Here is a 57,671-nt window from a genome sequence, read left to right on the forward strand (position 1 = left end):
TTTTCAGTAAGCAACACATTACCTCCTATATAAGGAGGTAATTGCTACTGACCTATTTATGAATGAGACACTTACTGTCTCAAATTAAGTAACTGTTCTATAAAGAACTCACTTCCACCAATTGTACCATAAAACGTACTATGTTACCTTTAATTCCCGAAGTAAATTCTAATTTTTGAGCCTTCTTTTACTTTAGCTCCCGCTTCTGGTGATTGTTTAATTACTTTCTCTCCATCTCCACTTATATCAAGCTTCAAATCGACGAGTTGTGTTTGTAAGTCTTTCTTTTTCATTCCAATTAAATTCGGAACTTCCACAGTTGGTGTATCGCCCCATTTATATTCTTTCTCAACTTGTTCTTTTCTCGGTTTCACTCCCATAACAGGAAGCGCATCTCGAAGGATATTCCCGACAATCGGAGCTGCTACCACTCCACCAAACTGTGTAACCCCTTTTGGATTATCAACAGCAACATACACAACAATCTCTGGATCATCCGCTGGAGCAAATCCGATAAAAGATACTATATAATTATTCTCTAAATATTTACCATCTTTCACCTTTTGAGCAGTACCCGTTTTTCCACCTACACGATATCCATCAATATAAGCACCTTTACCAGAACCTTTCGCTACAACATTCTCTAATGCATAACGAACTTTTTCTGAAGTTTCCTTGGAAATAACTTTTCTTTTCTCAACAGGTGTCTTTTTACTAACAACTTGATTATTTTTCGGATCAATAAACTCCTTAGCTATATACGGCTGATACAATGTTCCACCATTTACAGCCGCCGCTACAGCTGCTACTTGTTGAATCGGTGTAACAGAAACCCCTTGGCCGAATGAAGTTGTTGCTTGCTCTACTGGACCAACTTTATCTAAATTAAATAAAATCCCACTGCCTTCACCTTGCAAGTCAATTCCAGTCTTCTGCCCAAAACCAAAATTACGAATGTATTTAAATAATCGGTCTTTACCAAGGCGATCACCAAGTTCAATAAATCCCGGGTTACATGAGTTTTGAACGACTTCTAAAAACGTTTGACTGCCATGACCTCCTGCTTTCCAGCATTTCAATCTAGCTCCACCTACTTCAGCTGCTCCATCATCATAAAACGTATCCTTCTCTAAGTCTACTAAATTTTCATTCAATGCTGCAGCTAATGTAATGATCTTAAATGTTGAACCAGGCTCATACGTACTCCATACAGGTAGATTTCTGTTATACACTTCTGGAGAGACACTTTGAAAATCCGCTGGGTCAAAACTCGGTCGACTAGACATACCTAAAATTTCACCATTTTTAGGATTCATTGCAATCGCAATCATACCGTCAGGATTATAAGTTGACTCCGCAATATTCATTTCTCTTTCCATAATCCTTGTAATACGCGCATCAATTGTTAATCCTAAATTTAAACCAGCTTCTGGCTTTTTGAAATCATCACCAACATTAGGCATCCTTTGTCCTTTCGCATCTGCAAAAAAACGCACATGACCTTTGTCCCCATTTAGCTCTTTATCATAATATTTTTCTAGTCCCATAAGACCTTGGTTATCGCTACCTGCAAAACCTAATACATGTGATAAAAAGTTTCCAAATGGATAGTACCGGATAGAATCCTCTGCGATATACACGCCCTTCAAACTTAATCCTCGTACTTCTTTCGCTTTGTCATGTGATATTTTCCTTCCGCCTTTATCTAACCTTACAATCGATTCTTTTTTTGTAATCCTTTTATAAATCTCATCTTTTTCCACACCTAATACTGCAGCTAACTTCTCTGCAGTCTCTGCTGGTTTTTCAATTTGCCTCGGTACAACAAAGACAGTTGGAGCACTTTTATTCGTGGCAAGTTCCACACCATTTCGGTCTAAAATTTTCCCACGTTCGGGTTCAAAAGTAATATTACGACTCCATGAATCTTTCGCACGATCCGTTAACATATTCCCAAGAAAAAATTGCACATATCCAAGACGAATATCGATAATAGTGAAAATAAGTATACCTGATATAAGTATAAAAATAAGTCGTTTTCTAACTGTTACATTTGATACACGCATATCGGAACAAGCCTCCCTTACGCCTAGCTTGTTCCAATATATGCTTGTACTTATTTAATTAGAACTTATTCTCTTTTACCATTACGGCTTTTCTGCTTCTTGCTGTGGTTCGAGTGGCGGTACGAGTGTGACACCTAATTCTGTACCAGGTTGTAATAATGTTCCTTCCGCCACACTTTGTTCTGTTACGTATCCTGTACCAGAAGGTTTCAAGTTAAGCTGTAATGTCTTCGCTAAATTCATAACATCACGCAGTGCCCATCCTTGTATATTTGGCATTGTAGGCTTATCTCCTACCAAGAAGACTCGGTCGCCTTTTAATGTTTGTTCAGTCGCTTTTGGTACTTGTTGCTGTACTTTCCCTTCACCTAGTACGATTGGACGAAGTTTTGCTTTATCAATCGCTTTCCCCGCTTCAGCCATCGTTTTACCAGTTACATCTGGAACAGTAGTTTGTTGTTCTTTCAGATGTTTTTTCGGATCTTTCACTTCATTTGGCTTAATCTTTAAATACTCTAAACTATTTTTTGTTACATATTTAAAAATATCAGCTAAAGGTTGTGCGCCGTTCTCATCATCTTTTAATTTCGGCTGTTTAACAGCTACATACACGACAAGTTGTGGATCGTCCATTGGTGCCATACCTAAGAATGAGAATATATAATTCTGTCTTCCTGTCATATAGCCGCCTTTTCCATCCGGAATTTGCGCTGTACCTGTTTTACCACCAACTGAATATCCATCAATTTTATAAGCTGTCCCTGTACCTTTCGGAGATGTAACAACACGTTCTAATAACTGTCTTACTTGCGCTGCTGTTTCCTTTGTAACAGGTTTTCCTACTTCTTCTGGCTTATGTTCTAATTTTACTTTGTCTGTTATCGGATCTACAATTTTATCAATTGCATAAGGTTTCATCATTTTCCCATCATTTGCAATGGCCGTTGCAGCTTGTACAAGCTGAATTGGTGTTACAGTGGAACCTTGTCCAAAAGCTGTTGTCACTTGTTGTATTTGCTGATCAAATAAAATTGTATTCGATCCTTCACCTGATAAATCAATGTTCGTTTTTTCATCTAATCCAAAACTATGAATATATTTTCGGAAACGTTCTGGACCAAGTTTTTGATCTCCTAAAATTGCAAACGCTACGTTTGAAGAACGCTCTACCCCTTCATCAAACGTGATAGAGCCCCAACCAGCACCGCCATTATAATCTTTTATTTTCCTATTTCCGACTTGATATGTCCCGGATTGATAATAATCTTGTCCTTTGTACACACCTTCATTAATAGCTGCCGCTAACGTAAAAATTTTCATTGTTGATCCAGGTTCAAATGCATTGGCAATCGCGTCATTGAAGAAATATTTAATTTGGCGATCATTAGGGTCATAACTAGGTTTAGTAGACATCGCTAATATTTTCCCAGTTTTCGGATCTGCAACAATCCCTATTAAACTTTCTGGCTCATATTGCTTACTTGCTGCTTTCATCGCGTCTTCTAAATAACTTTGGACACGTTGATCAATTGTTAAATAAGCATTATCTCCATTTTTAGGTGCCTTTACATTAACTTTTCCCCCATCAAGGGACACACCTTTACGATCACCTGTATATGCTACTTCTCCATTCGAAGCACTTAAGTATTTATCCAAGCTTTTCTCTATGCCAAATTGACCTACCGAGGTTCCATTCTCATTTGGTTTTGCATGACCTATAACGTAAGATGCAAAATCACCGTTTGGATACACCCTTGCATTTTCTGTAATAAAAGATATTCCCGGCAACTTCAACGCTTCTATTTGTCCCTTCTTTTCTTTCGTCAAATCCTTGCCTAACGTTCCAAATTCGACTTGACTTCTACCTTCCTTGTTTAAAGAAGCTAAAATATCCTCTTCGCCTTTTCCAAGTACTCCTGCAATTTTCTTTGCAGTATCTTCTTTATTCTCAACTGAGTTAGCACCTTTTAGTGCAGCTACCATTTTGTAAGAGTTTGCGTCTTGCGCTAACACATGACCGTTTTGATCATAAATGGTTCCTCGGTTCGCTTCAAGAACTCCTTTTTTACTATGCTTTTGTTTAGCAAGTGCATCTAAATCCTGATTATGAACGGTTCCTGTTGATTGTATGTAAAAAAATCGGGCTAATAACAGCAAAAAGAGCAGGAGGAAAAATATCATAAAATAACCTGCTCCCTTATTGGTATGAAATTTAGTCATATTCTTCTTCATCGTTCCTTCACACCTATTGCCTTATTTGAGGCCTTTCACATTATTCGCATTAATTTCTAGCCCATGTTTTTTTGCAACTTCAGCGATTCGTTCATAGCGACTTAACTTCTCTACTTCAGCTTGTAATTCTTGATTTTCTTTTTGCTGCTGTACAATTTTTTCTTCTATCGTCGCTGCTTCTACATTAACTTGATAAAGGCCTGCTTTATTTCCAATAAACGCGACACAGGCATACAATAAAAAGCCAATAAACGCTACATACAACAGTTTTTCGATTCTTGTAATTTTCGCTTTAACCTTCGGCTTAGCCATCTGCTGTGGGGGCGTTTGAATTTGCACCTCTTCTTGCGCTTGTTGTTTGTACTTTACAGCTAAATTAGTCATACCTCTCTCTCCCTTTTATCGTTTTTCAGCGATTCTCAACTTCGCAGAACGCGCACGATTATTTTCTTCTAGCTCTATATCAGAAGGTAAAATCGGTTTTCTTGTAATAAGCTTTAATTTCGGCTTAAATTCATCAGGAATAATCGGTAATCCTGGCGGCAATTGTGGCGTTGTACTATTTCGCTTAAACGTTGTTTTACAAATACGATCTTCTAATGAATGGAATGTTATAACACTAACCCTTCCACCTGGCTTAACCATCTCGATAGCAAATTCCAATGCTTCTTCAAATACTTTTAATTCATCGTTTACAGCTATACGAATTGCCTGAAACACTCGCTTAGCAGGATGCCCACCCGTTCTACGAGCAGGAGCCGGAATACCTTCTTTAATTAGCTCTACTAATTCTCCTGTCGTTTCAATAGCTTTATTCTCACGATAAGCTTCAATTTTTCTTGCAATTTGTTTTGAAAATTTCTCTTCACCGTATTGGAAGAAAATCCTTACAAGTTGTTCATATGACCAGCTATTTACAACATCGTACGCTGTTAATGGGGCATCTTGATCCATCCGCATATCTAGCGGTGCATCATGATGATAACTAAAGCCTCGTTCTGGTGTATCTAATTGTGGGGATGAAACACCTAAATCAAATAAAATACCGTCTACTTCTGTTATACCTATTTCCTGCAGTTTTTCAGCTAAATAACGGAAGTTACTCTTTACTGTTATAAACTGTTCACCGTATGAAGAGAACTTTTCTTTCGCGTTTTGAATCGCTATCTCATCTTGATCAAACGCTATTAATTTTCCACCTTCAGTTAATTGGGATAATAAATAAGAACTATGTCCTCCTCCCCCCAGTGTACAATCTACATATGTACCATCTGGCTTTATATCTAAGCCGTCTACTGTTTCCTTTAAAAGCACTGTTACGTGTTTAAACATTGTTGCACCTACTCTTTTTCCAATTAATTATGTTGAATGTATCCCTTCCTCTAAACACATATTTCACGCTTAGAGAATGAAATAATACGAAAGAACGACTCATTTAACTTACCAACAAAGGCAACATACTATACAAATCGCTATTTTCTTTTATTATATACTAAATTTTATCATCTTTTGCGGGAATTTAAATAAAAAACTGTCGAAAAAGCGAATAATACGTTTACATTTTGTGCTATTTTGTCATATATTTAAGTATCCAACACAATTGCCATATTTAACACTTTTTTGATTGATAATTCAGAAAAAAAATCACTTCACAGTAAATTCAACGGAATAAAAATAAAATCCTGCTCCAAAGAGCAAGATTTTATAGTTTTATAACATGATGTTTTCCGTCCCAAGAAAAAGGGTTTTCCATTACACGATCAACGAAATCCAAACCAAACTGATTTAAATAATAACATACATTCCACACACGTTCTTGCGGTGCACCTAATGGACGAAGTGCGAATTGTATACGGCGGAATTTATTTAGCTGAACCTCATACTTTTTCTCAACATTTCTTTTCAACATTCTTTCCAGCAGTTCAATTTGTTCATTAATTTTCAATTCGTTTTTCCCTGCAAACGCACCTAACCCTGGCTCTATTTTCTTTACAAATTGCTGTAAAGATGTATGAATATCGGCAATTTCTTTTTTCGCCTTTTCAAAATGATCATCAATCGGTTCCTCTATTTGATTAGACAACCAGTTTTCACGCAATTTATCGACATCATTTAAAAACGGATCACTTTCTCTCAATTGCAAATCAAATAAATCCGTCGCTATATCTCTCTCCACATAAGTAATTGTAAGACGAGGAACGACAGGTGGCATTTGAAAACCGACAGTATGGAATACTTGTTGTAATTCACTCCAATAAGCTAATTCTCCTGGACCTCCAATAAATGCGAGCGTAGGAAATACATACTCTTGCATAAGAGGACGTGTTACAACATTATTACTAAAACGTGCCGGATTTCTCTCCATCTCTCCAATCAACTCTTCGTATGAAAAGGAATGCGCCCCATCCTTTCCAACAAACTTACCTTGTTGATCTTCAAGCAATACTCGTTCATTATCTATTTCCATGAATATATGCACTGCATGAGACTTCGTTTCAATAATCGGTTTGTATCCTAGTTCTTTAATTACTTCTTGCTGATTACGAAGCCCCTCTTGTACCTCTTTATACTTACTTATAATTCGCTTGAAAAATGGAATTTCTAACTTTCTTAATTCAGGATGATGTGAATCAACAAGGATTAAACCAGAATTAGCAAAGATTTTCGTAATAAGATGAGCAAAGAAATCTACATACGTATTCGATTTTTTCAAAGCATCATCAACAAATTTTAATACATCCTTTGTAAAATTTGTTTCTGGGTATGTTTTAAAAATCTCTTCAATCCAATTTCTACAATCTTCAACAGAAAGTTCAGACTCAGAAGCACTCGCCTTTTTCGGATTACGGTCATAAAAAATAGTTTTTTTCATCTTTTTATTTTTCGCTACAAAAGTATGGTTAATCTCATCCATATCATGGTCTTCACCCGCAATCCAGAAGACAGGGACAACTTTAACTCCTAAACTTTCTTCCTTTTCCTTTGCAAGCTGTAAAATTGAAATAACTTTATGAATTGTATAAAGCGGTCCAGTTAATAACCCTGCTTGTTGTCCAGCTATAACAACATATGTATTTTCATCTCCAAGCGCTTTTACATTTTGAAGTGTAGATTCTCCCGCTTGTAATTTTGTATTATATTCTAATAAATGCGCTACTAAATCTTGGCGGAAAAACTCCCTTTCACGCAAATCATGTAAACGTTGTTTAAAAGCATCTTCTGTTAACATATAATCAAAACATGACTGTATCTCTTTTTTACCGTTCATATAGTCCGCTACAACACCTTGTTGCGGAACAGAGATTTCTTTTATCTCCATATAATTCTTCCTTTCGTATCCAGTTCTCTCACCAATCCACATTGTAGTCAATGTTTCACGTAAAAGCAAAGAATAACACTTATACTCTTGTTTCTAACCCTTTTATTGCATCGAACAAAAATTGAAGTGTCGGAACTGGTAGTTGCTGTTTCTTAGCTTCTTCTAATACATATCCAACAATCGCATTAATTTCCGTCTGTCTATTCGCTCTTACATCCGCTAACATAGAGGATGTATTACGAGACGTTCCTTCACACACATTTCGTACCATTTGCCATACCATTTCTTTTTCTCCTCTAATAAGAAATGCGACCTCCTGAAACACTTGCTCCATCATTTGATAAAAAAAACGATTCGTGATTAATTCACCATTCTTAACTCCCAATAGTGCTGTCAATGGATTGATACATACATTTACTACTAATTTTTTGTGCATAATCTCTTCCCAATCCGTTTCTATTTGAACTGGAAAATAAGTAACAGGAAAATAACGGAATATTTTCTTGAAATGTATAGATTGACCACAAACCACTCCAAATTTTGTTACCCCTATCCCAGTATGATGAACGATATGCCCTCCCTCTTTTTTCGCACCATGTTCTACAATCCCAACAGCTATATTTTCACTCCCTATTTTCAGCATCTTTTGAAGATGCGACATTCCGTTTTGCAAAAAGATTAATGATGATGCCCCTTCCACAAACGGTAGTACGTCATCTATATGATATTGCTTCACAGAAATAAATATATAATCTAAATTTTGTGCTACCATACTTTCTATCGGTAAAACAGGTGGATATACTGTTTCACATCTTCCATCTCTAATACAAGTTACACCTGTTTCATTCAACTCTTCAGCCTGCTTAGCCGTTCTTGTAAACAACGTAACATCTTGGTTACTTTTTTGTAAATAAAATGTATACAATAGACCAATAGCACCTGGTCCGACAATTCCAATTTTCATTTTCACACAAGGGATTCACATTAAGCGCCCTTGCCTCCCCTCCTTTTTATATCTTTTTAAAGTACATGAGCACGCCCTATAATTTCGTTGTCCTCTGTCAAACAAATACACTCTCTTTTTTCGCTATGTATAATACTGCCTATTAATACACTTATACTCTTAGTTTAGCAAATCCTCAAAAAAATAATAAAAGAAATATACTATCTTCTTCATAAAAATAAAAAAATGAGTTATAATATTATTGTAAATATTTTTACTTTTCTGCATTCAACAAGATAACAAAAGGATGTGATGTAATGGGATTCCCAAAAGTTGAGCGCTTGCTCATCAATTATAAAACGTTAGATGAATTCAAAAAATTTAAAGGGTGCGGAGCCCAAGAACTATCTATGCTGGAAGAATTGCAAGCAAACATTATTGAAAACGACAGTGAATCTCCATTTTATGGCATTTATTATGGTGGATCACTAATCGCACGTATGAGTCTATATATGAAAAGAAACGGCGGAGAACCATTCGAAATTACAGGTCCTTACCTAGAACTTTATAAACTTGAAGTATTACCAACTTTTCAAAAACAAGGATTCGGGCAAATGCTTGTAAATCATGCGAAACAAATGCAATTTCCTATTAAAACAATAGCACGTATTCATTCAGCTGGTTTTTGGGATAAATTAAATTTCAACCCCGTATCAGTAACTGATGGTGATTTTTATATTTGGCATCCAGAAACAAATTTGAATGCGGTTACAAACGAAGAATCGGCTTAAAAAATAAAAAAACAGCTGTATAACAGCTGTTTTTTACAGAGTGTTGGGAAACCCTTTAGGGTTCCCAACACTCTGGAATCTTTTTTGATTTTAGCGAATAAAAACAACATAAAATAATAGAATTTTAAAAAATAGCCCTCCACCTGACCCTTTTTGGTCAGGTGGAGGGCTATTTTTTTCATGTTTTGACAAGCTGCGGTGAGATAAGCTTGCATTTGGACAGACTTCAGCCCTCGAAACCGGGCATAGCGGTAGCCATGTAGTTCTTTGGCGTCTGCAAAGCTTCGCTCTATAGTGGAACAGCGTACTTTATACAACCTTTTCCCTGTAGCTGTTAGCTTGTTTTTTCTAGCAATATCCTTATATTTCTCCCACACATGATGAGTGATAACTTTTTGTTTTTGTTTCTTTGAAAAGCACACCTCACGTAACGGACAAACAGCGCAGTCTTCTGGATTCGATTTGTATTGACGGTATCCTTCACGATCAGTTGTTACATATTCTAGAATACATCCCATCGGACAAGCGAAAACATTCATTTCTTCTACATATTTAAATTGGCTTTTCGGTACTTCTTTATTCCGTTTTCCAAATCGGCGATACCCCATCACCATAAATATATTCCGTTCTGATAGTTTCTTACAGATATATCCTGTAAAATAGCCAGCATCAAGGGCAACAGCTTCTACTTTGAAGTCGAATTTATCAATCTGAGCTTGGAGGCGTGCTAAATACGGCTCGGAATCTGCCATATTTCCAGCCGTTACATAGGTATCTGTAATAATATTGTACTTCGCATCAGTCGTACGATGATCCAAGAAATGAAAACCATTTGGTTTTCCATCTCTCATTAAAAATCCACTATCTGGATCCGTTGTACTTATACGAGTTTTTTTGGTAGGGGTATCACTTTCCTTTCTAGGTTTTAATTCTTTTTTCCATGTACCTCACGATCTTCGATTACCGCAGCTTCTAGCTCGTCTATATAAAACTTTGCTTTTTCTTTTTTATATTTATGTACAAATTTATTTTTATTGGCATTGGCCTTAATATGTGTAGAATCTGTCATCAGTGCACGTCCTCCTACCATCCGGTGCTCCGTCGCTTGTCTCACAATCTCATCAAAAATTTCTTCGAAAATATTTGTATGAATAAAACGAGTACGACGATTCCAACTGATTGTAGAGTGATCCGGAATAGTATCCGATAGAGAAAACCCTAAAAACCAACGGTAGGCAATATTCGTTTTAATTTCCTTTTCCAATTGACGCTCAGAACGAATACCGTAAAAATATCCAATAAACATCATCTTAAATAAAACAATAGGATGAATGGACGGGCGTCCATTGTTTTCACAGTAATAAGGGCGTAACTTCTCTTCAATAAAATCAAAACTAATTGTCGCTTCAATTGCACGAAGGAAATGATCTTGTGGAACCAACTCTTCTACAGAAACAGATACACGCTCATCACGATGATTTTTTAAAGCACCCATCATAAAAAATCTCTCCTTTTCCTCTTTTTTATCAGTGTTGACACATAAAAAGAGGTTCAGACACAAAAACAGGCTGTGGAGAAGACTTTCTCCACAGCCTGAAAAAAACAGCTGTATAACAGCTGTTTTTTATTTCTTAAGCTTCTCTAACTTCTCATTCGAGCGAGCATTGTTTCTTTCCGCTACCATTACACTTCTTTTTTGATCGATATAATCAAGTAATGTTCTATACTCTTCTTCATATACTGATAATCGCTCCAGAAGGCGCTCTCTTTCTGTTTGTAATGATTCAACTTGTTGTTGCAACACCGTTAAAGAGTTTTCATCTTTATAATTTTGCAAGAAATCAATAACATCATTCAACGTAATTGACGTAGGTTCTAACACCTTTGTCTCTTTCACTTCATAATGTTCTACTTTACGAAGTTGCTTTGCTTCCTCAATACGTTCTTTATATTGCTTTCTTACGTAAGAATTCCATCTAAACCCACATGCTGCTGGTGTACGAGATAAATTTTTTCCCACTTCCTTAAAGGCAGAAAGTTGTGTTCCACCTTCTCGAATATGCCGGAGTACTACTTCTGCCAGAAGCAAATCTTCATCATCAGTCCAAGCATCTTGTCTTGTTGTCGCCATCTCTCTAGTCCTCCCTATGCATTTTTTATTAAGCATATGCAGTTACTAGAAAAGATAGAATACAACAACTAAAGATTAAGACAAAAAAAATAAACGCAGAAGATATCTTCTGCGTTTATTTTCCCGCAATTACTTGCTGATTACTTCTTTACCTTTGTAAGTACCGCATGCTTTACATACACGGTGAGCTAATTTCGCTTCACCACAGCTTGGGCACTCTACCATACCAGGTACTGATAATTTGAAATGCGTACGACGCTTTCTTTTTACTGTTTTAGAAGTTCTTCTAAAAGGTACAGCCATTCTTCCCACCTCCTTAAAAGAAATAGTTATTTTCATATGAAGGCCTGAACCAGTCTTCCGATTATTTGTCAAAAAACTTTGCAAGTCCTGCCAATCTTGGATCAACAGTCTTTTCTTTGTCTTCTTCCGAAATCACTTGCCAGTCTTGACCTTGCGTCGGTGCTCCACCAGAAACATCATCACTGAAAATTTGCATTGGAATCTCCAAAAGTATATTTTCCTTGATTACGGGCAGTAAGTCAAGTACTTCTCCTTCTAAAGAATGAATTTCAGCTTCAGTTTCAAATTCTTCTTGTGAAGTTTGGAACACCTCAGTTGTTTTAATGTCAAATGGTAATGTCACATCTACTAAAGAGCGAGAACATGGTAAAACCATGCTTCCAGTTATATGTAGATGAAACGTAAACTTACCGGAGCCAAAATCAACTCTTCCCGTTACATGAACAGGATTAATTTCACGAATATCTTTCTCGACCTCTTTTAGCTCACTTACATCTACCATCTCATCCAATGTCAATCCTTTATTTCTCAATTTATTCAATTGATGGATGGACCATTTCATATCATATCACCTCAAGGCAACAAACAAAATTATAGCTAGCCATTTTATATTTGTCAATGTTTTTTCTTTACACTATAATGAAGTCATCATAGTAAATAATATATAGAGTATCACGTTTTTCAAAAAGATGCTACATCGAAAGGAGAGATTACCATAAAAGCTGGTGGTATTGTTGTTGAATATAACCCTTTTCATAACGGTCATCTTTATCATGTGCAACAGACAAAAAAGTTAACACAATCCGATATAATAATTGCCGTTATGAGTGGTCCTTTTTTACAGCGTGGTGAGCCCGCACTCATTTCCAAATGGTATCGCACTAAAATGGCCTTAGCAAACGGCGTAGACCTTGTTGTAGAGCTTCCATACGTCTTTGCAACACAAAAGGCTGAAACCTTCGCAAATGGTGCTATTTCCATTTTAAATGCCCTACGTGTTTCCGAAATTTGTTTCGGTAGTGAGGATGGACAAATCGAAAATTTTTATAATACCATCTCCATACAAAAAAACGAAGAAGAGACTTTTAACTGCCTTGTAAAACAATTCATGGACGCTGGTAATAGTTATGCAAAAGCAACATCGGATGCTTTCTCACACATTTTAACATCTGAAAAAAACATAGATATGTCACAACCAAATAATATTTTAGGCTTCCAATATATGAAAGCAATTCTGTCACAAAATAGCTCTATACAAGCTCAAACTATAAAAAGATTTGCCTCTCATTATCATGATGAAACATTTAATGACCAACATATTGCAAGCGCGACAAGCATCCGAAAACAACTCTTTAGCGAAGAAGGATCATTTACAACAATTGAACCTTTTCTCCCACAGGCAACCACTTCGCTTTTAGCAAATTACAAACAAAACTACGGGATATTACATAATTGGGAACAATACTTTTCATTTTTTAAATATAGACTCATGACGATGTCTCCAGGGGACTTACGACATATATATGAAATAGAAGAAGGTTTAGAGCATCGTATTTTATCAAAAATACAAAACAGTTCCTCCTTCTATTCATTCATGGAAGCATTAAAAACAAAACGTTATACATGGACTAGATTACAAAGAGCTTGTACACACATTTTAACAAACACAACAAAAGAGGATATACGTAGCGCAAATATAGAACAACACGCACCATATATTCGCCTGCTAGGCATGTCACAAAAAGGACAAACTTACCTTTCAAAAAATAAGAAAAAAATCGAACTTCCAATCCTTACTCATACAAAAACATTCAACCATGCCGCTTTAGATATAGAGAAAAAAGCAAACTCTGTATATTTCTCCATCATGCACGAACCGTTACGCACACAACTATTAAAACAGGATATAACACACCATCCTATTCGCTATGATGAAACAACTACAAAATTCCTATAAAAAACCTCTCTATTTCAGAGAGGTTTTTCCTTATCCATCTTTTCTAAATATGTTAACGCATCATCCAGCGTATCCACTGGTACAATTTTCATTTTTGTTTTAATATCCTTTGCAGTCTCAAGTGCATCTTTATAGTTCGATTTCTCCGCACCTTTTTCATTTGGCGCAAAGAACACTTCAGCCCCAGCATCGCTAGCAGCCACCACTTTTTGATTTATACCACCAATCGGGCCCACTTCTCCTTTTTCATTAATTGTACCTGTTCCAGCTATTTCATGTCCTTTCGTTAAGTCTTCTTCCACAAGTTGATTATATATTTCTAATGTGAACATTAAACCTGCGGATGGTCCACCAATTTCATTAGAATTAATTTTCACTTTCGGATCGACCACTAGTTCTCTTTCCGTAACGATAGAAACACCTATACCGACACGTCCATTCCCATTAGGAATCGTCTTTACATTTAAATTCTCTTTCAATTGTTTTCCATTTCTCATGTACTCAATACTTACAGCATCATTTTCTTTTTTCCCTGTCATATATTCAATAAATTGCTCCGTCTTTTCAAATGTTTTTCCGTCAACAGCTATAATAACATCACCAAGCTTAAGCTTTCCTTCTGACGGCATTCCTTTTGCCACACCAGCAACTAATACACCTTTATTTTCAAAAGATACTGAGCGATTTGCACGTTTATATGCATTATAAATCGCTGCATTTTGTGAATCTTTCATCGCATAATTTTGGCGAAATTGATATTCTTCATCACTCTCACCTTTTTGCAATATTTCTTCCGCTTTCGAAATATGTGTATATTTATTAAACTGTGCCGCTATTAAATTCACCACATTTGCTGGTCCCATTGAAACCGTAACAAGCATAAAATCACCAGATTCTTTCGTTCCACCCTCAACTTGAACATAAGGCTCTAATTTGGCAGCCATTCCTGGTTTTGTTATATAATACGGTAAACGTACGTAAACAAGTAACATCGCCAATATAACCCCTATTAAGATTGCATATATAAACCGAAAACGCTTAAACATTATGTTTCTCCTTCCACTGCTCAATTAATAAATAAATATTTGAAATATGTTTTTCTGCTTCTACTTCTCCAACTCGAATAATGTCTTCAATGTTTGTAAAAGCACGTGAACTAAATTGCTCTACAGCTGGTCGCATCATTAAATCCGATGCAATTTGCCGATTCATTACAAGCTCATGCTGCATAATTTCAATACTTTGCATGATTACGTCATAAATGGACGTAACATCGCCATTTACCTTAATTGGAGATACATCAACAGCGATAACAATATCGGCCCCTAACTCTTTCACAACCGATACTGGGATGCGATCAATGACTCCACCATCCACTAATAATCTTCCATCTATTTTTTCTGGTACAAACACTCCAGGAACAGATATGCTAGCCCTCACCGCATCTGCAACTGGCCCACTTGTAAAAACCACTTTTTCCCCCTTCAATATGTCAGTAGCCACAACAGCCGTCGGGATATCTAACTCTTCTAAATTTTTATTATATGTAAACATTTTAATCATATCTTTGACACGTTTTCCAGCAATAAATCCCATTTTCGGTACCGTGAAATCTAAATAATACTTCCGCTTAAAAACAGATGCCAATTTATACAATCTTTCAACGTTACTACTTGCCGCATAAAACGTACCTATTAGCGCCCCCATACTACTTCCTGCAATCATGTGAATAGGGATACCCGCTTCCCTTAAAACCTTTATTACACCAATATGAGCAAACCCTTTCGCTCCTCCAGACCCAAGTGCTAAACCAATCTTTGGTTCTTTCATTTTTCTCACCCTTTAATTTTTTTCATTCCTTTTTCATACTTATGGTCTAAATTCACTACGTATCCACGTATACTGAAATGAACGTTTTTTGGGACAAAGGGGGATTTACTTACATGTATGAAAAATGGAAGACCGCTTTCCTTACCATATCAACGCTATTTTTAACCTTTTCTCTTGTACTCCACCCCCAAGCCGCTTTGCAAGCTTCTATTCGCGGGTTAAATATATGGTGGGAAGTTGTATTCCCTTCACTACTACCGTTTTTCATCATTGCGGAACTTCTAATTAGTATCGGTGTTGTAAAATTTATCGGCGTTATATTAGAACCACTCATGCGCCCACTTTTTCGCGTTCCAGGGATAGGCGGATTTGTTTGGGCGATGGGAATGGCTTCTGGTTTCCCTGCAGGCGCCAAATTAAGCGCTAGACTACGAAAAAGCAATCTTTTAACTCAGATTGAAGCAGAGCGCCTCGTTTCTTTCACAAATTCTTCTAATCCACTTTTTATTTTCGGTGCTGTGTCTATCGGTTTTTTTAATAATCCGAAATTAGGAATTATATTAGCCGCTGCCCATTATTTCAGTAACTTTGCTGTCGGATTAATTATGCGTTTTTACGGCGATAATACCGCTTACAAAATTAATACACACACTACAAAAAAACGTCGCTTTCAAAACCCTTTTTTAATCCTTCACGAGACACGCTTACAAGAAAAAAGACCAATTGGTAAATTACTTGGGGATGCCATTGTTTCTTCTATTCAAACATTACTTATGATTGGCGGATTTATTATTTTATTCTCTGTGTTAAATAAAATGATTACTGTATTTCACATTACAGCAGCTCTTTCTTTTATTATGCAACATATTTTATCATTCTTCCAACTAAGTACAGATTTTAGTATACCTATATTATCAGGTATTTTCGAAATGACACTCGGAAGCCAAATGATTAGTCAAATAAATGAAACACCGCTCTTACAACAAGCTATGGTAACAAGCTTCATTTTAGCATTTAGTGGTCTTTCTATTCAGGCACAAGTTGCTAGCATATTAGCTGAAACAGATATCCGATTTAAACCCTATTTTTTCGCACGAATTATTCAAAGTATTCTTGCCCCTATTTTTACATTTGTATTTTGGACACCATTTTATGAGAAAGTGAGTTCTTTCTCGCCTATGCCAAAAGATATTCCTGTATTTTTATCCGAGCATCCTTCTATACTACATGAAATTTGGACATCTTTTATACATTATGGACCAATTTTCACATTATTTTGTCTATACTTATATGTTATTTTATTATTTTTGCGCACATATAAAGAAAAACCCCGTTCACTTTAACGGGGTTTGAAACTTTTCTTTTAAAGCACGTTCTACAATAGGAGGTACAAGATCTACTACACTTCCTCCATACCTCGCAACTTCTTTTACAATACTCGAGCTTAAAAATGAATATTGATTGTTTGTCATAATAAAAAATGTTTCAATATTTTCATCTAATTTTCGATTCATAGAAGTAATTTGCATCTCATATTCAAAATCAGAAACTGCTCGTAAACCACGTAATATTGCATTTGCATTACGCATTTTTGCATACTCTACTAATAGCCCACTATGCGAATCTACTTTTACATTCGGGATATCCTTTGTCGCTTCTCGAATTAATTCTAATCGCTCTTCAACTGAAAAGAATGGTTTTTTTGATGAATTGTTTAAAACGACTACGTACACCTCATCAAATACTTTTGCTCCCCTTTTAATAATATCCAGATGCCCAAGGGTAATTGGATCAAAACTTCCTGAAGAAATAGCTATACTTGTCATTCTGTCCCCTCACCTTCATACTTATAAATCGATATTGCAGTAATCCCATAATTCTCAGCTCGTACTTTTACAAGCCTTCCTATTGAATTAGGTAAAACTACATCATTACCATGCTCTGCCATAATTAATCCATCACTATGTAGCAATCCATGTTGATCCATTATACTAATTAAAGATACAATTTTTTGCTCTTTATATGGAGGATCTATCAATATAAGATCGAATGACATTTCACGTTTTATTAGCGCCTTTACTGCACGTTCCGCATCATTTCGATATACTTCAGCTTGTTCCTGTACTCTACAACTTTCTAAATTTTGATGAATTACTTTTATCGCTTTACTATCCCGATCAACAAAAATTGCTTTATCAATCCCTCTGCTCAAAGCCTCAATTCCAAGACCACCACTACCACCAAATAAATCAAGGGCGATACCACCATCAAAATAAGGACCTATCATATTAAAAATAGATTCTTTTACTTTATCTGTCGTTGGACGTGTTGTATTACCAGGAACCGCTTTAAGCGGGTGTCCTTTACATTTTCCTGAAACTACTCTCATCTGTTGTCACTACCTTTATTTCAATCTATCGAGCGATTATAGAAAGCCATTCCCACTTCGGTAACCGTTAACAAACCACATTCACCTAACTATAGGAAAACTCGGCCTCAAATAACCTCTCGTTATTTTTATGTATTCATCTCATCATTCACTAATATGAACCCAATATGTATATTAGTTCCACTTTATCTTTTTTATCCTATCACAAAATAAAAAAAAGAAAAATAAAAAGCCCAACATAAAATTTAATTTCATTATGTATATCTTCATTTAGATTGGACATAAATAATTATAACAACATCACCTTCGATGTTGTTGCCAACCGCGGAGAAGACTTACGTTTCCCCATAAGTTCTTCCTCCGGTTTCTCCTCTCCCTTTGCCTTCTTACTAGTACATGCTAGTATAAGAAGGGCCCTGCTATGCAGGGTTTTTTTCTTTGTGTGCTTTTCATTTAAAAAGTGAAATGGTACAGTAAAAGAAAGAGGAGGAAAAGATATGATTCAACGCTTTATAGAACTCGGAGAAGGCTACTCTGATTTATATGAATTACTTGAAATTGCCAAAACAAATCAAGAACGTATAGCACATATGTTACAATTTGAAACGATAAAAAACGATAAAAAAGTATGTTCGCTTGTTGTAATATTAAAACCAACTACTACTGGTGATTTCCAACCATTATACATATGTCGTGAAGGCATTCCTGTATTTGAAAATAAAAAAAGTAAACGTGTCATTTTATTTGAAGAAACGGCAGAACAACTCGGAAAAAAAGTGGCTACCTTTACTGTAAAACCATCTACAACTTTCCCAGAAAAAGAACTATTTTTTAATCATTTAATTGGTATTTTACGAATGAACAATTTCATTCCTCCGATGAAATAACACGTTATTTCAAGTGAAAAATCCCCGGCTAAATTTAGCCGGGGATTTTTTCTATTAGCTATAATCGTATTCTTTTGCTCGATCAGGACGGGAATTTTCAAATTCCGTTTTTAAATACGGGCGATACGACTGTTCTATCTTTTTCACAAAAGGAAGTTTGTTCAACTTATGCATCATATGCTGAATTTGTTCCATATCACAATATACTACAGCATATTTTAATCGTTTTGATATGTAATGTATGTTACCATATTTCCTTAAAATCTTGGCATGTTTCAATGAATGTAAATAAACAATCATACTTTGTCGTTGCCCGAACATAATCTTCTCCATCTTCTCCTTTTAAAAACATATATTTTATATTCTATGAAAACCAATCAGAAATTTATAACATTACAGGACAAACTCTGTATACGTTTTCTTCCAACTTCTAAAAAACGGGGTACATCACCCCGTTTTTTTACAACCACAACCTCCGCCAGTACCACAACCTCCACCACAGCCACCAGCATCAAAGAATGGATTTCCTGTTGGCACTTTAATGGAAGAAGACACTTCCGAACCGATTGCTACACTAACTTCGTCTAATAACTTCTGCAAAGCAGTTTCTGCTCTTTTAAAAGCTGCAACCTTATCATGTAAGTCCACAGAACGCTTTAATTCTCTCATTTTCATTGACACGGTAGTATAGTCAGGATGGTATTTTCCAAAACGCTGTACTTCCTCATACCGTTCTTTCATCGCTGTAAATTGCTGAATGAGCGTCTGAAGTTCCATATCTTCATGTAATTCTCTATAATACTTACGATAATCTTCTGCTATATCTGAACAGATAATCGCTTTTGCAAGCTGCTCTGCCTTATCTAATATTAATACGCTTTCTAGCGTCGCTACAATCATGAGAGACACCTCCGAGTATCCATCATACCACATTTAGATTAGAACTACTAATTGAAGTGACTTACTCAAAAGAAAGATATAATGAAACTATTTTTACACTATATCCGTACACACTTATACATTAATATGTTCCGCTATATTATATTTAAGAACATTCCACTTTCCACTATTTTGTTTCACATAACTAATACACGCATTTTTTAATGGTGTCTTAAATGTAATTTCATCTGGTTCAATGGCATGTAAAATCGCTTTTATCGCGTGTGAGTGAGCAACAATAATAATACGTTTGCCAAAATGAGTTGTCGCAACATCTTCTAAAGCAGCAAAGCAACGAGCTACAATCTCTTCATCTCGCTCCATACCTTCTACTTTACCTTCAGCAATCAACTCTCTAACAGCCGCAACCGGCTTCCCTGAAGCTTCTCCAAAATTCCGTTCAACAAATCGCTCATCTAATAAAATCGATTGTAATCCAACTGTCTTTGCAATTTCATTAGCCGTTTCTTGCGCTCTAATTAACGGGCTACTTATAATGATATCCCACGTTTCTTCTTGTAAAGCAGCTGCACTCTGACTCGCTTGCTTCTTACCAACTTCATTAAGCGGAATATCTTCTCGCCCCTGAATAATTTCTTGAAAATTCCAATCAGTTTGTCCATGTCGTACTAAACAAATTTCCGTCATGCTGCAACTCCTTTTTAAATAATCAACCTCTATTGTAACAAAAGTTCTGCATGACGGACATATTTTTCACTTCCAATTAGGTTGCATTTTGTTGCTTCATATACTGAAACATATCAATCATGATCGAAGCAACGGCCAATTGATTTTGAAACTTTTCCACTTTATCTGGTATTGTTTTTTTGAAATGTTGCATCGCCGCTAACTCAAAAGCCTCTTTTTCTTCAGGATTTCGTGTTAATTTTCTATACCAGTACGGTTGCTCTCTAATATAGCGAGATAAATCCTCATCAGCCTTTATAAACTCCATAATTTCTGCTCTCATCATCTTTCCCCCTAATCCTTTTGAAAGAAAAACGGGTTATTTTCTGAAGTACTTTGCTCTTGTTGCGTACGGTTACCTTGAAATTGCTGAATAACTTGTTGCACGCTCCCGATTGCACTCGTCACATTGGCTAAATGGTTCTGCATTTGTTCCACGTCCAACTTTTTAAAAAAAGAAAGCATTTGCCCCATCACATCAGCAGTTTTTTCCTCTTCAGTTCGATTATCTTTTTCTTTTTTATTTTCTTTTACCGAAGAAAACGCAGGCGCTCCATCCGGTCTATAAGTTGCCCATATTGGATCTTCTTCACCAAGTAAGTACCATTCTTCATAAAATTGTTGCCATGTTTTATGACCACTTCTAACCTCATGAACCATTTTAGGGTGATGGTTTACAAATTCTTTAAACTGTTGAACCGATGGATGTAACGGTCCTTTTGTTGTTGGCATAATCCTCACCTCTCCATGTATATCTACTATATAGTAAGAAAAAAAAGGCGCATGGTTCGCCTATTTTTAGACGATTCATGCACCTTTTTTTCTGCTATTTGCATACGGTCAGATTCCCACCTACAATTCAGTGAATACGAAGTAACTAATTTGGTGATTTTAACACCCCACCGCTTACAATTTCACTTTATTTTCGAATAAAGTTTTGTGTATAAAATTTATCGTATACACCAACACCTAATCCTGTAAATTGTTCATTTAATAAATTCTTTCTATGCCCCTCACTATTTAACCAACCTTGCACTGCCGCAATTCCATCACTATGTTGCGCCGCTATGTTCTCACCAGCAAGTTGAAATCCTACTTTCCCGCGCTGCAAACGATCTCCTAGTGTACCTAATGTAGGTGAGTCATGAGAAAAATAATTATTGTCTTTCATATCTTTACTATGACCAACAGCAACATCTGCTGTTTCCTGATCCCATGTTAATAATGGTAATTTATGACGACTTCGAATGATATTTGTTAAATCAAAAATTTGTTGCATATTCCCATTTTCTACTTGTTTTATTTTTTCTGGAGTCAATGGTTGTTCTGCTATTAATTCACCTGAATAAACGAGCTGGTACGGTCTTTGGCGTAATAAAGTTTCATCATCCATATAACGAACACCAATAAGCTCATGTGTAAATTGATCAAAATACAATTGCGCCCATCCATCTTCTACAGGTATTAACGGTTGTTCCATGACTTCGGTATCAGATAGCTCAAATTGATAACTATTTTTCCCTCTTTTTAATGAAATTTCATGCGAAAGCGGACTTTTTTTATATACTTCTTCATATTTTTCATTTATATAATAAGGTGGAACCTTAACTTGTTCACCAGCTGCGTATGCCGTTACAACTTTACGTTCAGAAACTCCAAATTGAACATACTGAGTTAAATCCTGGTTGTATACCCACCATTCATATCCGTATGCAGATGGCTCTATTCGAGAGGGTTCTCCCCACTTCGCTAATAAGTTTTCAGAGTCTTCACCAATCATATTTAAAACAGTGTCTGAGGAGTCTTCCTTAATTTGCTTTTTCTTTTTCACAATTTTATTTTCTTGCTTTGATTGAGATGGGGTTAATATATATTGTGAAACGAGTAATTTCCCGTATAAATCAACAGCTAAAATTAAAAATGTAATCATTACGATACGCAATAATTTCTTCAAACGATATACCTCCTGAACAAAACATAAAATTGAGATATACACAAATCCTTTTCTTTCTTTTTGTGTGTACCGTACTCTTTTCACTATATCATATTTTTGTGAAAAAAGTCTGGATTATCCCTTTTCTCTCAATATGAATTGCACTTTCTTATTATTCATACTATTATAAAAATAATGGTGTAACATTAAAAAAGGAGGTATTATATGCAATTTACAAATACGCAATTTAATGGAGCCGTCGTTGAATTAACTCTTTTAACTGAAATCATGGAAAACAACCACTTCGTACTTGCCGGACAGTGGGATTATGAGCGAGTTACATACGATTATAAATTTGAAATATTAAAGGATGTTTATTATTTACGAGTGCAAGGAGTTGCTGTTGAAGGTGACATTGGCAGTAGACACGCTGAAGTAAAACTACTTCCCCCCTTATTAGGAAAACATTATTATCCTCACGGCGTTGAATATGGTGATGATGAGACTTTCCCAACGAATGTACTTCAAAAAAGCGAACAACTCCTACAAAATGTCGAAAAAGAGTTAAAAGAATTTCAAATTATTGATTAACAAAAACAAGCGCATCAATATGATGCGCTTGTTTTATTTCCCTTCCCTAAGAATGAATCGTTTTTTTTACTGGATATCCATAAATAGATCCATCTTTTACTTTAATCTCATCTTCCCAAGGAACCTTATATTTACCTTCAGCTAAATCTTTTACAAACGTATATGGATTTTCTTTCACCCCACCAGGAGTTGCTACATATCCTCTTGAACCTAGATTATATATATTATTTTCCAATCCCCATCCTAATCTAGCCTGATCTGCTAGTTCTGGATATACTTCAGCAGTAACAATCTCCCAAGGATTTCGATGTCCCTGTACTAAAGTAGTCCCATCAAAATTACATACTTGTCCTTCACCAAAGTAATAAAATACGCCATCATAACCCGCTAAGTTTACCGATAATGTATACATTAAATTCTGCCATGCATTTGAACGATTGGTTAGCATCCATTGTTCACTAACTTGTGTACTATATCCAGAAATACGAATTAAGACATTTGCACCTTTATAGGCCGCTTCACGAGCTACTTCAGGGAACATGCCATCATGACAAATACAAACAGCTAATTTACTTCCTCCAGGTCCATCACAAACAGGTAAGCCTAAATCTCCAGCTTTCCAAGGCTCGACTGGCACCCAAGGATTTAGCTTACGATACTTCAAAATCATTTCACCTTGTGGATCAATAATAACTGCTGTATTATATGGCTCTCCACCATCAGGATTTTTCTCCATTATTGAAAAAACACCATATACTTTAGATTCTTTACATGCCTCAGCAAATAAGTCTGTTTCTGGCCCAGGCACTGTACATAAAAATTCTTCTGTAGTCCATTTTTTTGTATTGAGCCCTTGTGTACTATATTCAGGAAATACTATCAATTCTAAACCAGGGTAACCTGATTTGGTCGAATGAATTGTTTTTATGATTTGTTGAATTTGTTTATCAATGTCTGCACGCGATTCTACTACTGGTACTGGATATTGAATTAGTGCTGTCAAAAAACCACTAATCGGCTTTACCATACTTCCACTACTACCCATTTAAACTCCCCCTTAAAATAGTTCGTGTTTATTAAAGATAACAATATATATTTGTAACTCTCTAAAAAACTTGCACTACATATGGAATTATTACGCATGAAAGCTAGTAGTAAATTTTATCTCCACTTTTAGTACACGCCTACACTAACTTAACATAAAAAATTAGAAAATTCAATCTTTTAAGGTAACTAAAACTAAAAAGAAAAAGCGCATGGAATCCCATACACTTTTTTTACTTAGTCTGTAAATACGGCGGCAATTGTTGCAACTGCTCCTTATCCTTTTCACGTTCTCTACGTGCCCATCTAAAGAATACATAGCCTATAATTGTACCGTACACTATTTCCTGGACAATTTTCATTATGATACCACCAGTTTGCTGGTCTTGTACGACTGGCATCCAGTGCAAAAATTCTGGTCCCGTTATATTTAAATCTGATAAAGTGCCCGCTGGTACACATAGTTCCATCGCTTTCATCCAAGCAGCCGGATCCGTATACGTTGCAAATAACGGGGCTGTCGCAAAAATGATTAACGCACAAGCAGGCGTTAATAATATGCCATTAGCAAACATATAACCAAGTTTCTTTATATCACTTAATGTTTGATATTCTGGTAATGGATTTAACATCGGCCACCACATCATGATTGCTGTAAAAAACAATATAGCGAGACAAATAGGATGAGCTATTTGACTTTGTTTTACCGTATCAAAAACAACTGGTAAATGATAAAAAGAAAACAGGCCGTTAAATACAAATAACGCAATAAGCGGTTTAGCAAATGCCTTTAATATAATTTGAACAAACTTAAAAGAAGTAATGTAACGATATAACCAAATTGGTATACCAAGCAACAGTAACGGTGGAACTGCAATATACATGACTGCCATTTCAAACATATGAGCACTAAATATAATATGGCCAATTAAATCAATAGGCCCTCCCTTTACAAAATACAAAAGAACAATACCAGTCGTAAAATAAAAAATTTGCTTCTTACTTACCTTCGTCGCATTTTCAAATCGCATTCTATATGGCCCAATAATTAAGAAGTACCCAATAAGAATCGAAAGCATAAATAATAAAAAGATTGGACTCCATAAAGCCTGAAAACCAAATATCCACAAGTTACTCATTTTCACACCTACCTTCGTAAGGTTATCTCATAATATGAAGAGGGAGCTGTGACAACACAAGCTCCCTTATTTTTCACTTTTCAAATCCACACGATTGTCATAAAAGCTAAAATTGTAATTAACCCTATTAGCAGACCAGAGTAAAGAAAGAAACTTGCTGCTTCATGTCCTTTATGACTCATATGCATAAAATAATACAATTGAAAAATTACTTGTACCACTGCTAATAGTAAAATAAACGGTACAGAGAAAATCGGACTAAAAGTTTTTGGATACGCCACCGCTACAAATGCAACTAATGTTAAAAAAATCATTAATGCAAACGTAATAACTTGATGCCTCATTTCCTCCGCACTTTTTCTCTTCCGATAAACAAGATCAACTTTAGGATTATTCGTTTGCTTTATCGCCATTGTTTATCCCACCATTCCCATTAAATATACTACAGTGAAAATAAACACCCAAACTACGTCAATAAAGTGCCAATAAATCGATGCAACATAAAACTTCGGTGCATTGTATAAATTTAGACCTCTCTTCGCATTTCTAAAGATTAATGTTAGAATCCAACATAACCCAAACAATACGTGGAGTCCATGTGTACCAACAAGAGCATAAAACGCAGAGCCAAACGCACTACTTCTCATAGTATGCTTAAATTCATGTGTATAATGATAAAACTCATATATCTCAAACCCTAAAAACCCTAAACCTAGCAATACTGTTACTAGTAACCAAAGCTGCATTTTCTTAAAGTTAAAGTTTTTCATGTGATACATCGCATATACACTCGTTAAGCTACTCGTTAATAAAAGCATCGTCATAATGAAAACGAGTGGCATTTGGAACATCTCTTGAGATGTTGGTCCACCATTTGTAGAATTCTTTAACGCTAAATATGTTCCGAATAAGGAAGCGAACAACACTGTTTCGCCTCCAAGAAATAACCAAAAACCGACAAACTTATTTTTCCCTTCAAGGGTTGCTTTTTCAGGCTCTGCTGGAAATGTTTCATTCGTTAATTTTTCATCTACATGCATTATGCCTTGCCCCCCTTATCCTCTAAATCTTCTTTATGAATATGATACCCATGATCATCAATTACTGAACGTAGGAACATTGCGCCAAATGTAATGATTAAACCAATAATTGCTACTAATAACCAGAACTTATCTTTTCCGCCCTGCATATACATCGCACCAAATGCCGCTATAAACAATCCGAAAGAAATGACAAATGGTGAAAACGAAGGATTTGGCATATGAATATCGCCAACTGGTTCCGCTGCTGTCATCTCTTTATTACCTTCACGTTTTTCAATCCAAAACGGATCTAATCCGCGAACAAATGGTAATTGTTTAAAGTTATATTCTGGTGTCGGTGCTGGCATTGTCCATTCTAATGTACGTGCATCCCACGGATCACGACCAGCTTTTTCTTTTGATACTGTCGTTTTAATTACATTGAATAGAAGAACAATCGTTCCAAGAGCCATAAACACCGCTCCGATGGAACTAATCATATTCCCCATTTCCAACCCTTGCCCTTCAAGATATGTGTAGTAACGGCGTGGCATACCAATCAAGCCAAGGAAATGCTGAATAAAGAACGTTAAATGGAAGCCGATAAAGAATAGCCAGAACGTTATCTTTCCTAATGTTTCATTTAATACTTTATTAAACATCAGTGGCCAATAATAATGAGCTCCTGCAAGTAAACCAAATACAACACCGCCAACGATTACATAATGAAAATGCGCTACTACGAAATAGTTATCATGAAATTGATAATCAGCTGGTGCAGATGCTAGCATAACCCCTGTAACTCCACCCATTACGAATGATGGAATGAAAGCTACTGCCCACATCATTGGTGTCGTAAAACGAATACTTCCGCCCCACATTGTAAAGAGCCAGTTGAATATTTTGATACCAGTTGGAACCGCAATCGCCATTGTTGCGACCGAGAAAATAGCATTAGCAACTGGACCAAGTCCAACAGTAAACATATGGTGCGCCCATACCATAAATCCTAAAAATCCAATTAATACAGTCGCAAACACCATCGATGAATAACCAAACAATCGTTTTTTCGAAAATGTCGCGAAGATTTCTGAGAATATTCCGAAAGCTGGGAGTATAAGAATGTATACTTCTGGATGACCGAAAATCCAGAATAAATGCTCCCATATAATTGTATTCCCGCCCAATGCCGGATTAAAGAAACTTGTTCCAAATAAACGATCTAACATTAAAAGTCCTAATCCTACAGTTAACGGCGGAAAAGCGAATAATATAAGCGAAGATGTTACAAATGTCGTCCATGTAAACATCGGCATACGCATGTACGTCATTCCTGGCGCCCGCATATTAATAATGGTTACAAGGAAGTTAATACCTCCAATTAATGTACCAATACCTGAGATTTGCAAGCCGAGTACATAGAAATCAACACCATGACCTTTAGAGGCTAAAGCTAAAGATGCATAAGATGTCCATCCTGCATCAGGTGCTCCACCTAAAAACCAACTTAAATTTAAAAATACTCCACCAAAGAAAAATAACCAAAATCCGAGTGAATTCAAAAACGGGAACGCTACATCACGTGCACCAATTTGAAGTGGTACAGCGGCGTTCATAAATGCAAACACGAGTGGCATAGCTGCGAGGAAAATCATTGTTGTACCGTGCATCGTTAATACTTGATTATAAGCATCCCCAACAAGAAAAGCGTTGTTAGGAATCGCTAATTGAAGGCGAATAAATAGAGCTTCTATTCCGCCTATTACAAAAAACAATCCACCTGCAATTAAATAGAGAATGGCAATCTTTTTATGGTCTACTGTCGTTAAATAATCCCATATGACAGCACCCATCCCCTGTTTTTTTGCTACAGAACTCACGTTTTCAACCTCCCCTTCGCGAATAATCCCTCTTTACTTTTCAACTTTTAACGTTTGTAAGTATGCATTTAATGCACCAATTTGATCATCCGTTAAGTTGCCATATTTGCCAGTCATTTTGTTTCCTGGCTTCATATTTTCAGGATCTTTCAGCCATTTTTTTAAGTTTTCTTCATTGTTTTCGGCAATACCGGCAACCATATCGCGATCCGCAAAGTTTGCTAAGTTTGGTGCGATACGAGCGGAAGGTGGTCTACTATCATTAGATCCAACTGCATGACAACCAATACAGCTTTTATTAAATATTTCTTGGCCCTCTTGCGCCTTTGTTGAAGCTACTTCTTTCTTCCCATCAATCTTCTTCATATCAGCAAGCCATTTTTTGTACTCGCTTTCATCTAAAGCTTTCACTTTAAATTGCATTAAAGAATGTGATGGGCCGCAAAATTCTGTACAAAAACCATTATAAGTGCCCGATTTATCTGCCTTTAACCACATTTTGTTCACATTGTCTGTATTTGTATCCATTTTCCCTGCTAAAGATGGAACCCAAAATGAGTGTTTAATATCGGCACCCTTCAAATTTAAATACACTTTCTTACCTGTGGGGATGACCAAATCTTGCGAAGTTACTATCTTTTCTGATTTATAAGAAAATTCCCACCAATAAAGATTCGCTGTTACATCAACAACGATAGTATCTTTATCAATATTCTTTTTCTCCATCGCACTTACATCAGCAAGTTTGAATGTATATGTAACTGTTGGAACAGCTAAGATTAGTAAAAGAATAATCGGAATAACTGTCCATATAATTTCTAGCTTGTGATTCCCTTCAACTTGCTCTGGAATATAATCTTCCTGACCTTTCTTTTGTCGGAAACGCACAATTACATATAAGAAAATAATAGTAACTACTAGTACTACTCCTACCATGATTGCACTCGCCAGTAGAAGTAAATCATATTGCATTTTTGCTACTTCTCCTTGCGGAATTAAAGTAGATTGAAAGGCTTTACCGCATCCCCCTAACAGTAAAGCTAGCAGTGAAACGAACGAAAGCAGTCGCCACTGTTTCTTCATACAAACAACCCCCACTTTCCTTGTGAATTAGATTGTACTTTATAGTTAAGTAAAGTAAATCTCAACGTAAAGAAATCCAATTATGTCGTTGTCTTAGAAGAATGTAACTACAATCATTGATACAAATAAGATTGTTAAATAATTTAGGGAATAAACAAACATTTGCACGGACCATTTGATGTCATCTTTCTTACGGAAGCCATAAAATCCTAAAACGATCCATCCGATGTTAAGCAGTGTTGCAATTACCATAAATGTTATCCCTAGTCCACTCATATAAAATGGTAGTGGTAATAAACATACTGTCCAAATCATAATTTGGCGTTTCGTAATTTCAAATCCATGAACTACAGGAAGCATTGGAATTCCTGCATTTCGATATTCATCAACACGTTTCATTGCTAATGCAAGGAAATGTGGGATTTGCCAAATAAACATAATTAAAAATAACATCCAAGCAATTGGATGGCCTAAAGATGGATCGATTGCTGCCCATCCAATTAAAGGAGGAACTGCACCAGATATACTACCTACAACAGTATTTAGTGTATACTTTCTCTTTGTCCATAAACTATATAGAACAACATATGTGAAAGCACCAATAAATCCCATTAAGACTGCCATTGGTGTTGTTAATAATAAAAATACAAAACCAAGAAGTAATATGACTAGTCCAAATGTAAGTGCAAATCCTGGTTTATACTTTCCAGTAACCGTTGGACGGGTCTTTGTTCTTTCCATTAATGGATCGATGTCTCGATCAATGTAGTTGTTTAAACAACATACCCCTGCCATAACTAATCCAGAACCAACGATTGTAAAGAATAACTTATCCAGATTGTCCATTACACTTAATCCATTAAAGTGTAATGCCAACCAAAATCCTGTAAATACAGTAAGTGTATTTGAGTTTACAATCCCCATTTTAACGAGTGCTTTTAAATCTTGTAACCGAGTTGTTTCCGGTACACTTGTAACAGCGGACTCATCATGCAGCTCACTTGTTGCATGGTTCATCACTCTAACCCCCTCTTAAAACTTTCATCTTTCTTTTTGCGCATATTTCAAATGAAATAATTCGCTTCTATATAGCAATATTATTACAGTAGAAACATTGTTAACCCATTCTACTACTAATCTACGCCCATACTCCAATATATTAAATCATATTTCCCGAACATTTTGTGAAGAAAACATGAACTTTTTGTGTCGAATATAAAAAACTTCATTCTGACTTGTCCTTATCATAACATGATGTTACCTTCTATAATAAACTATTTTGTCTTATTTAACACGTATTCTCCCCATTTCTTTTCAAAATAGCCTATTTTTCACCTAAAATTTTCCTTATGAACCCTGTTTTTACACCTATTTTCTCCCCCTTTCCTTCCCCCTCCATTTCTTTGCTATTTTATTATTTTTTATATATCATAGGAACTAGCGCGTTTTATTCTATACATAATGGAATGAAAATATTTCGCAATAACTTCATAGCAGAAAGATGGTGAAAGAGATTGCAACGCTTTATTAAATGGTTAGCAGTCATTACAAGCCTTGATTTATTAATAGTTTTATTAGGAGGCGCTTTAGTTACAAAAACAGGTTCTGGTCAAGGTTGTGGTAAATCATGGCCACTTTGTAACGGTGAATTTGTTCCATCTAATTTATCAATGGAAACTATTATTGAACTTAGCCACCGATTAACATCCGGATCAGCTGGAATTCTTGTCACTCTCCTTTGTATTTTGTCCTGGAAATATTATAAACATGTGCGTGAAACAAAAACGTTAGCAATTTTATCCTTCGTATTTTTAGTTGCACAAGCATTAATGGGAGCAGCAGCAGTTGTTTGGGGCCAAATGCCAGCTGTACTTGCTATCCACTTCGGTATTTCCTTAATTTCATTTGCTTCTGTCATTTTATTAACGTGTCTTATCTTTGAAATTGACCAAAAATTTGATGCACGTTCACTTATTATGGACAAAAAAATGAAATTTCATATTTATGGTGTAACAATTTACAGTTATATCGTCGTCTACACAGGTGCTTTAGTACGTCACGAACGAGCTAGCTTAGCCTGTCCAGACTTTCCTTTATGTAGCAAAAACAGACCTATGCCAACTCAACTACATGAATGGGTTCAAATGGGCCATAGAGTTGCAGCGATGTTAATTTTCGCTTGGATACTATACGCGATGATTCTCGCTATTCGCCATTACAAACAGCAACCTGTCGTATATTGGGGATGGATCATTTCATTTATCCTTGTTACACTTCAAGCTGTAGTAGGAGTTTTAGTTGTATTTACAAACGCTAGTTTAGCAATGGCATTGTTACATTCTCTATTCATTTCTTGCTTGTTTGCCGTACTATGCTATTTAGTTATGTTAGGAACAAGAAGTAAAGTGAATGCAAAAGAAGCCGAATTAACTTCTAAACAAACAAAATAATTTAAAACTAAAATCCCTTGCCAATTCGGCAAGGGATTTTTTGCAATAAAAAAAGAGCTGTATTTTGAAGTGACCCCTAAAAGTTAGACACGGTTATTTCATTAGGCAGCTTGATAAAAGTGAGTCCGGTATTGTACCGGGCTCATTTTTAATTTTGCCTTAATCCGTTTCGTATTATAATAATCTATATATTTTTTTAATTCTATTTTAAAGTGCTCTACATTTTCAAATTCTTTTATGTAGAGGAACTCCGACTTCATAATCCCAAAGAAATTTTCTATTACTGCGTTGTCGTAACAGTTTCCTTTTCGAGACATACTCTGGACGATAGCTCTTGATTCAAGTGTCCGGACGTACTGTCTCATTTGATAATGCCATCCTTGATCCGAATGCATCAGTAGCTGGTGGGTTTCGGGTAAACGTTCCAATGCTTTCTCTAACATGTCTGAAACAAGCGAATACGTCGGTCTAGAACCAATTGTATAGGTAATAATTTCACCATTATACAAATCTAATACAGGTGATACATACAGTTTTTCTCCAAACAATTTAAACTCTGTGGTGTCTGTTACCCACTTTTGATTCGGTGCATCTGTATGAAAATTACGCTCTAAAATATTAGGTGCAATTCTACCGACTTTTCCTTTATAGGATTTATATTTCTTCATACGCACAACACACTTTAACCCAAGCTCTTTCATAATGCGCTGAACCTTCTTGTGGTTCACTTTCTGGCCACGATTCGTTAATTCATCACGAATGCGACGGTAACCATAACGACCTTCATTTTCCTCATAAATCGCTTTAATCTCAGCTTTCAAATCGGCATCTACATCTGGACGATTCATTTTCTTTACTAAATCATAATACGTGCTTCGAGGAATAGTAGCTAGCTCCACGAGTGCTTTGACCGAATATTTATGCCTTAATTCATAGACTACTTGCGCTTTGTCTTGTTTTGTGATTTTTCCTTGTTTTGAACTAAGGCATTTAACTTTTTTAAGTACTCATTTTCCATCTCAAGCTGTTTAATGCGTGCTTCAAGTGCTTCGACTGACCCTTCAGCTAAAGGTTGTTTTAATTGTTTATTTGAATCTTTTTTCATGGATGGACGCCCCTTTTTCTTAGATTGAAGGGCATCAATTCCTTGTGTTTCGAGCTGTTTTTTCCAAACAGAAATCGTTGAAGGGGCAGGAATATTAAAGATAGCTGCCGTCTCAAATAAGGACATACCGTTTTCAATCATAAAGTTTAGTACGTCTAGTTTAAATTGTTGTGTGTAATTTGTACATCGTTTTAGAAAAGCTTCCAGACCATTCTGTTTATATTGGTTTACCCAATTCAAAATGATTGTGTCACTTATACCGAGCGATCTACCCAGTTCTCGATAACTTTCATTTCCGTTCAAATAACGTAGAACGATTTGTATTTTTTCATCAGCTGTAAATTTAGCCATAGAAAAACTGCACCTCCAATTGTTAGACTGTGTCTAACAATTGGGGTGCAGTTCATTTTACACAGCTCTTTTTTTATTTTAGTGATCTAATTCAATAAGTAAATCACCCGTTTGAATCGCATCACCATCGTTAACATATACTTTCTTCACTTTACCATTGAACGGCGCTTGAACTGTCGTTTCCATTTTCATCGCTTCTGTAATTGCCATAGAATCGCCTTTTTTCACTTCATCGCCTTCTTTTACAACTACTTTAATTACCGTTCCTGGCATCGTTGCACTAATATGATTTGGATTCTCACGGTTTCCTTTCACACGTTGTGCAACTGTTGCTTTTACACTCTCGTCTTTCACGATAATTTCACGTGGTTGACCGTTAAATTCCAAGTAAAGGACACGATTTCCATCCGGCTGAGGTTCTCCAATTGATACTAGTTTAACCATCAATGTTTTACCCTGTTCAATTTCTACATCAATTTCTTCACCTAGTCTCATACCATAGAAGAACGTCGGTGTATCAAGTACAGATACATTTCCATAAAGCTCAGCAACTTTTTCATAATCCATAAATACTTTTGGATATAAAGCATATGCAACTACATCAAAAATCGTTACTTCGCGTCCAAGTTTATGGAATAATTCTTCTTTTAACGCTTCGAAATCTACTGGCTCTAGTAATTCACCTGGTCTTACTGTTAATGGCTCTTTCCCTTTTAAAATAATCTTTTGTAATTCTTTCGGGAAACCACCGTACGGTTGACCTAAATCACCAGAGAACATTTCAACAACAGATCCTGGGAAGTCCATAGCATGTCCACGCTCTAAAACATCTTGTTCTGTCAGATGGTTTTGAACCATAAATAATGCCATATCACCAACAACTTTTGATGATGGCGTTACTTTTACAATATCTCCAAACATGTCATTCACACGGCGGTACATTACTTTCACTTCATCGAAGCGATCTCCTAAACCAACCGCCTTCGCTTGTTGCTGAAGATTACTATACTGCCCACCCGGCATTTCATGCATATATACCTCTGTATGAGGCGCATTCATACCACTTTCAAACGGTGCATAGTATTTGCGTACATCTTCCCAATAATGAGATAGTTTTTCTAAAGAATCTATATTAACATCTGGTTGTCTTTCGTTTCCACCTAATGCATAGTATAGCGTGTTCGCACTTGGTTGTGACGTTTGACCAGCCATAGAACTCACTGCTACATCGACGATATCAACACCCGCTTCAATTGCCTTCGTATACGTTAATATACCATTTCCACTCGTATCGTGCGTATGCAGGTGAATCGGAATCGACACTGTCTCTTTTAATGCAGAAACTAAATCATATGCTGCATTTGGTTTTAATAAGCCCGCCATATCTTTAATACCTAAAATGTGAGCTCCTGATGCTTCTAACTCTTTTGCTAAATTTTTATAGTAATTTAAATCATATTTACTACGCAGTGGATCATGGATATCCCCTGTGTAGCACATTGTTGCTTCTGCAATTTTACCAGTGTCTCGTACAGCGTCAATTGCAACTCTCATGCCTTCCACCCAGTTTAAGCTATCAAAAATACGGAATACATCAATGCCTGCTTGAGCAGAACATTCCACAAATTTTTGAATTAAATTATCTGGATAGTTTTTGTATCCAACTGCGTTTGAAGAACGAAGTAACATTTGGAATAAAACGTTCGGCATTTTTTCACGAAGATCTAGTAATCGTTCCCATGGATCTTCTTTTAAGAAACGATACGCAACATCAAACGTTGCACCGCCCCACATTTCCGCTGAGAATAGGTTCGGTAACATTCTCGCTGTTGGCTCCGCAATTTGATGTAAATCTTTTGTACGAATACGAGTTGCAAGTAATGACTGGTGTGCATCACGGAATGTTGTATCCGTTAAAAGTACACGTTTTTGATCCTGTACCCATTTTACTAATCCGTCTGCTCCACGCTCGTCCAAAATTTGTTTCGTTCCATTTTGGATTGGCTCTGAATGTTTTAAACATGGAATACGAGCATCTGGGAATATTGGTTTTTCTTTTTTACCTACTCCTGGGAAACCATTTACTGTTACTGTACCAATGTAATTTAACATTTTCGTTCCACGGTCTTTACGTTTCGGGAACAAGAACAATTCAGGTGACGCATCGATAAATGAAGTATCATATTCTCCTGATAAGAAGTTTTTATGTTTTACTACATTCTCTAGGAATGGAATATTTGTTTTAATACCACGAATACGGAATTCTTTTAAGTTACGTTCCATTTTTGCAGCAGCTTGCTCAAAAGTAAGTGCCCAAGTTGTAACTTTTACAAGTAAAGAATCGTAGTACGGTGTAATAACTGCACCTTGGAAGCTATTTCCTGTATCAAGACGTACACCAAAACCACCGCCTGATCGATACGCCATAATTTTTCCTGTATCCGGCATAAAATTATTTAGCGGATCTTCAGTTGTTACACGAGATTGAATTGCAAATCCATGTACAACTACTTCCTCTTGCTTCGGAACACCTACCATTTTGCTATGTAATGAATGTCCATCAGCTATTAAAATTTGTGATTGAACAATATCTACTCCCGTAATCATTTCTGTAATCGTATGTTCTACTTGAACACGTGGATTTACTTCAATAAAGTAAAACTCATCATCTTTTACAAGGAATTCTACTGTTCCTGCATTTAAATAATTTACATTTTTCGTTAACTTCACAGCAGCATCACAAATACGCTGACGCAGATCATCTGAAAGTGATACACTCGGTGCAATTTCTACAACTTTTTGATGACGACGTTGTACAGAACAGTCACGCTCGTATAAATGAACAACATTGCCTTCTTCATCTGCTAAAATTTGTACTTCTATATGTTTAGGTTTTTCAACGAATTTTTCGACGTAAACCTCATCATTACCAAAGGCTGCTTTCGCTTCTGATTTCGCTCGATTATATGATTCTCCTAATTCCTCACTAGTACGCACAATACGCATACCACGACCGCCACCCCCAAGGGATGCTTTAATAATAATCGGGTAATCATACTTTTCAGCAAATTTTTCGACTTCTTCTAATGAATTTACTGGACCATCACTACCAGGTATAACTGGAATTTGTGCTAGCTGCGCTTGTGTTCTTGCTTTCACTTTATCTCCAAACATATCTAAATGCTTACTTTTCGGACCGATAAAGATAATTCCTTCTTCTTCACAACGTTTAGCGAATTGAATATTTTCTGACAAGAAACCATATCCAGGGTGGATTGCATCTACATGATTACTTTTTGCAATCTCAATAATGCCTTCAATATCTAGATAAGCATCAATTGGTTTTTTTCCTTCCCCAACTAAATAGGACTCATCGGCTTTATAGCGATGATAAGAACCACTATCCTCTTTAGAATAGATTGCAACTGTTTTTAATCCAAGTTCCGAACAAGCTCGAAACACACGAATTGCAATCTCTCCACGGTTAGCTACCAATACTTTTTGAATACGTTGCAGCTTTGTCATGATTTTCCCCCTCTACTTTCCTACCACTCTAGAGATAAAATATATACACACCTTAAAAAGCGTGAAGTTCTTCACTTTCCACATTATATTATACTTAGAAAGCTTCACTTTATTTTTATCCATCATACCTTATTTTTTAACAAATGATAAGTTTTCTGTGCAATTTGTTTCACAAAAATAGTATAGCATACCTCTTCCTTTTCTAACAACTCAATTGTATATCACATTAAACTAAATGTGATATATTGTTTAACCGAAAGATATATTAATACATCACATTTAAAACTACTTAAAAATAAAAACACATCATGCTCTAAAGCACAATGTGTTTTTATTTTACAACTACAAGATGTGGTCCATTTTGTTCTTTTTCTTTCATTAATCCATTCTGTTGTTTCTCTTGTCGTTTCACGTGACTAGCAATATTGAGTAGTATCCCCATCGCAAGTAGATTAGCTAATAAAGAACTACCACCGTAACTGACAAACGGTAATGGTACTCCGGTAAGTGGTATTACTCCAGACATACCACCAACATTAATAAACGTTTGAACTCCAAACAAGCTTGCAATTCCGATAGCTATTAAACTTCCAAATGGATCTGTACACTTTTGTGCGACTCTAAATGATCGAATAATTATAAGCAATAAACAAATCAAAATGATTGCTACGCCTATAAAACCAAGTTCTTCCGATATAATTGCCATAATAAAATCCGTTTGTGGTTCTGGTAAATAACCATACTTTTGCACACTATTTCCTAATCCCCTACCATTAAGCCCTCCAGAAGCAATTCCAATAAATGAATTCACCAATTGGAATCCATCCTTTTGAGGATCATTAAACGGATCAAGGAAAACAGAAAAACGTGCCTTTTGATATGGATTTAATGCATAATTGCCAAGAAGATATAGTGCCGGAATCCATACTATAGAAGTTAAAGCAATTCGTTTAATCCATAAGTTAACCTGTACTCCCGAACAAAGGAACATAATTCCTACTGTTCCTGCAATTAACAAATCAGTACCTAAATCATTTTGCTTTAATATTAAAAACATGATTATACCAACACCAATGAGTACTGGACCTGACCCTTTGAAAACAGGTGTATTCGTTTCTTGTCTTTTCGCAAAAAAATGAGCTAATATGAAGATAACCGTTATCTTTACAAATTCCGCAGGCTGTATTCCAAATATCCATCCGTTTGCACCGTTTACTTTCTTAGTGAAAAAGGCAGCTGCAGCTAATAAAGCAACACTAGCACCGTAACTCCCCAACAAAAAAATTCGTTTTCTCCAAACTTTATATGGGATAGTAGCAATAATTATTAATACTATTGTCCCAACAACTAAAGTAATTAATTGTCTTTTAAAAAAGAAATTTGCTGGTTTATCAAATCGCGAAATCGCAACAATGGAACTAGAACTATATACCATTATTACTCCCAGCACACATAAGATAACAAGAGGAAGTAACAATGAATAATCCATTGATTTCCATACTTTTTTCATTTCATTTCCTCTTTCTGTTTCAATTTAATTATTGTTGTATTCCATATGTACATTGATTCTTCCTGCTTTATTATACAAATAAAAAGCTCAAACTAATTTAGTTTGAGCCCCCTTATTTGAACCCGTTATTGTTGTTTGTTTGTAAATGCTTCATGAAGTGCAGATAACTCACGTTCGAGCTCACCTAACATTGCTTTCCCTTGTTCTTCTGCAATAAGACCAAGGCGAACTGCAAAATCGACCTCGCGGGATAGTCCAAACATTTGTGTGTCTAACACTTCTTCATATAATGGACATTGCGGCATTGTAAGATGGTCCATTTGCACCTTAATAAGTCTTAAAATCTTCTCTGCATCCGCTTGTAGAAGGGCTAGTGCCTTTTCCTGATGATTTGCTACTGTCTCAGACGCCAAATTGATTCCCTCCGTTTCCGTCCTACTCTCCTCTATCCTATCTATTAATATTAGCGATAGTTTTAATAAATTGCAATAGAAACATTTTTTGTGACAACAGTGTCTAATACTATTATACTGAAAAGTGGGAGTATAACACAAATGGGGGAACAACAATGAGCGAAATTTTATTTATTAACGGAAAAGTACGTTTTCCAATCACTATTGATCCAACTGTTTGGATCTTTGATGATCGAAAAGTAGATTTGACAACTTACTTTGATGAAACTAGAGAAAACACGTCTGAACTAGAAACTTATTTAAAAAACACTTCTGAACATTGGGATCGCGAAATCCGTGATGGTGCCGCTTTTCCTCCAATACAACAAAGTGTGAAGAAATATAAAAAAGAACAGCTGATTACTGGAACATTTGGTATACCATTTCATCCATTCCTTGCTAACGCTGAAATTTTAGAGGACGCTACGCAAGTTGAAATTGAAACGGTAGATCATACAATGACACTTCCATTAGAAACTGTCAAAAATGCTATACTAGGCTTTTCAAAAGAAGGAAAACCATTAAAAGAAGACGGGCCTGTTCATCTCTATTTCAACGATGGATCTAATCAACAAAATCCAATCCGTAACATCCGTAAATTTACAATTATTTAAAGAAAAGGAGTGAGCTTAAGCTCACTCCTTTTTCAGGCTGTGGAGAAAGTCTTCTCCACAGCCTGTTTTTGTGTCTGAACCTCTTTTTATGTGTCAACACTGATAAAAAAGAGGAAAAGGAGAGATTTTTTATGATGGGTGCTTTAAAAAATCATCGTGATGAGCGTGTATCTGTTTCTGTAGAAGAGTTGGTTCCACAAGATCATTTCCTTCGTGCAATTGAAGCGACAATTAGTTTTGATTTTATTGAAGAGAAGTTACGCCCTTATTACTGTGAAAACAATGGACGCCCGTCCATTCATCCTATTGTTTTATTTAAGATGATGTTTATTGGATATTTTTACGGTATTCGTTCTGAGCGTCAATTGGAAAAGGAAATTAAAACGAATATTGCCTACCGTTGGTTTTTAGGGTTTTCTCTATCGGATACTATTCCGGATCACTCTACAATCAGTTGGAATCGTCGTACTCGTTTTATTCATACAAATATTTTCGAAGAAATTTTTGATGAGATTGTGAGACAAGCGACGGAGCACCGGATGGTAGGAGGACGTGCACTGATGACAGATTCTACACATATTAAGGCCAATGCCAATAAAAATAAATTTGTACATAAATATAAAAAAGAAAAAGCAAAGTTTTATATAGACGAGCTAGAAGCTGCGGTAATCGAAGATCGTGAGGTACATGGAAAAAAGAATTAAAACCTAGAAAGGAAAGTGATACCCCTACCAAAAAAACTCGTATAAGTACAACGGATCCAGATAGTGGATTTTTAATGAGAGATGGAAAACCAAATGGTTTTCATTTCTTGGATCATCGTACGACTGATGCGAAGTACAATATTATTACAGATACCTATGTAACGGCTGGAAATATGGCAGATTCCGAGCCGTATTTAGCACGCCTCCAAGCTCAGATTGATAAATTCGACTTCAAAGTAGAAGCTGTTGCCCTTGATGCTGGCTATTTTACAGGATATATCTGTAAGAAACTATCAGAACGGAATATATTTATGGTGATGGGGTATCGCCGATTTGGAAAACGGAATAAAGAAGTACCGAAAAGCCAATTTAAATATGTAGAAGAAATGAATGTTTTCGCTTGTCCGATGGGATGTATTCTAGAATATGTAACAACTGATCGTGAAGGATACCGTCAATACAAATCGAATCCAGAAGACTGCGCTGTTTGTCCGTTACGTGAGGTGTGCTTTTCAAAGAAACAAAAACAAAAAGTTATCACTCATCATGTGTGGGAGAAATATAAGGATATTGCTAGAAAAAACAAGCTAACAGCTACAGGGAAAAGGTTGTATAAAGTACGCTGTTCCACTATAGAGCGAAGCTTTGCAGACGCCAAAGAACTACATGGCTACCGCTATGCCCGGTTTCGAGGGCTGAAGTCTGTCCAAATGCAAGCTTATCTCACCGCAGCTTGTCAAAACATGAAAAAAATAGCCCTCCACCTGACCAAAAAGGGTCAGGTGGAGGGCTATTTTTTAAAATTCTATTATTTTATGTTGTTTTTATTCGCTAAAATCAAAAAAGATTCCAGAGTGTTGGGAACCCTAAAGGGTTTCCCAACACTCTGGAAAAGGAGTGAGCTTAAGCTCACTCCTTTTTACAATAAATCTGCTGCTAGTTGAGCTAAATTAGATCGCTCCCCTTTAACAAACTTCACATGACCACTAATACGCTGTTCTTTAAACTTCTCTACAACATACGTTAAGCCATTATTATATTCATCTAAATATGGGTGATCAATTTGCTGAGGATCTCCCATCAATACAATCTTACTCTTTTCCCCTACCCTAGTTAATATCGTCTTCACTTCATGCTTTGTTAAATTTTGTGCTTCGTCAATGATAATGAACTGATCTGGAATACTTCTCCCGCGTATATAAGTAAGGGCTTCTACTTCAATCGAACCCATTCCAGCTAAAATAGCATCTAACTCTCCTGGCTTTTTCGTATTAAATAAATACTCTAGGTTATCAAAAATTGGCTGCATCCATGGTCTTAATTTTTCTTCTTTTTCTCCTGGTAAATAACCGATATCTTTTCCGACTGGAACAATTGGTCTTGCCACAAGTAATTTTTTATATAACCCTAAGTCTTCTGTTTGCATAAGTCCCGAAGCTAACGCAAGTAACGTTTTTCCTGTGCCGGCTTTCCCCGTTAACGTTACAAGCGGAATATCTTCACGAAGCAACAATTCTAATCCCATAATTTGCTGCACGTTTCGTGGTCGTATCCCCCACACTTGTTCATTGTGAAAAATAAGTTTCTTTACCTTCTTCCCTAAGTGATCCACAATGCCAAGCGCAGAACTAGAGCCCCCTAATGCATCTTTCATTACTACAAATTGATTTGGGTAAAAAGGATGATTCGCAATTTCAGATAGAGGCAATTCACCTTTCTCATAAAAATAATCCAATTGTTCTTTTGATATATATCCTTCTAAAAAACCAGAATATATATTTTCTACTTCAATTACGCGATCACTTAAATAATCTTCAGCCTTCAAACCAATTGCATCAGCTTTTACCCTTACGAGTACATCTTTACTTACTAAAATAACAGACTTCCCGTCCTCTTTTTCCTGTTCTTCTAAAGATAGATTTTTTGCTACAGCTAAAATTCGATTATCATTTGTTTTTTCTACAAAAATATCTTGTAGTTGCACAAATGAACGATGGTTCAATTCAATACGAAATGTTCCGCCGTTTTCTAGCGGGATACTTTCATGCAGCTTTCCTATTTCACGAAATTTATCTATTAACTTAGATACATAACGAGCGTTTCTTCCTACTTCATCCATATAACGTTTTTTCGAATCAACCTCTTCTAATACAACTGCTGGAATCACTACTTCATTGGTTTCAAATGAAAAAATAGATAAAGGATCCTGCAAAAGTACATTCGTATCTAACACATAAATTTTATCCAACCTGTTACCCCCTGACTCCACTTTTAAATTTGTAGAACAAGGGTTTCATCCATAAAATATGGACGAACCATTGTTATAATTATATGTACCGTGTAAACGAGGTAGAATCGAAAATCATAGTCATTAAACCTTTTATTTATTCTTTATTCATTTCTATTCAATATATTACTTTTTATTATAATTATTAACGTTAAATCACAATAACCGACTACAAAAGTGAATAAACGAATTTCTTATTTAGCATCTTTATAATTCTCTTATCCCTACTAACACTTCGTTATCCAGCTTTTTCGCTGCCCGAAGATCATATGTTTTTTCATATGTTGGTTCAATTGCAAGTTTCGCTCCATAAAACATAACATCACGCACTTCTTGCACCTTTACTTCTATTACAGTTAATTTTAGAGAAATACCTTCCATTCTATCTGTCAAAATTTCACCTGCACCACTTATAGAAAATACGGATTCATTCGCCATTATAGTCAATACCACACCTGTATTATGACGTATATTTTCCACAATACGTGAACGTTGATCTACTGCAAATCGAATACTAGTTTCACTCACTGCATACACCCAAGAAATAGCACTTACGTTAGGAACTTGTTTTTCGAAATCTGTCGTTGCTATCATAACAATACACTCTTTACGCAACGTTTGTACTAAATCCTCTGTTAAGGTAGGCTCTACTACATTCGCCATATTTTCACCTCCAAATATACTTGGTATATCCTTATCATAACTTATTTTTTGAATTGCGAAAATATTATTTTTTCCCACTATTATTCAAAAACATTATACTTCCATGATATACTTATACTGATAGAATTCGTATTGAGGTGACGAAATGAGAGTCAAATGTATGATTTGTGATAAAAAAGATATGTTAGATGATGAAAATCCTATGGCAAAAAAACTGCGTAATCGCCCTATTCATACATATATGTGCATGGAATGTTCGGAACGAATTGCAGAGCGTACAATGGAACGTCATGCAAGTGGTAATTTCCGATTATATCGTGATAAAAAAATCGAAGATGATTGGTAAAATGTAAATAAGTCCTTACTCATATAGATAAGGACTTATTTATATTTTTCTGGTTCACGATTCATCTGATCCAAAAAACAATCAATGGCTTCTAACGGAAACCTTGCAGATTTCCGTTCTCCATTTATTTCATATGTAATTAAATACATTTCCTCGTTCTTTTCGACTTCCACATTTCTTAATTTATGTTCTTCATATACCATATTTTGAAATAACAAATATGTTTCTTTTGCAGCACTATCATCTGGACGTGCTTCCGCAACTGTTTTAATTGTTAACCAATTATATAGTGCATCTTGTACTGAACGCATGAAAACTTCCCTTTCTTATCCTGCTTTTTGTTGTTTCGCTTGACGCAAACGCAGTCTATAAATTCCAAGTACAATTGCCGCTACAACAAGTCCTTCTCCAACAGGTAAAAACACAGCAAAAAAGGTTAATACTGTGCATCCAATTGCTAATGATATGTATATCACAATATTTTTTAGTACAGACAACTTTCTAGCAAACCCTAAATTATAAACGAGAGCACTTAATATAATAATCGTCCCATAAAGTAACCACATTCCTAACTCTGGATTTTCATCTACCTTACACAATTTTGCAAAAAAAGACATCCTTTCTAACACACTCTTCCCCCCCCTAGCAGTAAAATGCAATTTTCTTTATACACTTAATACAAGAGTAACTCGCAAAAAAAATACTGTCCACAAAAAAGAGTAAATATTCTAAAAAATAAACAAAATAAAAAAACAACGCCCTTTATAAAGGGCGTTGTTTTTTTATTTTTACGCTTCAACAGATTTCTTTTTCTTAGCAGCTCTTTCGCGCTCACTCTTATCAAGAATCTTTTTACGTAGACGAATTGATTCTGGAGTTACTTCACAGAACTCGTCATCGTTTAAGTACTCTAATGATTCTTCTAAAGTCATTAGGCGTGGTTTCTTCATTGTTGAAGTTTGATCTTTCGTCGCAGAACGAATGTTAGTTTGTTGTTTCATTTTCACAACGTTAACTGTTAAGTCGTTCTCACGAGTGTGTTCTCCGACAATCATACCAGCATATACTTCTGTACCTGGTTCAACGAAGATTACACCACGGTCTTCAACTTGCATAATACCGTATTGTGATGCTTTTCCTGTTTCAAGTGAAACTAGAACACCTTGGCGACGTCCACCAACTTGTCCAGCGTGTACTGGTTGGTAGCAATCGAATGTATGGTTTAAAATACCGTAACCACGAGTTAATGTTAAGAATTCTGTTGTGTAACCAATTAAACCACGTGCTGGAACCATGAAAGTAAGACGAACTTGACCGTTTCCGTTATTCACCATATCTAACATTTCACCTTTACGTGCACCCATAGATTCCATAATAGAACCAGTGTATTCTTCAGGTACATCGATTTGTACGCGCTCTACAGGCTCACATCTTACGCCATCAACTTCTTTAATGATTACTTCTGGCTTAGATACTTGTAATTCATAACCTTCACGACGCATGTTTTCAATTAAGATAGATAAATGTAGTTCCCCACGTCCAGATACGATCCACGCATCAGGAGAATCTGTATTATCTACACGTAAACTTACATCTGTTTCTAATTGTGAACGAAGACGCTCTTCAATTTTACGAGATGTAATGTATTTACCTTCACGACCTGCAAATGGGCTGTTATTTACAAGGAACGTCATTTGTAGTGTTGGCTCATCAATACGTAATAATGGTAACGCATCTTGATGTTCAACTGGACATACTGTTTCACCTACGTTAATGTCTTCCATACCAGAAACGGCTACTAAGTCCCCTGCTTTTGCTTCTTCAATTTCTTGACGTTTTAATCCCATGTAACCGAATAATTTCGTTACGCGGAATTGCTTCACGCTTCCGTCTACTTTCATTAAAGCAACTTGTTGTCCAACCTTCATTGTACCGCGGAATACGCGACCAACTCCAATACGTCCAACGTAGTCGTTGTAATCAAGAAGTGCTACTTGGAATTGAAGTGGCTCTTCGCTGTTATCAATTGGTGCTGGAATATGTTCGATAATTGTATCGAATAATGATTTCATATTCTCTTCTTGATTTGCTGGATTTGAATCTAAGCTTGCTGTTCCGTTCATTGCTGATGCAAATACAACTGGGAACTCTAATTGATCTTCGTTTGCACCAAGCTCAATGAATAAGTCGATTACTTCATCAACTACTTCATCTGGACGAGCGAAGTCACGGTCAATTTTGTTTACAACTACGATTGGAGTTAAGTTTTGCTCAAGAGCTTTCTTTAAAACAAATCGTGTTTGTGGCATACAACCTTCATATGCATCAACAACAAGTAAAACACCATCAACCATTTTCATGATACGTTCTACTTCTCCACCGAAGTCAGCGTGACCAGGTGTATCTAAAATGTTAATTCTTTTATCTTCATAGTGAATCGCTGTATTTTTCGCTAAAATTGTAATACCGCGTTCTCTTTCTAGATCATTTGAATCCATTGCGCGTTCTTCAACGTGTTCGTTCGCACGGAAAGTCCCCGCTTGACGTAATAACTGGTCAACAAGTGTTGTTTTACCATGGTCAACGTGGGCAATAATTGCTATATTACGTAAATCTTGTCGTTTTTTCAACATGTCCAACTCCTAATGTCTTTTTAATCCTTCTCTATTATAAGAGCGAAGGGGATACAATAGCAATTAAAATAAAAGCAAGAATGAAAATATAGTTGTATTCTTACTTTTGTGAAAGTAAAATGAGATTGGAGGGTGAAGAAATGGAACACATTCAATATCGCTTTTTATTAACTGCAATTATCGGTGTTATTTTCTTAATCGGTATCGGCATTATGATTGCTGAAAATAGTCCAATCGGTATTATTATTTGCATTATCGGCACATTTGTTACAGTTGGATACGGTTTTGTAACAAAAAGAAAAATGCGCAAATCACAATAACGCTAAAAAGTAAGAAGCTTATACACAGCCTCTTACTTTTTTTGTTGCTCTCATATAAACGATAACACTTCTTCATACACTCCTGGTTTTGCAACTAACACACTGCTCTTCTCTATGATAGAAAGTGGCGCTCCAGAGAATGTCGTCACCTTACCTCCAACTTCTTCTACAATTATCTGCCCTCCGCCAAAATCCCATGGTGATAATCTCGGCGTTACATATGCATCTATTCTTCCTGTTGCAACGTATACCATCTCTAATGCTGCACAGCCATATGACCTTGTGCCCCTTGCTTTCTTAACAAGTGCCATCATACTTTCCATATTAAGCAATGGATTATCTGTAAGCCATATCGCATTTAAAGCTACAATACCTTGCTCTACAGTTCCTTTTTCCAATGGAGGAATTGATATATCATTACAAAAAGCTCCAGATCCCTTGACTGCATGATATAGCTCATCATGCACTGGATCATATATAAGTCCAATCTTTCCGATACCGTTCTCATAAATCCCAATTGAAATCGCAAAATTTCTTTTTTGATGAACAAAGTTCATCGTGCCGTCAATTGGATCAATTAACCAAACAACCCCGTCAGAAGACGTTATCTCGTCTCCATAACCCTCTTCTCCTAAAATATTATGATTCGGGAATGTTTCTTTAATTTTCCCAATTAAAAACTGTTCTATCTCTCGGTCCATATTTGTAACTAAGTCAGCTGCATTTGATTTTGTTTCTATAATAAGTGCTTTTTTCATTGATGCCATTAAATGCTCTCCTGCATCCCGAATCCACCGTTTGGCGTGTGCATCGATGTCTTTCCATACTTCTTGCATGTTTAAACACTCCGATCTATACTGTTCACAGAAAAAACGAACCCTTTATAAGGTTCGCACCAACTAATTTTTTATACATATACTATTATTACGCTTCTAAACGAATCATTTCAAGTCTTAATACTTCTAACTTTTGTACACACTCTTCTTTTTTCTGGTTATCATCTTCCATCATCGCATCATATAAAGTTGCTAATTCATAATCTAGCTCCAAACGTAGCACCGGTATTCTCTTTTCAGCATCTGTTCTCTTTAACGCATTAATCACCTGTCTCATATTATTTGCCTCCTCCCAATATTCGTCTGCCCTCGGACTAGAATTAATTCAATTTTCTGATTTTTTGTTTTATACTATACTATGTTGGATAAATCATCTATGCAACAAAATTATATTTTTTTATTTAAATTTTTTTGTGCTGTTTTTTTTATGAATAGTACAAGCTATGCTAAAATAAAAGCAAAATAGGAGTTGGAGGAACAATCATGACAATACAAACATTCAAGTCAACTGATTTTGATGTCTTTACAGTTGATGGTCTCGAAGAACGAATGAGTGCAATTAAAACGAACATTCATCCTAAGCTAGAAGCTTTAGGGGAACAATTTGCAGAATACTTATCCAAACAAACTGATGAGAACTTTTTTTATCATGTTGCAAAACACGCACGCCGCAAAGTCAATCCACCAAACGATACTTGGGTTGCTTTTTCAACAAATAAACGAGGATATAAAATGCTACCGCATTTCCAAATCGGCTTATGGGGTACTCATGCCTTCATATACTTTGGTTTAATCTATGAGTGTCCACAAAAAGTTGAGACGGCTCATGCCTTCTTAGAACATTTAAATGATTTAAAAACAAATATTCCAAATGACTTCGTTTGGTCCATTGACCATACTAAACCAAGTGTGAAATTACATAAAACACTTGAAACCGAAGACTTACAAAAGATGATTGAACGATTAGCTACTGTAAAAAAAGCAGAATTATTAGTTGGTATTCATATATCACCAGAGGAGTTTTCAGCAATGACCAACGAACAATTCCTTGCTAAGATTGAATCTACGATGCAATCACTCCTTCCTTTATATGCACTTTGTAATCGATAGTAGAAAACGGACAATTTATATTGTCCGTTTTTAGTTGTTATCACATTATATCACTTCAGTTTTTATTTTTCAAAATATTTTTTACATTTTTACAAGCTTTTGTTCTTCGACTTCTTTTGCCCTTTGAATAGCACGATATATAGAGTATCCACTTACTTCTTGAAATTCTTTATCAATTTTCTTTTCTTCTGCTTTCGATGGAACAATCTCTTTAAAACGACGATATAAACCCATTAACTCTTCTCTTATAATTCCTTTTTCATAAGCTTTCTCAATCGCTTCATAAAACTTCACCATTGTAACCATTTCCTCATTTGACCAATCATAATCTAACGGATATTGATATTCCATTTTGCACCTCATTTATCATTTCTTCTTGTTTCATTATGCTATCTTAAAGAGAATATTTTATTCTTCATTATAGCCACTCTGCATTATACACTATTTATTCATTTTAATGGAATTGTCTTCCTCTATTCATTAGTTGAGGCTAACTATTAAACATACTCACCTTAAAAAGATTTTTTTCTATACATCTATAATTATTGGTGATATAATGCTTTTGTTTTATAGAAAATAAAGTGAAGCTACCATCTCAAAAACGATTTTTTGAATGGCAGAAAAACAAGCCTTATTCTAAAAAGGGCTACACTTTTTTAGAGCAGGATTATATAAAACAAATTACACTAAATATTATGAAGAAGAAGGGGTGTATAGATTGTCCCAATACGAAACACCATTGTTTACCGCTTTAGTTGAGCACAGTAAGCGAAATCCAATTCAATTCCATATTCCTGGTCATAAAAAAGGACAGGGCATGGATCCTACATTTCGCGAATTTATTGGGCATAATGCATTAGCAATTGATTTAATTAATATTGCGCCACTCGATGATTTACATCATCCAAAAGGTATGATTAAAGAAGCACAAGATTTAGCAGCAGCCGCATTCGGTGCAGATCATACTTTCTTTTCTATTCAAGGTACAAGTGGCGCTATTATGACAATGGTGATGAGCGTTTGCGGTCCTGGTGACAAAATCCTAGTACCACGAAACGTGCATAAATCAGTAATGTCAGCTATTATTTTCTCAGGTGCAAAACCGATTTTCATGCATCCTGAAATCGATCCGAAGCTCGGTATTTCTCATGGAATCACAATTCAATCTGTCAAAAAAGCACTTGAAGAGCACTCAGATGCAAAGGGCTTACTTGTTATTAACCCAACGTACTTTGGGTTTGCTGCAGACTTAGAACAGATTGTACAATTAGCACATTCTTATGACATCCCTGTACTAGTCGACGAAGCTCATGGTGTTCATATTCATTTTCACGATGAATTACCTATGTCAGCGATGCAAGCTGGTGCGGATATGGCAGCAACAAGTGTTCACAAATTAGGAGGCTCTTTAACTCAAAGTTCTATTCTTAATGTGAAAGAAGGCTTAGTGAATGTAAAGCATGTCCAATCTATTATTAGCATGCTTACAACCACATCAACTTCTTACATCTTGTTAGCATCCCTTGATGTTGCGAGAAAACGTCTTGCTACAGAAGGAACAGCACTCATAGAACAAACAATACAATTAGCTGAGCATGTTCGTGATGCTATAAATTCTATTGAGCATCTTTACTGTCCTGGAAAAGAAATGTTAGGTACAGATGCTACCTTTAACTATGATCCTACAAAGATAATTGTATCTGTAAAAGATTTAGGTATTACCGGCCACCAAGCTGAAGTATGGCTTAGAGAGCAATATAACATTGAAGTAGAACTCTCAGATCTATACAACATACTATGTCTTATCACTTTGGGAGATACAGAAAGTGATACAAATACACTTATTGCAGCATTACAAGATTTAGCAGCAACATTTAGAAATAGGGCAGATAAAGGTGTTCAAGTACAAGTAGAGATTCCAGAAATTCCAGTGCTAGCACTTTCTCCTCGAGATGCTTTTTATTCGGAAACAGAAGTCATTCCATTTGAAAATGCAGCGGGTCGTATTATAGCTGATTTTGTTATGGTTTATCCGCCAGGGATTCCAATCTTTACTCCGGGGGAAATTATTACACAAGAAAACTTAGAGTATATTCGTAAAAACTTAGAAGCAGGTTTACCTGTACAAGGTCCTGAAGATATGACATTACAAACATTACGTGTTATTAAAGAGTACAAGCCTATCAGTTGATAGGCTTTTTTTTTCACCTTTTTTCCTTTTCTTCATACGATACTTAAGAATGTAACGTATAGGTGGGGATACTATTATGATTGTAATAGGCCGTTCTATTGTACATCCTTATATTACAAATGAATACGAGCCATTTGCAGCAGAGAAACAACAAATTTTATCAATAATGGCAGGAAATCAAGAAGTTTATTCCTTCCGAACAGCTGATGAACTCAGCTTTGATCTCAATTTACGAGTTAATATTATTATCTCTGCACTAGAGCTTTTTCAAAGTGGATTTCAGTTTCGTACATTTCAGCAATCCTTTTGCAACCCCCAGTATTGGAAAAGAACGTCTCTTGGAGGATTCGAGCTTCTTCCAAACATACCACCTTCTATTGCCATACAGGATATTTTCAAAAACGGAAAACTATATGGAACTGAATGCGCAACCGCTATGATCATTATTTTTTATAAAGCTTTACTATCATTGTATGAGGAAGAAACTTTCAATCGTCTATTTGCAAACCTTTTACTTTATACATGGGACTACGACCAAGATCTAAGGCTCATAACAAAAAACGGTGGCGATCTTGTTCCAGGTGACCTCGTTTACTTTAAAAACCCACAAGTAAATCCAGCTACGATTGAATGGCAAGGAGAAAATACAATCTATTTAGGAAATTTCTTTTTTTACGGGCATGGCGTAGGTGTAAAAACAAAAGAAGAAATTATTTATTCATTAAATGAACGACGAGTCCCTTACGCTTTTATTTCAGCTTTCTTGACCGATACTATTACCCGTATCGATAGTCGTATAATGAGCCAATACGCTTCTTCTAGTACACCACAGACCTCCATAAGCTTTATTCCGATTAGGGATGATGCAATCGTTGCAACAGTTGGTCATACAACTACAATTTATTAAAAAAGCGCCTACACATGTAGGCGCTTTTTCTTATTATTAAGCTTTTGTATGTTCTTTATGGTCACATTCGCAATGAGATCCACATTTCCCGTATAGTACTGTTGATTTTTCATCTTCAAAATGTCCAATTGTTCCTTCACACACTTGGCATACGATTGTTCCCATTTTCATTTCCCCCTGAGTTTCAATAGTAATCTATTTATTTATCATTAAGCTTTCGCATTATCTTTTCTAGCACAGTCACAATTTGTTCCGCATTTTCCGTAAAGTACCGTCGTTTTCTCATCTTCAAAATGTCCGATTGTTCCTTCACATACTTGGCATACGATTGTTCCCATTTTTCATTTCCCCCTAAGTTTATGGTCCTAAAAACTTTTAGCTGTCCATTTCCTATCAATTATTGGGCTTTTGTATGCTCTGTGTGATCACATCCGCAAGATCCACATTTCCCGTAAAGTACCGTTACTTTCTCATCTTCGAAGTGTGCAATTGTACCTTCACAATCTTGACATACGATTGTTCCCATTTTTCATTTCCCCCTAAGTTTATAATCCCAAAAACTTTTTTGTAACCGCTTAACTTTCTGTCTTTATTTTAATATGTTATACTTTTTACGTCAATAGGTTTTTAGTATAACACATTAAATATTTTCAATTTAAATTAGTATGCGATATTCAAATAAAAAACAGCCATATTTATAAGTACGACTGTTTCACATTAATTATTCTTCATATTCCGCATGTAAAGAAGTTGACGGAACTAGAAATTTGAAAAACTGAGCTAACTCCTTTGCTTCCTCTTCTGATCCTAATTTAAAAATCTCCTGTATATATTGAACATTCTCTACATCATCTCGTCCGAGTAAAGTAGACCTTCCTGTTTGCATACAAACAATGAGCGGCTTTCCAAAAAACATATTTGTATACATAACACCAAAATCATAACGTGTATCATGTGTCATAAACCCTAAAAATCGTACCTTCACACTTTCATGCTCATCATACAATTTTTCAAACATTGGTTTCCACCTTTCTACATCACGTTTCATTAATAGTATATTAAACAAAACATGTAATACTCCTTTTAATTGTCAAAAAATTCAGTAGGATGTAGAATGATAGTATTCTACTAAGTTAGGGGGAACTTATATGCAACACGCCTTTATTACGCTTGTACCGAAATCCAACCAACAATCAGTTTCAATAGATGATATAAAACAACTTTTTCATTATTATAAAACAGTTACTTCTAAAACTGGTGCCCAAATTAATTACACGTATACAAATACCGCTTTTCCTTATGAAATTTTAGATACATCTACAACAACATTAAAACTTCAATCCAATCACGACCGGTATGACTCAATTTATATTGGTGTTGGTATAGAAAATGAACAATCTTTCATCCAAGTTTCTTTACCACCTAATGCAACATTTGGTGACAAAGGGAAAGCAAATGAATTTTGCCGTTTTTTAGCGAAGAAATTAGAAGGAGAGTTACAATTATTTAATGGAAGAACAATGTATTTTTATAAACGCTAATTTAAAAAATAGATAATATGATTAAAAATAATATACAATTCGAACATGTAAGAAATAAAGCTTGCTTTCTTACGTGCAATACAAAATATGCTATTACATAGGCTAAATATAGAAATACGAAAAAAAGAATAACTTTATAATGAAACTTATCACCATTCGATAATGTTAATACAGTGGAAAAGCCACTCCATAGTAGTAAATGATAAAATATAACATGTAATATTTTCATGGAACCTTCTCCTTTGACATGCTCTATTTTATTAATATATGGGGGTACGTTTGAATCAATTACATATTATAGGATGATATATATTACCTTTGAAGTAAGTTAAGCCGGAATCATTTGTTAAAGTATTATATATTCATTCGACAAGTACGTTTAAAGACCTTGCAAGTCATTTGATGAAAATAAAAATAGCCCCTCTCTTACAATAAGAGAAGGGCTATTTACATTACTTAAATTATTTTACAATGTGAATTGGCATTCCAAGAGCAACTTCAGCTGCTTCCATTGTGATTTCACCTAATGTTGGGTGAGCATGGATTGTTTGAGCGATATCTTCAGCTGTCATTCCAGCTTCGATAGCTAAACCAATCTCAGAGATAATATCAGAAGCACCTGCACCTGCAACTTGAGCACCTACAAGAAGACCATCTTCTTTACGTGTTACAAGTTGTAAGAAACCGTCAGTGCTGTTTAATGATAATGCACGACCGTTAGCAGCGAATGGGAACTTAGATACAGTTACAGTCATTCCAGCTTCTTCAGCTTGTTTTTTAGTGTAACCAACAGATGCTAATTCTGGATCAGTGAAGCATACTGCAGGAATTCCGATGTAATCGATAGCTGATGCATGGCCACTAATTGCTTCTACAGCTACTTTACCTTCGTAAGAAGCTTTGTGAGCTAATGGTGGTCCAGGAACGATATCACCGATTGCATAGATGTTTGGTACATTTGTACGACATTGCTCATCGATTTCGATGATGCCGCGGTCAGTCATTTTAACTCCAACCTGCTCAAGACCGATTTCTTGAGTGTTTGGACGACGACCTACAGTTACTAATACGTAATCTGCTTCTACAGTTTGGATTTCACCTTTAACTTCAAAGCTAACTTTTACGCCAGTTTCTGTTTCTTCAACGCCTTTAGCCATAGCTTTTGTATGGATATTTACGTTACCTTTTTTCTGTAGAGCACGTTTAACAACAGAGCTCATAGCTTTTTCGAAACCAGCTAAGATTTCGTCGCCAGCTTCTACTACAGTAACTTCTGTACCGAAGTTAGCATATGCAGTACCTAATTCCATACCGATGTAACCGCCGCCGATTACAACAAGTTTTTTAGGAATTTCAGGTAAGCTTAAAGCACCTGTAGAGTTGATAACACGTTTAGAGTATTTGAATCCTGGAATTTCGATTGGTGTAGAACCAGTTGCAAGAACAGCATTTTTAAACGTATAAGTTTGAGCTGCATCTTCAGTCATAACGCGTAATGTATTAGCATCTACGAAGTAAGCTTCACCGCGAATGATTTCAACTTTGTTACCTTTAAGAAGGCCTTCAACACCGCCAGTTAATTTCTTAACTACGCCGTTTTTCCATTCTTGAACTTTTGTAAAGTCAACTTTTACGTTTTCTGCAGTAATACCCATGTCATCAGAATGCATTGCATTCTCATAACGATGACCTGCATTGATTAACGCTTTTGAAGGAATACATCCAACGTTTAAGCATACGCCACCAAGGTTAGCTTTTTCAATGATTGCTACCTTTTGACCTAATTGTGCTGCACGAATTGCCGCAACGTATCCACCAGGACCTGCACCAACAACGACTGTATCTAATTCAATTGGGAAATCTCCTACTACCATTGTTATTACGCCTCCATTACTAATAATTGTGGGTCATTCAATAGACGTTTAATTTGGTTTAACGCTTTTTGAGCAGTTGCACCGTCAATTAAACGATGGTCAAAGCTTAGAGATAATGCTAATACTGGAGCTGCAACGATCTCACCGTTTTTCACAACTGGTTTTTCAGCGATACGGCCGATACCAAGGATTGCTACTTCTGGGTGGTTGATAACTGGAGTGAACCATTGTCCACCTGCAGAACCAATGTTTGTAATTGTGCAAGAAGCACCTTTCATTTCAGCTGGAGCTAGACGACCTTCACGTGCTTTACCAGCAAGATCATTGATCTCGTTAGAGATTGTGAAGATAGACTTACGATCTGTATCTTTAACAACTGGTACTAATAGACCTTTGTCTGTATCAGCTGCGATACCGATATTGAAGTAATGTTTATGAACTACTTCTTGAGATGCATCGTCTAAAGAAGTGTTTAACATTGGGTATTCACGTAATGCAGATGTTAAAGCTTTAACAACGTACGGAAGGTAAGTTAATTTAATACCTTTGTCAGCTGCTACTGCTTTGAACTTCTTACGGTGAGCAACAAGTTCTGTTACATCTACTTCGTCCATTAATGTTACGTGAGGAGCTGTGTGTTTAGAGTTAACCATTGCTTTCGCAATCGCTTTACGGATACCACTCATTTTCTCACGAGTTTCTGGATATTCACCAGCTGGGATTGGTTGTGCTTTTGGTGCTTCTTCTTTCGCTGCTGCTGGAGTAGCTTCTACTGCTGCTGGAGCCTCAGTTGCTGCTACAGTTTGTCCACCATTTGCAAATGCATCGATGTCAGCTTTTACGATACGGCCATTCTTACCAGTACCAGCTACTTTATGAATGTCTACACCTTTTTCACGAGCGTATTTACGAACAGATGGCATAGCGATTACGCGCTCATTTACTACTTCTGCAGTTGCTGCTGGAGTAGCTTCCGCTGCTGGAGCTTCTACTGCTGCTTCTTCAGCTTTTGGAGCTTCATCATGATCGTCACCTTTAAATTTAAGGTTTTCGTATCCAGGAGCATCAAATTTAATTAATGTATCTCCTACGATTGCAACTGTTCCTTCTTCTACAAGTACTTCAAGTACTTTACCTTTAACAGGAGAAGGGATTTCTACTACTGCTTTATCATTTTGTACTTCAAGAAGTACATCGTCTTCGTTTACTTCATCGCCTGGTTTAATAAACCATTTTACGATTTCACCTTCGTGGATACCTTCACCGATATCTGGTAGTTTAAATTCAAATGCCACGGAATTCAGCCCCCTGATTCATTTCATTATTATGGAATATGTACAAAAGAAACCAGCATGTGCTGATTTCTTTTGCACATGAAAAGCTAAAAATTAGAAGTTCATTACTTTGTTTACAGCTTCAACAATATCTTTGTGGTTTGGTAACCATACGCTCTCTGCTTGAGAGAATGGGAATACTGTATCAGCAGCTGCAACACGTACAACTGGAGCTTCTAAGTTTAAGATTGCACGGTCGTTAATTTCCGCTACAACGTTAGCTGCAATACCAGCTTGTTTTTGAGCTTCTTGAACTACAACTACGCGACCTGTTTTTTCAACAGAAGCGATGATTGTTTCGATATCTAATGGTTGAACTGTACGTAAGTCAACAACCTCTAAAGAGATACCTTCTTTTTCAAGTTCTTCAGCAGCTTTTAATGCAGCGTGAACCATAGCACCGTAAGCGATAACAGATACATCTGTACCTTCACGTTTGATATCAGCTTTACCTAAATCAATTGTGTAATCACCTTCTGGTACCTCTTGACGGAATGAACGGTACAATTTCATATGCTCTAAGTAGATAACTGGATCGTTGTCACGAATCGCAGAGATTAAAAGACCTTTAGCATCGTATGGAGTAGATGGAATAACAACTTTTAGACCAGGTTGTTGAGCCACTAATCCTTCTAAGCTATCAGCATGAAGTTCAGGAGTATGAACACCACCACCGAATGGAGAACGAACTGTTACTGGAGCAGTCCAACGTCCACCAGAACGGTAACGCATACGAGCTAATTGACCAGAAATTGAATCCATTACTTCATAAACGAAACCGAAGAATTGGATTTCTGGAACTGGACGGAATCCTTCAAGTGCAAGACCAACTGCAAGTCCACCAATACCAGACTCTGCAAGTGGAGTATCCATTACACGATCTTCACCAAATTCAGCTTGTAAACCTTCAGTAGCACGGAATACACCGCCGTTTACACCAACGTCTTCACCAAATACAAGTACGTTAGGGTCATTTTTCATTTCAACGCGTAAAGCATCAGTGATTGCTTGAATCATTGTCATTTGAGCCATGGCTTACTTCGACTCCTTTTCTTTGTAGATTTCATATTGTTCAGCTAAGTTGTAAGGCATTTTTTCGTACATGATTTCCATTAAATCAGTTACTTTTTGTTTTGGAGCTTGGTCAGCCTTAGCAATTGCTTGTTTGATATCTTCTTTTGCTTCTTCGATTACTGTCTCTTCAACTTCTTGAGACCATAGGCCTTTAGCTTCTAAGAACTTACGGAAGCGTACGATTGGGTCTTTTTGTTCCCATTCGTTTTCGATATCTTTTGTACGGTAACGAGTTGGGTCATCACCAGCCATTGTATGTGGACCGTAACGGAATGTTAAAGTCTCGATTAAAGTAGGGCCTTCGCCATTTACTGCGCGCTCACGAGCGAAAGCAGTTGCTGCGTATACAGCTAATGGATCCATACCGTCTACTTGAATTCCGTAAATACCTGCTGCTACTGCTTTTTGTGCTACAGTTTTAGCTGCAGATTGCTTTTCTACTGGAGTAGAGATTGCATAACGGTTGTTTTGAACAACGAAGATTGCTGGAGCTTTGAATGCACCTGCAAAGTTCATACCTTCGTAGAAGTCACCTTGTGAAGCACCACCGTCACCAGTGTAAGTAATTGCAACAGATTTTTTACCACGTAGTTTCATACCTAACGCAACACCAGCAGTTTGGATGATTTGCGCACCGATAATGATCTGTGGAGCTAATGCATTTACATTCTCAGGCAT

The 57,671-nt window shown here is 36.1% G+C and carries 60 protein-coding genes and 2 pseudogenes (1 of these 62 cut by a window edge); 14 read left to right on the plus strand and 48 right to left on the minus strand.

What is annotated here, in order from left to right; all coding sequences use genetic code 11:
- Positions 1-149 precede the first annotated feature (149 nt).
- The 6 genes from AC3WVZ_RS18110 to panE form a co-directional block, all read right to left on the minus strand.
- On the minus strand, positions 150-2,066 hold the full coding sequence (locus AC3WVZ_RS18110; protein WP_001266234.1) for a stage V sporulation protein D: 1,917 nt from the start codon (positions 2,064-2,066) through the stop codon (positions 150-152).
- 81 nt (positions 2,067-2,147) lie between these two features.
- A complete protein-coding gene (locus AC3WVZ_RS18115) occupies positions 2,148-4,298 on the minus strand; it encodes a penicillin-binding protein (protein WP_492226178.1) in 2,151 nt (716 codons plus the stop codon).
- 21 nt (positions 4,299-4,319) lie between these two features.
- Positions 4,320-4,682 (minus strand): cell division protein FtsL, encoded by a 363-nt coding sequence (gene ftsL / locus AC3WVZ_RS18120; RefSeq protein WP_000182804.1) that lies wholly within the window; start codon positions 4,680-4,682, stop codon positions 4,320-4,322.
- Positions 4,683-4,697: 15 nt separating this feature from the next.
- Positions 4,698-5,630, minus strand: coding sequence for a 16S rRNA (cytosine(1402)-N(4))-methyltransferase RsmH (gene rsmH / locus AC3WVZ_RS18125; protein ID WP_233935237.1), 933 nt, complete (start codon positions 5,628-5,630; stop codon positions 4,698-4,700).
- Between the two features lie 370 nt (positions 5,631-6,000).
- A complete protein-coding gene (gene bshC, locus AC3WVZ_RS18130) occupies positions 6,001-7,617 on the minus strand; it encodes a bacillithiol biosynthesis cysteine-adding enzyme BshC (RefSeq protein WP_059303482.1) in 1,617 nt (538 codons plus the stop codon).
- 79 nt (positions 7,618-7,696) lie between these two features.
- Complete coding sequence (panE, locus tag AC3WVZ_RS18135; RefSeq protein WP_002164452.1) at positions 7,697-8,581, minus strand: 2-dehydropantoate 2-reductase; 885 nt, start codon at positions 8,579-8,581, stop codon at positions 7,697-7,699.
- 296 nt (positions 8,582-8,877) lie between these two features.
- Between panE and AC3WVZ_RS18140 the strand changes: the two genes are divergently transcribed.
- Complete coding sequence (locus AC3WVZ_RS18140) at positions 8,878-9,351, plus strand: N-acetyltransferase (protein WP_000506694.1); 474 nt, start codon at positions 8,878-8,880, stop codon at positions 9,349-9,351.
- Between the two features lie 128 nt (positions 9,352-9,479).
- Here AC3WVZ_RS18140 and AC3WVZ_RS18145 read toward each other — a convergent pair.
- From AC3WVZ_RS18145 to AC3WVZ_RS18160, 4 genes and pseudogenes are all read right to left on the minus strand, one after another.
- A pseudogene (locus AC3WVZ_RS18145) lies at positions 9,480-10,849 on the minus strand (IS1182-like element ISBth7 family transposase); the annotation flags it as partial.
- A 126-nt stretch (positions 10,850-10,975) separates the two neighbouring features.
- Positions 10,976-11,482 (minus strand): RsfA family transcriptional regulator, encoded by a 507-nt coding sequence (locus AC3WVZ_RS18150; RefSeq protein ID WP_000246467.1) that lies wholly within the window; start codon positions 11,480-11,482, stop codon positions 10,976-10,978.
- Between the two features lie 129 nt (positions 11,483-11,611).
- Positions 11,612-11,785, minus strand: a complete 174-nt coding sequence (gene rpmF, locus AC3WVZ_RS18155; RefSeq protein ID WP_001984764.1) for a 50S ribosomal protein L32 — start codon at positions 11,783-11,785, stop codon at positions 11,612-11,614.
- Positions 11,786-11,846: 61 nt separating this feature from the next.
- A complete protein-coding gene (locus AC3WVZ_RS18160) occupies positions 11,847-12,347 on the minus strand; it encodes a YceD family protein (RefSeq protein WP_000872149.1) in 501 nt (166 codons plus the stop codon).
- 213 nt (positions 12,348-12,560) lie between these two features.
- On the opposite strand from AC3WVZ_RS18160, the gene AC3WVZ_RS18165 reads away from it, so the two are divergent.
- Entirely contained in the window at positions 12,561-13,742 is a 1,182-nt protein-coding gene (locus tag AC3WVZ_RS18165; RefSeq protein ID WP_233935239.1) for a nucleotidyltransferase, read from the plus strand.
- A 14-nt stretch (positions 13,743-13,756) separates the two neighbouring features.
- Here the strand turns inward: AC3WVZ_RS18165 and AC3WVZ_RS18170 are convergent, their stop codons facing one another.
- Positions 13,757-14,788, minus strand: coding sequence for a SepM family pheromone-processing serine protease (locus AC3WVZ_RS18170; RefSeq protein WP_100650889.1), 1,032 nt, complete (start codon positions 14,786-14,788; stop codon positions 13,757-13,759).
- A complete protein-coding gene (locus AC3WVZ_RS18175; RefSeq protein WP_000662588.1) occupies positions 14,781-15,572 on the minus strand; it encodes a patatin-like phospholipase family protein in 792 nt (263 codons plus the stop codon). The genes AC3WVZ_RS18170 and AC3WVZ_RS18175 overlap by 8 nt, the downstream gene beginning before the upstream one ends.
- Positions 15,573-15,685: 113 nt before the next feature.
- On the opposite strand from AC3WVZ_RS18175, the gene ylbJ reads away from it, so the two are divergent.
- Positions 15,686-16,915 (plus strand): sporulation integral membrane protein YlbJ, encoded by a 1,230-nt coding sequence (gene ylbJ, locus AC3WVZ_RS18180; RefSeq protein ID WP_000273082.1) that lies wholly within the window; start codon positions 15,686-15,688, stop codon positions 16,913-16,915.
- Here ylbJ and coaD read toward each other — a convergent pair.
- Together coaD and rsmD are read right to left on the minus strand one after the other, a co-directional pair.
- A complete protein-coding gene (coaD, locus tag AC3WVZ_RS18185) occupies positions 16,907-17,398 on the minus strand; it encodes a pantetheine-phosphate adenylyltransferase (RefSeq protein ID WP_000200601.1) in 492 nt (163 codons plus the stop codon). The genes ylbJ and coaD overlap by 9 nt on opposite strands.
- The gene (gene rsmD, locus AC3WVZ_RS18190) at positions 17,395-17,961 is read right to left on the minus strand and encodes a 16S rRNA (guanine(966)-N(2))-methyltransferase RsmD (RefSeq protein WP_001266978.1); all 567 of its coding nucleotides are present in this window, start codon (positions 17,959-17,961) and stop codon (positions 17,395-17,397) included. The genes coaD and rsmD overlap by 4 nt, the downstream gene beginning before the upstream one ends.
- A gap of 497 nt (positions 17,962-18,458) precedes the next feature.
- On the opposite strand from rsmD, the gene AC3WVZ_RS18195 reads away from it, so the two are divergent.
- A complete protein-coding gene (locus AC3WVZ_RS18195) occupies positions 18,459-18,848 on the plus strand; it encodes a DUF7147 family protein (protein WP_000616017.1) in 390 nt (129 codons plus the stop codon).
- 54 nt (positions 18,849-18,902) lie between these two features.
- Here AC3WVZ_RS18195 and AC3WVZ_RS18200 read toward each other — a convergent pair whose 3' ends face one another.
- The 6 genes from AC3WVZ_RS18200 to AC3WVZ_RS18225 form a co-directional block, all read right to left on the minus strand.
- Positions 18,903-19,169, minus strand: a complete 267-nt coding sequence (locus AC3WVZ_RS18200; protein WP_233936588.1) for a YlbG family protein — start codon at positions 19,167-19,169, stop codon at positions 18,903-18,905.
- 126 nt (positions 19,170-19,295) lie between these two features.
- The gene (locus tag AC3WVZ_RS18205; protein WP_000634366.1) at positions 19,296-19,748 is read right to left on the minus strand and encodes a YlbF/YmcA family competence regulator; all 453 of its coding nucleotides are present in this window, start codon (positions 19,746-19,748) and stop codon (positions 19,296-19,298) included.
- Positions 19,749-19,862: 114 nt separating this feature from the next.
- Positions 19,863-20,435 carry a histidine phosphatase family protein gene (locus AC3WVZ_RS18210; protein ID WP_233935240.1) on the minus strand — a complete coding sequence of 191 codons (573 nt, stop codon included), beginning with the start codon at positions 20,433-20,435 and terminating at the stop codon, positions 19,863-19,865.
- A 76-nt stretch (positions 20,436-20,511) separates the two neighbouring features.
- Positions 20,512-20,757, minus strand: coding sequence for a YlbE-like family protein (locus tag AC3WVZ_RS18215; RefSeq protein WP_001200990.1), 246 nt, complete (start codon positions 20,755-20,757; stop codon positions 20,512-20,514).
- An 11-nt stretch (positions 20,758-20,768) separates the two neighbouring features.
- Positions 20,769-21,206, minus strand: coding sequence for a YlbD family protein (locus AC3WVZ_RS18220; protein WP_001143346.1), 438 nt, complete (start codon positions 21,204-21,206; stop codon positions 20,769-20,771).
- Positions 21,207-21,393: 187 nt separating this feature from the next.
- The gene (locus AC3WVZ_RS18225) at positions 21,394-22,428 is read right to left on the minus strand and encodes a CAP domain-containing protein (RefSeq protein WP_000735375.1); all 1,035 of its coding nucleotides are present in this window, start codon (positions 22,426-22,428) and stop codon (positions 21,394-21,396) included.
- 204 nt (positions 22,429-22,632) lie between these two features.
- Between AC3WVZ_RS18225 and AC3WVZ_RS18230 the strand changes: the two genes are divergently transcribed.
- Positions 22,633-22,998 carry a YugN family protein gene (locus AC3WVZ_RS18230; RefSeq protein ID WP_001160952.1) on the plus strand — a complete coding sequence of 122 codons (366 nt, stop codon included), beginning with the start codon at positions 22,633-22,635 and terminating at the stop codon, positions 22,996-22,998.
- 46 nt (positions 22,999-23,044) lie between these two features.
- Here the strand turns inward: AC3WVZ_RS18230 and AC3WVZ_RS18235 are convergent, their stop codons facing one another.
- The 7 genes from AC3WVZ_RS18235 to ctaB all read right to left on the minus strand — a co-directional run bounded on the left by AC3WVZ_RS18235 (position 23,045) and on the right by ctaB (position 30,183).
- On the minus strand, positions 23,045-24,043 hold the full coding sequence (locus AC3WVZ_RS18235) for a formamidase (RefSeq protein WP_000535802.1): 999 nt from the start codon (positions 24,041-24,043) through the stop codon (positions 23,045-23,047).
- Between the two features lie 232 nt (positions 24,044-24,275).
- Positions 24,276-25,181 carry a cytochrome c oxidase assembly factor CtaG gene (gene ctaG, locus AC3WVZ_RS18240; protein WP_000069023.1) on the minus strand — a complete coding sequence of 302 codons (906 nt, stop codon included), beginning with the start codon at positions 25,179-25,181 and terminating at the stop codon, positions 24,276-24,278.
- 80 nt (positions 25,182-25,261) lie between these two features.
- On the minus strand, positions 25,262-25,594 hold the full coding sequence (gene ctaF, locus AC3WVZ_RS18245) for a cytochrome c oxidase subunit IVB (RefSeq protein ID WP_000985706.1): 333 nt from the start codon (positions 25,592-25,594) through the stop codon (positions 25,262-25,264).
- Between the two features lie 3 nt (positions 25,595-25,597).
- Complete coding sequence (ctaE, locus tag AC3WVZ_RS18250; protein ID WP_000557861.1) at positions 25,598-26,221, minus strand: cytochrome c oxidase subunit III; 624 nt, start codon at positions 26,219-26,221, stop codon at positions 25,598-25,600.
- Positions 26,221-28,056 carry a cytochrome c oxidase subunit I gene (ctaD, locus tag AC3WVZ_RS18255; RefSeq protein WP_153579316.1) on the minus strand — a complete coding sequence of 612 codons (1,836 nt, stop codon included), beginning with the start codon at positions 28,054-28,056 and terminating at the stop codon, positions 26,221-26,223. The genes ctaE and ctaD overlap by 1 nt, the downstream gene beginning before the upstream one ends.
- Before the next feature lie 60 nt (positions 28,057-28,116).
- Positions 28,117-29,166, minus strand: a complete 1,050-nt coding sequence (gene coxB / locus AC3WVZ_RS18260; protein ID WP_233935241.1) for a cytochrome c oxidase subunit II — start codon at positions 29,164-29,166, stop codon at positions 28,117-28,119.
- A 93-nt stretch (positions 29,167-29,259) separates the two neighbouring features.
- On the minus strand, positions 29,260-30,183 hold the full coding sequence (gene ctaB, locus AC3WVZ_RS18265; protein WP_001015058.1) for a protoheme IX farnesyltransferase: 924 nt from the start codon (positions 30,181-30,183) through the stop codon (positions 29,260-29,262).
- 497 nt (positions 30,184-30,680) lie between these two features.
- On the opposite strand from ctaB, the gene ctaA reads away from it, so the two are divergent.
- Positions 30,681-31,616: a heme A synthase gene (gene ctaA / locus AC3WVZ_RS18270; RefSeq protein WP_001188743.1), complete on the plus strand. Its 936-nt coding sequence runs from the start codon at positions 30,681-30,683 to the stop codon at positions 31,614-31,616.
- A 101-nt stretch (positions 31,617-31,717) separates the two neighbouring features.
- On the opposite strand, the gene AC3WVZ_RS18275 is transcribed toward ctaA, so the two are convergent.
- From AC3WVZ_RS18275 to AC3WVZ_RS18290, 4 genes are all read right to left on the minus strand, one after another.
- Positions 31,718-33,072, minus strand: a protein-coding gene (locus tag AC3WVZ_RS18275) for an IS3 family transposase (protein ID WP_233935242.1) whose coding sequence is annotated in 2 segments (ribosomal slippage) — positions 31,718-32,619 and positions 32,619-33,072 — 1,356 coding nt in all. Because the reading frame shifts where the segments join, the coding sequence is not laid out codon by codon here.
- Positions 33,073-33,150: 78 nt separating this feature from the next.
- A complete protein-coding gene (gene pyc, locus AC3WVZ_RS18280) occupies positions 33,151-36,597 on the minus strand; it encodes a pyruvate carboxylase (protein WP_000164087.1) in 3,447 nt (1,148 codons plus the stop codon).
- A 331-nt stretch (positions 36,598-36,928) separates the two neighbouring features.
- Positions 36,929-38,107, minus strand: coding sequence for an FtsW/RodA/SpoVE family cell cycle protein (locus AC3WVZ_RS18285; protein ID WP_233935243.1), 1,179 nt, complete (start codon positions 38,105-38,107; stop codon positions 36,929-36,931).
- 125 nt (positions 38,108-38,232) lie between these two features.
- Complete coding sequence (locus AC3WVZ_RS18290; protein WP_000135694.1) at positions 38,233-38,520, minus strand: Fpa/YlaN family protein; 288 nt, start codon at positions 38,518-38,520, stop codon at positions 38,233-38,235.
- Positions 38,521-38,675: 155 nt separating this feature from the next.
- Between AC3WVZ_RS18290 and AC3WVZ_RS18295 the strand changes: the two genes are divergently transcribed.
- Together AC3WVZ_RS18295 and AC3WVZ_RS18300 are read left to right on the plus strand one after the other, a co-directional pair.
- Positions 38,676-39,173, plus strand: coding sequence for a molybdopterin-binding protein (locus AC3WVZ_RS18295; protein ID WP_001289809.1), 498 nt, complete (start codon positions 38,676-38,678; stop codon positions 39,171-39,173).
- Between the two features lie 131 nt (positions 39,174-39,304).
- A pseudogene (locus AC3WVZ_RS18300) lies at positions 39,305-40,674 on the plus strand (IS1182-like element ISBth7 family transposase); the annotation flags it as partial.
- 122 nt (positions 40,675-40,796) lie between these two features.
- Here AC3WVZ_RS18300 and AC3WVZ_RS18305 read toward each other — a convergent pair.
- Both AC3WVZ_RS18305 and AC3WVZ_RS18310 read right to left on the minus strand, forming a co-directional pair.
- Complete coding sequence (locus AC3WVZ_RS18305) at positions 40,797-42,125, minus strand: PhoH family protein (RefSeq protein WP_000358083.1); 1,329 nt, start codon at positions 42,123-42,125, stop codon at positions 40,797-40,799.
- Positions 42,126-42,371: 246 nt separating this feature from the next.
- Positions 42,372-42,827, minus strand: coding sequence for a pyridoxamine 5'-phosphate oxidase family protein (locus AC3WVZ_RS18310; RefSeq protein WP_000024593.1), 456 nt, complete (start codon positions 42,825-42,827; stop codon positions 42,372-42,374).
- 145 nt (positions 42,828-42,972) lie between these two features.
- Between AC3WVZ_RS18310 and AC3WVZ_RS18315 the strand changes: the two genes are divergently transcribed.
- Complete coding sequence (locus AC3WVZ_RS18315; RefSeq protein ID WP_002082250.1) at positions 42,973-43,173, plus strand: YlaI family protein; 201 nt, start codon at positions 42,973-42,975, stop codon at positions 43,171-43,173.
- 35 nt (positions 43,174-43,208) lie between these two features.
- On the opposite strand, the gene AC3WVZ_RS18320 is transcribed toward AC3WVZ_RS18315, so the two are convergent.
- The 3 genes from AC3WVZ_RS18320 to typA form a co-directional block, all read right to left on the minus strand.
- The gene (locus AC3WVZ_RS18320; RefSeq protein ID WP_001258151.1) at positions 43,209-43,484 is read right to left on the minus strand and encodes a hypothetical protein; all 276 of its coding nucleotides are present in this window, start codon (positions 43,482-43,484) and stop codon (positions 43,209-43,211) included.
- A 15-nt stretch (positions 43,485-43,499) separates the two neighbouring features.
- Positions 43,500-43,802 (minus strand): YlaH-like family protein, encoded by a 303-nt coding sequence (locus tag AC3WVZ_RS18325; RefSeq protein WP_000893662.1) that lies wholly within the window; start codon positions 43,800-43,802, stop codon positions 43,500-43,502.
- Positions 43,803-43,961: 159 nt separating this feature from the next.
- Positions 43,962-45,806 (minus strand): translational GTPase TypA, encoded by a 1,845-nt coding sequence (typA, locus tag AC3WVZ_RS18330; RefSeq protein WP_000914762.1) that lies wholly within the window; start codon positions 45,804-45,806, stop codon positions 43,962-43,964.
- A 140-nt stretch (positions 45,807-45,946) separates the two neighbouring features.
- On the opposite strand from typA, the gene AC3WVZ_RS18335 reads away from it, so the two are divergent.
- Entirely contained in the window at positions 45,947-46,126 is a 180-nt protein-coding gene (locus tag AC3WVZ_RS18335) for a DUF5325 family protein (RefSeq protein ID WP_000400127.1), read from the plus strand.
- Positions 46,127-46,176: 50 nt separating this feature from the next.
- On the opposite strand, the gene AC3WVZ_RS18340 is transcribed toward AC3WVZ_RS18335, so the two are convergent.
- Together AC3WVZ_RS18340 and AC3WVZ_RS18345 are read right to left on the minus strand one after the other, a co-directional pair.
- Complete coding sequence (locus tag AC3WVZ_RS18340) at positions 46,177-46,962, minus strand: inositol monophosphatase family protein (protein WP_001158701.1); 786 nt, start codon at positions 46,960-46,962, stop codon at positions 46,177-46,179.
- Positions 46,963-47,050: 88 nt separating this feature from the next.
- Positions 47,051-47,239, minus strand: coding sequence for a YkzI domain-containing protein (locus AC3WVZ_RS18345; RefSeq protein ID WP_001250165.1), 189 nt, complete (start codon positions 47,237-47,239; stop codon positions 47,051-47,053).
- Positions 47,240-47,445: 206 nt separating this feature from the next.
- Here AC3WVZ_RS18345 and AC3WVZ_RS18350 point away from each other — a divergent pair, with 206 nt between their 5' ends.
- Positions 47,446-48,072, plus strand: coding sequence for a YktB family protein (locus tag AC3WVZ_RS18350; protein ID WP_000155317.1), 627 nt, complete (start codon positions 47,446-47,448; stop codon positions 48,070-48,072).
- 81 nt (positions 48,073-48,153) lie between these two features.
- Here the strand turns inward: AC3WVZ_RS18350 and AC3WVZ_RS18355 are convergent, their stop codons facing one another.
- Positions 48,154-48,423, minus strand: a complete 270-nt coding sequence (locus AC3WVZ_RS18355) for a UPF0223 family protein (protein WP_000456562.1) — start codon at positions 48,421-48,423, stop codon at positions 48,154-48,156.
- 367 nt (positions 48,424-48,790) lie between these two features.
- Here AC3WVZ_RS18355 and speA point away from each other — a divergent pair, with 367 nt between their 5' ends.
- Positions 48,791-50,263, plus strand: a complete 1,473-nt coding sequence (speA, locus tag AC3WVZ_RS18360) for an arginine decarboxylase (RefSeq protein WP_000084899.1) — start codon at positions 48,791-48,793, stop codon at positions 50,261-50,263.
- A 76-nt stretch (positions 50,264-50,339) separates the two neighbouring features.
- Positions 50,340-51,170 (plus strand): protein-glutamine gamma-glutamyltransferase, encoded by an 831-nt coding sequence (locus tag AC3WVZ_RS18365; protein ID WP_000635337.1) that lies wholly within the window; start codon positions 50,340-50,342, stop codon positions 51,168-51,170.
- Between the two features lie 36 nt (positions 51,171-51,206).
- Here the strand turns inward: AC3WVZ_RS18365 and AC3WVZ_RS18370 are convergent, their stop codons facing one another.
- From AC3WVZ_RS18370 to AC3WVZ_RS18385, 4 genes are all read right to left on the minus strand, one after another.
- Positions 51,207-51,335 carry a GapA-binding peptide SR1P gene (locus AC3WVZ_RS18370; protein WP_000536796.1) on the minus strand — a complete coding sequence of 43 codons (129 nt, stop codon included), beginning with the start codon at positions 51,333-51,335 and terminating at the stop codon, positions 51,207-51,209.
- Positions 51,336-51,379: 44 nt separating this feature from the next.
- Entirely contained in the window at positions 51,380-51,508 is a 129-nt protein-coding gene (locus tag AC3WVZ_RS18375; RefSeq protein WP_000536803.1) for a GapA-binding peptide SR1P, read from the minus strand.
- 59 nt (positions 51,509-51,567) lie between these two features.
- Complete coding sequence (locus tag AC3WVZ_RS18380) at positions 51,568-51,696, minus strand: GapA-binding peptide SR1P (RefSeq protein ID WP_000536778.1); 129 nt, start codon at positions 51,694-51,696, stop codon at positions 51,568-51,570.
- Positions 51,697-51,891: 195 nt separating this feature from the next.
- The gene (locus tag AC3WVZ_RS18385) at positions 51,892-52,188 is read right to left on the minus strand and encodes a DUF3055 domain-containing protein (protein WP_233936589.1); all 297 of its coding nucleotides are present in this window, start codon (positions 52,186-52,188) and stop codon (positions 51,892-51,894) included.
- A 130-nt stretch (positions 52,189-52,318) separates the two neighbouring features.
- On the opposite strand from AC3WVZ_RS18385, the gene AC3WVZ_RS18390 reads away from it, so the two are divergent.
- Positions 52,319-52,711 (plus strand): DUF1885 family protein, encoded by a 393-nt coding sequence (locus AC3WVZ_RS18390; protein WP_001163299.1) that lies wholly within the window; start codon positions 52,319-52,321, stop codon positions 52,709-52,711.
- A gap of 1 nt (position 52,712) precedes the next feature.
- Here the strand turns inward: AC3WVZ_RS18390 and AC3WVZ_RS18395 are convergent, their stop codons facing one another.
- The 5 genes from AC3WVZ_RS18395 to pdhA all read right to left on the minus strand — a co-directional run.
- The gene (locus AC3WVZ_RS18395; RefSeq protein ID WP_000697469.1) at positions 52,713-52,940 is read right to left on the minus strand and encodes a hypothetical protein; all 228 of its coding nucleotides are present in this window, start codon (positions 52,938-52,940) and stop codon (positions 52,713-52,715) included.
- 232 nt (positions 52,941-53,172) lie between these two features.
- Entirely contained in the window at positions 53,173-54,585 is a 1,413-nt protein-coding gene (gene lpdA, locus AC3WVZ_RS18400) for a dihydrolipoyl dehydrogenase (protein ID WP_000260104.1), read from the minus strand.
- Positions 54,586-54,590: 5 nt separating this feature from the next.
- Positions 54,591-55,880 carry a pyruvate dehydrogenase complex dihydrolipoyllysine-residue acetyltransferase gene (gene pdhC / locus AC3WVZ_RS18405; protein ID WP_000863419.1) on the minus strand — a complete coding sequence of 430 codons (1,290 nt, stop codon included), beginning with the start codon at positions 55,878-55,880 and terminating at the stop codon, positions 54,591-54,593.
- A gap of 93 nt (positions 55,881-55,973) precedes the next feature.
- A complete protein-coding gene (gene pdhB / locus AC3WVZ_RS18410) occupies positions 55,974-56,951 on the minus strand; it encodes a pyruvate dehydrogenase complex E1 component subunit beta (RefSeq protein WP_000068168.1) in 978 nt (325 codons plus the stop codon).
- A 3-nt stretch (positions 56,952-56,954) separates the two neighbouring features.
- Positions 56,955-57,671, minus strand: partial view of a pyruvate dehydrogenase E1 component subunit alpha gene (gene pdhA / locus AC3WVZ_RS18415; RefSeq protein ID WP_000536895.1) — the 3' portion only. It continues 399 nt past the right edge of the window; only the last 717 of its 1,116 coding nucleotides appear in the window; its start codon lies off the right edge, out of view — the gene reads right to left on this strand; its stop codon occupies positions 56,955-56,957.

This window comes from Bacillus sp. CPT56D-587-MTF (assembly GCF_058792335.1).

Excerpts from the sequence above, each read along its gene's own strand:
- AC3WVZ_RS18110 (WP_001266234.1), bottom strand. The coding sequence starts at position 2,066 with ATGCGTGTATCAAATGTAACAGTTAGAAAACGACTTATTTTTATACTT.
- AC3WVZ_RS18115 (WP_492226178.1), bottom strand. The coding sequence starts at position 4,298 with ATGAAGAAGAATATGACTAAATTTCATACCAATAAGGGAGCAGGTTAT.
- ftsL (WP_000182804.1), bottom strand. The coding sequence starts at position 4,682 with ATGACTAATTTAGCTGTAAAGTACAAACAACAAGCGCAAGAAGAGGTG.
- rsmH (WP_233935237.1), bottom strand. The coding sequence starts at position 5,630 with ATGTTTAAACACGTAACAGTGCTTTTAAAGGAAACAGTAGACGGCTTA.
- bshC (WP_059303482.1), bottom strand. The coding sequence starts at position 7,617 with ATGGAGATAAAAGAAATCTCTGTTCCGCAACAAGGTGTTGTAGCGGAC.
- panE (WP_002164452.1), bottom strand. The coding sequence starts at position 8,581 with ATGAAAATTGGAATTGTCGGACCAGGTGCTATTGGTCTATTGTATACA.
- AC3WVZ_RS18140 (WP_000506694.1), top strand. The coding sequence starts at position 8,878 with ATGGGATTCCCAAAAGTTGAGCGCTTGCTCATCAATTATAAAACGTTA.
- AC3WVZ_RS18150 (WP_000246467.1), bottom strand. The coding sequence starts at position 11,482 with ATGGCGACAACAAGACAAGATGCTTGGACTGATGATGAAGATTTGCTT.
- rpmF (WP_001984764.1), bottom strand. The coding sequence starts at position 11,785 with ATGGCTGTACCTTTTAGAAGAACTTCTAAAACAGTAAAAAGAAAGCGT.
- AC3WVZ_RS18160 (WP_000872149.1), bottom strand. The coding sequence starts at position 12,347 with ATGAAATGGTCCATCCATCAATTGAATAAATTGAGAAATAAAGGATTG.
- AC3WVZ_RS18170 (WP_100650889.1), bottom strand. The coding sequence starts at position 14,788 with ATGTTTAAGCGTTTTCGGTTTATATATGCAATCTTAATAGGGGTTATA.
- AC3WVZ_RS18175 (WP_000662588.1), bottom strand. The coding sequence starts at position 15,572 with ATGAAAGAACCAAAGATTGGTTTAGCACTTGGGTCTGGAGGAGCGAAA.
- ylbJ (WP_000273082.1), top strand. The coding sequence starts at position 15,686 with ATGTATGAAAAATGGAAGACCGCTTTCCTTACCATATCAACGCTATTT.
- coaD (WP_000200601.1), bottom strand. The coding sequence starts at position 17,398 with ATGACAAGTATAGCTATTTCTTCAGGAAGTTTTGATCCAATTACCCTT.
- rsmD (WP_001266978.1), bottom strand. The coding sequence starts at position 17,961 with ATGAGAGTAGTTTCAGGAAAATGTAAAGGACACCCGCTTAAAGCGGTT.
- AC3WVZ_RS18195 (WP_000616017.1), top strand. The coding sequence starts at position 18,459 with ATGATTCAACGCTTTATAGAACTCGGAGAAGGCTACTCTGATTTATAT.
- AC3WVZ_RS18200 (WP_233936588.1), bottom strand. The coding sequence starts at position 19,169 with ATGTTCGGGCAACGACAAAGTATGATTGTTTATTTACATTCATTGAAA.
- AC3WVZ_RS18205 (WP_000634366.1), bottom strand. The coding sequence starts at position 19,748 with ATGATTGTAGCGACGCTAGAAAGCGTATTAATATTAGATAAGGCAGAG.
- AC3WVZ_RS18210 (WP_233935240.1), bottom strand. The coding sequence starts at position 20,435 with ATGACGGAAATTTGTTTAGTACGACATGGACAAACTGATTGGAATTTT.
- AC3WVZ_RS18215 (WP_001200990.1), bottom strand. The coding sequence starts at position 20,757 with ATGAGAGCAGAAATTATGGAGTTTATAAAGGCTGATGAGGATTTATCT.
- AC3WVZ_RS18220 (WP_001143346.1), bottom strand. The coding sequence starts at position 21,206 with ATGCCAACAACAAAAGGACCGTTACATCCATCGGTTCAACAGTTTAAA.
- AC3WVZ_RS18230 (WP_001160952.1), top strand. The coding sequence starts at position 22,633 with ATGCAATTTACAAATACGCAATTTAATGGAGCCGTCGTTGAATTAACT.
- AC3WVZ_RS18235 (WP_000535802.1), bottom strand. The coding sequence starts at position 24,043 with ATGGGTAGTAGTGGAAGTATGGTAAAGCCGATTAGTGGTTTTTTGACA.
- ctaG (WP_000069023.1), bottom strand. The coding sequence starts at position 25,181 with ATGAGTAACTTGTGGATATTTGGTTTTCAGGCTTTATGGAGTCCAATC.
- ctaF (WP_000985706.1), bottom strand. The coding sequence starts at position 25,594 with ATGGCGATAAAGCAAACGAATAATCCTAAAGTTGATCTTGTTTATCGG.
- ctaE (WP_000557861.1), bottom strand. The coding sequence starts at position 26,221 with ATGCATGTAGATGAAAAATTAACGAATGAAACATTTCCAGCAGAGCCT.
- ctaD (WP_153579316.1), bottom strand. The coding sequence starts at position 28,056 with ATGGGTGCTGTCATATGGGATTATTTAACGACAGTAGACCATAAAAAG.
- coxB (WP_233935241.1), bottom strand. The coding sequence starts at position 29,166 with ATGAAGAAACAGTGGCGACTGCTTTCGTTCGTTTCACTGCTAGCTTTA.
- ctaB (WP_001015058.1), bottom strand. The coding sequence starts at position 30,183 with ATGAACCATGCAACAAGTGAGCTGCATGATGAGTCCGCTGTTACAAGT.
- pyc (WP_000164087.1), bottom strand. The coding sequence starts at position 36,597 with ATGACAAAGCTGCAACGTATTCAAAAAGTATTGGTAGCTAACCGTGGA.
- AC3WVZ_RS18285 (WP_233935243.1), bottom strand. The coding sequence starts at position 38,107 with ATGAAAAAAGTATGGAAATCAATGGATTATTCATTGTTACTTCCTCTT.
- AC3WVZ_RS18295 (WP_001289809.1), top strand. The coding sequence starts at position 38,676 with ATGAGCGAAATTTTATTTATTAACGGAAAAGTACGTTTTCCAATCACT.
- AC3WVZ_RS18310 (WP_000024593.1), bottom strand. The coding sequence starts at position 42,827 with ATGGCGAATGTAGTAGAGCCTACCTTAACAGAGGATTTAGTACAAACG.
- AC3WVZ_RS18315 (WP_002082250.1), top strand. The coding sequence starts at position 42,973 with ATGAGAGTCAAATGTATGATTTGTGATAAAAAAGATATGTTAGATGAT.
- AC3WVZ_RS18320 (WP_001258151.1), bottom strand. The coding sequence starts at position 43,484 with ATGCGTTCAGTACAAGATGCACTATATAATTGGTTAACAATTAAAACA.
- typA (WP_000914762.1), bottom strand. The coding sequence starts at position 45,806 with ATGTTGAAAAAACGACAAGATTTACGTAATATAGCAATTATTGCCCAC.
- AC3WVZ_RS18335 (WP_000400127.1), top strand. The coding sequence starts at position 45,947 with ATGGAACACATTCAATATCGCTTTTTATTAACTGCAATTATCGGTGTT.
- AC3WVZ_RS18340 (WP_001158701.1), bottom strand. The coding sequence starts at position 46,962 with ATGCAAGAAGTATGGAAAGACATCGATGCACACGCCAAACGGTGGATT.
- AC3WVZ_RS18345 (WP_001250165.1), bottom strand. The coding sequence starts at position 47,239 with ATGAGACAGGTGATTAATGCGTTAAAGAGAACAGATGCTGAAAAGAGA.
- AC3WVZ_RS18350 (WP_000155317.1), top strand. The coding sequence starts at position 47,446 with ATGACAATACAAACATTCAAGTCAACTGATTTTGATGTCTTTACAGTT.
- AC3WVZ_RS18355 (WP_000456562.1), bottom strand. The coding sequence starts at position 48,423 with ATGGAATATCAATATCCGTTAGATTATGATTGGTCAAATGAGGAAATG.
- AC3WVZ_RS18365 (WP_000635337.1), top strand. The coding sequence starts at position 50,340 with ATGATTGTAATAGGCCGTTCTATTGTACATCCTTATATTACAAATGAA.
- AC3WVZ_RS18370 (WP_000536796.1), bottom strand. The coding sequence starts at position 51,335 with ATGGGAACAATCGTATGCCAAGTGTGTGAAGGAACAATTGGACATTTT.
- AC3WVZ_RS18375 (WP_000536803.1), bottom strand. The coding sequence starts at position 51,508 with ATGGGAACAATCGTATGCCAAGTATGTGAAGGAACAATCGGACATTTT.
- AC3WVZ_RS18380 (WP_000536778.1), bottom strand. The coding sequence starts at position 51,696 with ATGGGAACAATCGTATGTCAAGATTGTGAAGGTACAATTGCACACTTC.
- AC3WVZ_RS18385 (WP_233936589.1), bottom strand. The coding sequence starts at position 52,188 with ATGTTTGAAAAATTGTATGATGAGCATGAAAGTGTGAAGGTACGATTT.
- AC3WVZ_RS18390 (WP_001163299.1), top strand. The coding sequence starts at position 52,319 with ATGCAACACGCCTTTATTACGCTTGTACCGAAATCCAACCAACAATCA.
- AC3WVZ_RS18395 (WP_000697469.1), bottom strand. The coding sequence starts at position 52,940 with ATGAAAATATTACATGTTATATTTTATCATTTACTACTATGGAGTGGC.
- lpdA (WP_000260104.1), bottom strand. The coding sequence starts at position 54,585 with ATGGTAGTAGGAGATTTCCCAATTGAATTAGATACAGTCGTTGTTGGT.
- pdhB (WP_000068168.1), bottom strand. The coding sequence starts at position 56,951 with ATGGCTCAAATGACAATGATTCAAGCAATCACTGATGCTTTACGCGTT.